Below are 40,726 nucleotides of genomic sequence, written 5' to 3' on the forward strand. Positions count from 1 at the left end.
ATCGCTTAAATTAGCTAATGCCGTTACAATACCGCCATTATTGATACTGTAAATTAGAGAATAATATGAATTTTGATTCAGTAGGCTTATCACAACCGATTTTAGATGCGGTTAAAGCATGTGGTTATAGTGACATGACCCCAGTTCAACAAATTGTGATTCCATTAGCTATTGAAGGGAAGGACATATTAGCCAGTGCGCAAACCGGTACCGGTAAAACGGCTGCATTTGCCTTATCTTTACTGAATAGACTAGAACTTGATGTTGCAGAGCAACAAAACAAAACCGCTTGGCAGCGTTTACGAGTGCTGATCATGACCCCAACTCGTGAACTTGCTATCCAGATCGAGAAAAATTTAGTTAATTATTCCCAATTTCTGCCTTTTGAAAGCGTTGCTGTGTATGGCGGTGCAAACATCAATCCGCAGCGCAAAGCATTAACCAAAGGGGTCGATATTCTTGTTGCGACGCCAGGGCGTCTATTCGACATTATTGGCCAACATGATTTAGATTTATCGTTTGTAACGCAATTGGTTATCGATGAAGCAGATCGCATGTTGGACTTAGGTTTTGTTAAAGATATCGAAAAAGTGAAGCGGATGATCAATCGTCAACATCAAACCATGATGTTTTCAGCGACCTATTCTAATGATGTCAAAAGCTTAGCGGCAAAAATGCTCAAAAATGCCGAGTATGTGCATATATCGAATCAAAAACCTGCTGAAACGGTAACCCAATCGGTATATCAAGTAGATAAACGCCGTAAAGCAGAGTTACTGTCAGAGCTGATTGGCCGTAATAACTGGCAACAGGTGATGGTATTTACCAGCCTAAAAGAAACGGCTGAGCACTTACTTAAAGAGTTTAAGTTAGATGGTATTAAAGCTGCCGTATTTCATGGTGACAAAACTCAAGGCGCTCGCAACCGTGCTTTAGAAGAGTTTAAGACGGGTAAGCTGCGCGTCATGATAGCGACCGATCTCGCCGCAAGGGGTCTAGATATTGAAGCTTTACCATTAGTGATTAATTTTGAATTACCCCCAGAGCCTGAAGATTATGTTCACCGTATTGGCCGTACGGGCCGCGCAGGCTTAACCGGTCAGGCCATTTCATTGGTCGCACAAAATGAAATGGAGCTGTTAGAAGACATTGAAGCACTCATTAGCACCTCAATACCTGTGGTAGTGTTACCCGGTTATGAACTTGGCGCGCCATTACCGGCTCGATATAGAGAAGTCGATGCTGAAAAACCTAAAAAGCTGTTTAAACATAAACGCCAAGGTGGCAACCGAAATCGCGGCGGCGCAGCTAAAAGTGGCCCTGCTGGTAAAGGTAGTCGTGCTGATGGGAACGCTAAGCCGACTAGACAAGGCAAGTACGCTAAAAAATAATAATCACAATGCTTATTATTTACATGGGTTTAATTTAGTTATTTAGTGGAATTTATCAGGTGATCCGTAAACGCATTAATACTAACCTTATTACCGGCTTTTTAGGGGCAGGTAAAACCAGCTTAATTGTGTCGTTACTGGCAATCAAACCCAAGGGTGAAATTTGGGCTGTGCTAGTTAATGAGTTTGGCGAAGTGGGTATTGATGCGAGCCTGATAACTGGCTGCAACTCATCCGAACAAGTGGTCATAAAAGAAGTTGCTGGTGGCTGCTTATGTTGCGCTGCAGGCGTACCGATGCAAGTGGCGATTAATCAAATTATTCAAAAAGCTAAGCCAGATAGATTGTTAATTGAACCAACTGGACTTGGCCATCCTGCTGAAATACTCAAGGTACTGACCAATGAGTTTAATCAGCAAGTATTGCAGTTAAATCAAACCTTATGTGTGGTTGATGCGCGCAAGCTCAAAGACACTCGCTACACTGAAAATAGTAACTTTAATCAGCAAATAGACATTGCAGAAGTGATTTACGCCAGCAGGGCCGATTTATATCAGCAAGATGATTTTGCCTCTTTGTCAGCTTACTTAGCTAATGATAAAAAACTGTGTATTGCCTCTAACACAGCTGATGTGCTTAATCATGTTTATTGGGAGTTGATAAAGCCGCGAGCCATTAGTCTCAGCAGTTCAAGCACTCAAGCATCTTATTTAGCCAAGTCAGTGACCAAGCCTAGCCAATCACTGTTTGACTCAAATGCTGCTGTGGTTGATGAAGAGTTCAATGGCCAAGGTTTTATAACCAAGTTAAATCAAGCGCAAGGAGCGCATAGTATTGGCTGGATTTTTAGCGCCGAGCATTGTTTTGACTTTGATAAGTTAGTTGCCTGGTGTGACGGCTTACTTAATGAGGTGCTACGCATAAAAGCGGTAATGATCACAGAAGAAGGCATTGGCGCTTTTAATGCTGTCGATGGCAGGCTGTCGATTAACGAGCTTGATGAAGCCATGGACTCAAGATTAGAGATAATTAGCTTAAACCCGTTATCAGAGGCATTATTAACAGAGAAAATCCTCAATTGCTTGAGTGACATGGCTTAGACGGGCTAGATCACAGTGGTTGTTGTTAAATTTTTTCCTAAAACAACTGCTACTAAAGTAACAACAGTTACTAAAGCATCAGTTATTTTCAACCACTGCAGCTAACATTAGCCCTTAAAACAGTTTGCTGCCCCAGCCCAATTTAGCGCGCAAAACATCAAAGTAATTGTGGCCTTTAGGGTGGATCATTCTTAAATGATTATTGCTACGGCGAATAAAAATTTCATCCCCAGGCAACACAGCTAAATCAACGTGACCATCACAGCTGACTTCTAAGTTCTCGCCGTTATCCGGTGATACCACTAATTTTATGGTGCTACATGCATCCACCACAATAGGGCGAGACGATAGTGTATGAGGGAACATAGGCACTAAAATTAATGCTTGCAGGTTAGGGGTTAAAATTGAGCCGCCAGCAGACAAGGCATAAGCTGTTGAGCCCGTTGGGGTTGATACAATCATGCCATCGGCGCGTTGGCTATACATGAATTGCTCATCAATATAGACCTCAAACTGGATCATGTGCGCCACTTTACCCGGATGCAATACCGCTTCGTTAACCGCAGAGTTACTGGCTTTTAAAATCCCATGACGATGCACTTCAGCCTCTAGCAAAAAGCGGTTCTCTGTATCGTATTCGCCTTCAAGTACCTTAGAAAGTGATTCTTCAAAGTTATCGGGTGGTAAATCCGTTAAAAAACCAAGGTTGCCACGGTTAACCCCAATAACCCCAATGTCAAAGCGAGACAATACCCGCGCGGCGCCGAGCATATTACCGTCACCACCGACGACAATAGCGAGATCGCAGCGCTCACCTAATTCAGTTAAATCAACAGATTCCACTTCAACTTTTAACTCAGAAGCCACTCGCTCTTCGGCTAATATGTCGAAGCCTTGCATGGAAAGCCAATGATGCAAACGCTTTAAAGTGCGATTGGTACCTTGATGATGTGGCTTGCCAATGAGGCCGATTGTTTGAAACTTTTTAGTCATATTAGTATTTGATTTGCACAAAGGCTTGAAACGAAGAAAATGATCCCCATAATATGCCCATAGTAATCAGAAACAAAGCATTTTTAGCTGGAGTGAAAATGAGCAACGAGTCAAACAAAGTAGATCAAGAGATCATTGATGCAGAAGTCGTCAATGAAACGGAAACTGAAGTCGCAGCAGAAGAGGCCACCGAAGTTGATGCGTTAACTCAAGCTAACCTTAAAATTGAAGCATTAGAGCAACAACTTGCTGAAACTCAAGCAGCCTTAGCTGAGCGTAAAGATGTTGAAATTCGCGCCGCTGCTGAAACGGCAAACATCCGCGCTCGTGCAGCAAAAGATGTTGAAAAAGCCCGTGCCTTCGCATTAGAAAAGTTCGTGAATGAGCTTTTGCCTGTATTAGATAATATGGAACGTGCACTTGCTGGTGTTGATGCTGAAGATGAAGCAACTAAAGCGATTGCTGAAGGTGTTGAATTGACCATGAAAGGGTTAATGGCAGCAGTTGAGAAAAATGGCGTAGTGCTTGTTAATCCATTAGGTGAAGCATTTAATCCAAATCATCATCAAGCTATCGGTATGCAGCCAAGTGCAGAATACCCTAAAGATACCGTGATGCTAGTTATGCAAAAAGGTTACATCTTAAAAGACCGTGTACTTCGCCCTGCGATGGTTATGGTGTCTCAAGGTGGCGCAAGTGTTGATACACAAGCGTAATGCATAACAATTGAAAACTGACTTCTTGGTTTGCCAATCAATAAGCAAAGGGTTGGCAAAGCAATAGTTAGTAATCAAGCGTTAGTAATAAAGAGTTAATAAAAAGGACTGCCAATGCAGTCCTTTTTTGTGATTTTTAGTAGCGCCAATCAAATTGGCTTAACTCCCTGAGGCGGTTAACTTAAATAGTCTTGGATTTGGGCTAAAACACCCGCACCATCTAATTTAAGCTCTTGGATGATTTCATCCGGTCCACCATGCTTGATAAATTCATCAGGTAAGCCAATTTGCAGCACAGGCTTTAAGATTTTCATTTGATGCAGCGCTTCAATGACGCCGCTACCCGCACCGCCCATAATGGCATTTTCTTCAACGGTGACAATCACGTCATGACTATGAGCAAGCTCAGCGAGCAGGGTTAAATCTAATGGCTTAACAAAGCGCATATCGGCAACGGTGGCATCGAGCGTCTCAGCGGCTTCAAGCGCTGCAGCAAGAGTAGTACCAAAGTTAACAATGGCTACACGTTGCGTCTGCTGTTGGCTTTGACGTTTAACCAAGCCTTTACCAATCGCAATAGGAGTCATTTCTTCAGTTGGTTCAATACCTGTCGCACAACCACGAGGGTAGCGAACCGCCGTTGGGCCATCTTTATAGCGATAACCGGTATAGAGCATTTGGCGACATTCATCTTCATCAGATGGTGCCATAACGACCATATTGGGAACACAACGCAGGAAGCTTAAATCAAAAGCACCTTGGTGAGTTGGGCCATCAGCGCCAACAATACCACCGCGATCGATAGCAAATAACACAGGTAAGCGCTGTAGAGCTACATCGTGAATTAACTGATCGTAACCACGCTGCAAGAAAGTTGAATAGATAGCGACAACAGCTGAGTAGCCTTCACACGCAAAACCAGCACCTAAGGTGACCGCGTGTTGCTCAGCAATCGCGGCATCAAAATACTGGTTTGGAAAACGCTGTGAAAACTCAACCATGCCCGAGCCTTCACGCATGGCTGGTGTAATGGCGAGTAACTTGTCATCTTTTTCAGCAACATCACATAACCACTTACCGAAAATTTGCGAAAATGTCGGTGAACTTGGTTTTGTTTTCGGCTTTCTAAATTGAGTGTGGTCGAATTTAGGCACTGCATGCCAACCGATAGGATCTTTTTCAGCAGGCTCATATCCACGACCTTTTTTAGTCATGATATGCAGGATTTGCGGGCCCTTTAAATCGCGCATATTACGCAGGGTTTCAACTAATGAATCAACATCATGACCATCAATCGGGCCAATATAGTTAAAACCTAGTTCTTCAAATAAGGTTCCAGGTACGACCATACCTTTAAGGTGTTCTTCAGTACGCTTTGCCATTTCTTTAATGACAGGCATACCTTTGAGCACTTTTTTGCTGCTTTCACGAATGGTGGTGTAGAAGCGGCCTGACATTAGTTGGGCTAAATGGTTATTCAGTGCGCCGACATTTTCTGAGATAGACATTTCATTGTCATTTAACACCACTAACATGTCATTGTGCAGATCGCCTGCATGGTTCATGGCCTCAAACACCATACCGCCGGTCATCGCACCATCACCGATAACGGCCACGACTTTACGATTTTTCTGCTCTTTTTGGGCAGCCACAGCCATGGCTAATGCTGCACTAACAGAGGTACCAGAATGCCCGACACTAAAGGTGTCGTACTCACTTTCTTCACGCCATGGGAAAGGGTGTAAACCGTTCTTTTGACGAATGGTATGCATTCTGTCACGACGACCAGTGAGAATTTTATGGGGGTAAGCTTGGTGGCCTACATCCCATACTACGCGGTCAAAAGGCGTATTATAGACATAATGAAGTGCTACTGTTAATTCAACAGTACCAAGGCCTGAAGCAAAATGGCCACTTGAGTTACTGACTGATTTAAGCAAAAACTGTCTTAATTCATCGGATAACTGTGGCAGCATGCCTTGCGGCAGCTTTTTCAAATCGTCAGGGGTATTAGCTTGAGCTAATACCGGAAATTGAGAATTATCGAAACTCATATGGCGGTAAACTGTCTCTTTATATTCTTCGCGCAATGATATAGCGGGCGAAGTCTGCAATTAACTGGCTATTGTAGGTCAATTTTGCCAGCGCTGATAGTGCATCGTTAATTAGTTGCTCGGCGCATTCATTTGCACCCTTAAGCCCTAATAATTTAGGAAATGTGCTTTTATTGGACTCTTGATCACTGCCTTGGGGTTTACCTAATTCTTCAGTGCTGGCAATGATGTCTAAAATGTCATCTTGTACTTGAAAGGCTAAGCCAATATTGGCGGCAAAGTCTCTGATAATTTGTTGGTCTAGGCTTGATGCTGATGCCGCGATTAAGGCAAGTTCTGCAGCGCAGCTAATTAAGGCACCGGTTTTTTTATTATGTAACACGGTTAGCTGCTCAAGGTCTATACGCTTATTGGTGGCGCCTAGATCAATAGCTTGTCCGCCGCACATACCACTATAACCCGATGCTTTAGCTAAAGCGGTTACCATAGCAAGTTGCTGAGAGGCGCTAATGCTCTCATTAGGCTCGCAAATAAGTTCAAAGGCTAAGGTTTGCAGGGCATCGCCTGCAAGGATAGCGCTGGCTTCATCAAAAGCAATATGCACCGTTGGCTGGCCGCGGCGCAGGGCATCATCGTCCATGGCAGGTAAATCATCATGGATTAATGAGTAGGCATGAATACATTCGATAGCGGCTGCGGCGTGATCAAGCTGCTTTAAATCAGCACCTAACATTTCACCAATGCTATAAACCATAAAAGGTCGAATGCGTTTGCCGCCCAATAAGGCGCCGTGGGTCATTGCGGCTTTTAATATAGGGGCAGCGTCATCAAGCTGGGCAAGTTTAGTTGCTAAAACTTGGTTCACGCGTTGTTGGTATTGTTCAATTGACTGGGCTAACACACTTATTCGCCTTCAACGGTAAATGGGCTGAGGTTGGTATCGTCTTCATTTAATAAGATGGAAACTTTTTGTTGAGCCTGTTCTAGCTTAGATTGGCTCTGGCGCACTAGCTTAATGCCGCGCTCAAATTGTTTAAGGGCATTATCTAAAGTGACTTCACCTTGCTCAAGATCTGCAACAATGTTTTCAAGCTCCGATAAGGATTCTTCAAAACTTAGATTCTCAGGTTTTTTTGCCACAATTCTTATTCCTTCTATTATGCGGGGACAAGGTATATCAGGCCGCGCTAAGGGTCAAATTCAGTCGTTGTTTATTTGCTCAATAGCACGCTTTGTGACTGAATATTTATATAATTCATAAAATATTCCTAAACTTGGGCTAAGTTTGACCGATATAGATAATGAATACCAGTGTCAAGCGGTCGCTTTAAGCGAAGTTTGAAATCCATGGTAGTAATAATGGTAGTCGTAATAGCATTTTTTGATGCTTTTTTGATAAACCAGCCAATTAATCGATGAAAGTGTCACTGTATGAGTTTTTTTTGTTCGTTTGAACATTTGTCCCAATAGCTCAGAGTGTTACATTGGTATTCATAGAAGTAAGGCAGCATTATTAAGACTGCGCTCAAGGAGAAATTGTGGATTTAGCAACCCTAATAGGTTTAATAGGCGCCTTCGCTTTTATTATTGGTTCTATGGTGAACAGTGGTGGGATTTCGATTTTTATTGATGCGCCATCGGTGATGATTGTGCTTATTGGTTCTCTTTTCGTTGTGATGATGAAATATAATCTTAAGCAATTTTTAGGTGCGGTAAAAATTGGCGCTAAAGCCTTTATGTTTAAAATTGATAAACCTGAAGAGCTGATTGACCAATCGGTGAATATGGCTGATGCGGCCCGTAAAGGCGGTTTTTTAGCATTAGAAGAAGCACAGATCAGTAACAGTTTTATGCAAAAAGCGGTTGATATGTTAGTTGATGGCCATGATGGTGATGTGGTGCGTGAAGCCCTTGAAAAAGATATTGCCTTGACTGAACAAAGACATAAAACCGGTATTGGCATTTTCAAGTCCTTAGGCGATGTTGCGCCAGCGATGGGGATGATTGGTACCTTGATTGGTTTAGTCGCAATGCTATCGAATATGGATGACCCTAAATCAATTGGCCCGGCAATGGCGGTGGCATTATTAACCACGCTTTATGGCGCGATTATCGCCAATATGGTGGCGCTCCCGATTGCTGATAAATTGCAATTACGTATGAGTGAAGAGTTACTTAACCGCAATTTGATTATGGATGCGGTCTTGGCGATTCAAGATGGTCAGAACCCACGTGTTATCGAAGGTTTCCTGAAAAATTATCTAGGTGAAAAACAACGTCAAATCGATACCACGGACGGAGAGTAGCTCATGGCTAAAAAAGCCAAGTGTGATTGTCCACCACCCGGCGCGCCGTTATGGCTAGCCACCTTTGCTGATCTTATGTCGTTATTGATGTGCTTTTTTGTTTTGCTGCTGGCGTTCTCTGAAATGGACGTGATGAAGTTTAAGCAAATTGCCGGTTCGATGAAGTATGCCTTCGGGGTGCAAAATAAAGTTGAAGTTAAAGATATTCCTAAAGGCACCTCGGTGATTGCGTTAGAGTTTCGGCCGGGAAAACCGGACCCTACCCCTATTGAAATTATCAATCAGCAAACCAATGAGATGACAGAGCAAACCATTGAGTATCAAGCAGGCGACGATGCCAGTGCGGGCGGCGTGCAAAAACAGCAAGGGGATAATCGCGGCGGTAATGCTCAAGCGACGGCCCAGCAACAAGCACAGGCTCAGCAAGCCCAAGCGAAGTCTGAGCAAGAAAATATTAACGACCAAGTGAAAAAAATGGCCGAAAAACTCAATGAGGAAATTGTTGATGGCGCCATCGAAATTGAATCATTAGGGCAACAGATTATTATCCGGATCCGCGAAAAAGGCTCTTTTGCATCGGGTTCAGGCTTTTTACAGCCAAGATTTAAACCTGTTATTCGCTCAATTGGTGACTTATTAAAAGATGTTCCCGGCATTATTACAGTATCAGGTCATACCGATGGCATGCACATTAGCAATGAGCTTTACAGTTCTAATTGGGACTTATCCAGTAAACGCGCAGTCTCAGTAGCCCATGAACTGGCCAAAGTGACAGGCTTTGATGACAGCAGAATGCGGGTGGTGGGTATGGCATCTAATGCGCCATTAGTGGCTAACGACTCTGCTAAAAACCGTAGCCGTAATCGCCGAGTTGAAATTGCTATTGAACAAGGCAAGGCGAAAGAGTCTGCTGAGATAGAAGTACTCGCGCCACAATCACAGCAGCCATAGAAACGCGCACTTTATATAAGATGAGATTAGCCGCTTAGTCCTTAAGCGGCTTTTTATCGGCTTTAAATAGCGCTGTATAGCCAGTAATCGCAACGCCGTTTCACTGACGCTGTGTTGCAGTATTGCTTAGACTGCTAATTTTATTTAGATTTAATGACAGCCTTAGCACCTAAGCTCAAAGATTGTGTGTAATAAAATTTATTGTGTTTGGTATATAGACAGTTTTTGCTATAATCCCGCCTTTGTTGGCTGGTTAATTTCCAGCCATTATTATTTTTGACTTTTATGAGTTGATTTTGCGCTGAATATCAACGCAATCCGTAGTCGTAAAAGTGAACATCCAAATCAGTTGCCGCGGAAATCCAATGAAGTTTATTGTAAAGCTATACCCAGAAATCATGATGAAAAGTAAAACTGTTCGTATGCGTTTTACTAAAATTCTTGAGACCAACATTCGAAATGTACTTAAAAAAGTTGATGACGAAGTAAAAGTACAACGTCAATGGGATCGCATTATGATCCACGTCAACAGCGATGAACAAACGCGCATTAACGCCATTGCTGAGCGTTTAGAATGTATTCCTGGTATTGCTCATGTTGTTCAAGTTGATGAATACAGTTTTGAGTCAATGGATGATATCTACCAGCAAGTACTGCCAGTTTATAAAGAGCAATTGGCAGGTAAAACCTTCTGTGTTCGCGTTAAGCGTACTGGTAAGCATGACTTTAATTCAATTGAAGTTGAGCGTTACGTTGGTGGCGGTTTAAACCAGCACACAGATGCTGTGGGTGTGAAATTAAAAAATCCAGATATGACGGTTAATTTAGAAATTGACCATGAAAAACTGTATATGGTTGTGCGCCGTATTCCCGGTTTAGGTGGTTTCCCAATGGCGACCCAAGAAGATGTATTATCGCTTATCTCAGGTGGATTTGATTCAGGTGTATCAAGCTATCAATTCATCAAAAAAGGTGCCCGCACTCACTATTGTTTCTTTAACTTAGGTGGCGCGCAGCATGAGATTGGTGTTAAGCAAGTGGCTTATCATTTGTGGCAGAAATATGGTGAGTCACACAAAGTGCGCTTTATGACTGTACCATTTGAGCCAGTGGTTGCTGAGATTCTAGAAAAAATTGATAACGGTCAAATGGGCGTTATTCTTAAGCGTATGATGATGCGCGCCGCCACTAAAATGGCTGAAAAGTACAACATCCAAGCTTTGGTTACAGGTGAGAGTTTAGGTCAAGTTTCAAGCCAAACTCTGACCAACTTAAACGTAATTGACCGCTGTACGGATTTATTGATTTTACGTCCATTAATCACCATGGATAAGCAAGACATTATCAATGAAAGTCGCCAAATTGGTACTGAAGATTTCGCTAAAGCGATTCCTGAATATTGTGGTGTGATTTCGCAAAAGCCAACCGTTAAGGCTGTACTGGCAAAAATTGAAGCTGAAGAGCTTAAATTCAGTGAAGACTTAATTGACCGTATTGTAGAAGATGCCGTGGTTATCGATATTAAGCAAATTGCTGAAAAAGTTGAAACCACAGTAAGTGAAACTGAAACCGTTGATGCAATTGAAGCTGGCAGTGTTGTGATTGATATCAGAGCACAAGATGAAGAAGAGCAAAACCCACTAAGCATTGATGGCACTGAAATCTTAAAAATTCCTTTCTTTAAATTAGCAACGCAATTTGCTGATTTAGATAAAAGTAAAACCTATTTACTCTACTGTGATCGCGGCGTAATGAGTAAATTACAAGCGTTATACCTGACTGAGCAAGGTCACAGCAACGTTAAAGTATACCGTCCTTAATGGTGTAAAAGGAGTATCGCTAGTCGATGCTCCTACTTAAGCTTTGCAGGCTGTGATGTGTATTTCATATTGAAACTGCGACAGTCATTTTAGCCCATAAAAAAACCGCATTACCATTTAAATGGTCAATGCGGTTTTTTTGTTACTGTTTTTACAGTAAATTAATCAGCAGTGCGCGTTTCAGCGGTAGTGATTGGCTGTTGAACTTCTTTGTCTGCAACTAAAGTGCTGTTAACATCAACCTGAACATTACTTTGCATTTCTGTCATGCTTTGTTGAAGCTCTGCGTTTATTGAAGCTTGAAGGTCGCTGATATCAATGCCTTCTTCATTTGCGCTAGCTGTAAAAGCAAAACAAGAAAGTAAAGCTACTGTAGCTAATGATTTTAAATTGAACATAAAGGTCGCCTCCGGGCTGACTTAACACTGGCGGACACACCCTTACACTGCGTAGAAGTTGTCCAACTCACCATAAATCTGATGGTCATAATTTAACCGAACACAGTGTTCTTTACAAACGACAAAATGTAACGCTATTCATTAGAAAAACTAATTAAAAAACGAGAGATGGATCACTATGTCGCGAAGATTGCCACCTTTGAACGCGGTAAAAGCATTTGAAGCAGCAGCAAGGCACTTGAGCTTTACCCGTGCCGCTGAAGAGTTGTTTGTTACTCAGGCTGCTGTTAGTCATCAAATTAAAGCATTAGAAGATTTTCTAGGCCTAAAGCTGTTTCGCCGCAAAAATCGTTCGCTTTTATTGACCGAAGAAGGTCAAAGTTATTTCCTCGATATTAAAGATATTTTTATCCAATTAGGTGAATCAACCGACCGATTATTAGCCCGAAGCGCCATTGGTTCGTTAACGGTAAGTATGTCACCAAGTTTTGCAATTCAATGGCTTGTGCCGCGTTTGGCTAAGTTTAGTGAGCAAAATCCCGATATTGATGTACGCATTAAAGCTGTTGACAGCGAAACGGGCTCATTGACTGATGATGTAGATGTGGCCATCTATTATGGCCAAGGTAATTGGCCTGGCTTAAGAGCGGATAAATTGCGTAATGAAGTGCTCATTCCGGTGTGTTCACCGCTGTTACTTAATGGACCTAAACCATTAGAGAAACCCAGCGACTTAAAAAATCATACCTTACTGCACGATTCTAGCCGTCATGATTGGCAGGCATGGTTTAGGCAATGTGGAATTAGTGAAATTAATGTTAATTCTGGCCCCATCTTTAGTCATTCATCGTTAGTACTGCAAGCTGCCGCTCATGGCCAAGGTATTGCGCTGGGTTACAGCGTACTCGCAAGGCCGGATATAAAAGCAGGCCGCTTGGTGTGTCCGTTCTCAGAGGTGCTAGTCAGCAAAGATGCTTATTACTTAGTGTGTCAGCAAAATCATTCTGAATTAGGTAAAGTCGCTGCCTTTAGAGAGTGGATGGTAGATATGTTTGCTGAAGAGTCTCGCAGTGAATTACTGTCAGGCTAGGGCTAACTTACCCAAGCTTAACCACATAGCGTAGTAATTAATGCTGTTGTCACTAACAATCGAAGAAACTAATGATATGACCCCCCTAGGCCCAGCTGTAACAAACGATAGTTTAGAAATTGAATCAATCTTACAGGGCGACCCCAGTAAAACATTAGTGGTATTGGCCCATGGCGCTGGGGCTAATATGCACCATGAGTTTATGGTCGATATCGCCAATGGCTTGGTTGCTAAAGGTTATCAAGTATTGCGCTTTAACTTCTTATATATGCAAGCCAATATGCAAGATGGCAAAAGAAGGCCGCCAGATAGAGCGCCTAAACTGTTAATGCATTTTACTAGGCTACTTAATTCCATTGAACAAACCATTGAAGACAATGATCTTGTGGTCGAAAACATTGTGTTAATGGGGAAATCAATGGGTGGCAGAATGGCGGCGACATTGTTAACCGATGACGAACTTATCATTAATGATGAGCAGGTTGAGATCTCTGCTTCAGTTAACGCCTTAATTAAAGGCTGCATTTGCTTAGGTTATCCCTTTGTTCCATTAAAAGGCGGAGAGCCGAGACTTGAGCCGTTAAATAATGGCATAAAACCATTAATGGTGGTGCAAGGTGAGCGGGATAAATTTGGCGGTATAAGCGAAATACCCCAGTGGGATATAAATAAACAAGTCAAAGTCAGCTGGATAACCGATGGCGATCATAGTTTTAAGCCACGTAAGTCGTCAGGAACCACATTAGAGGCTAATCTGAAGCACTGCTTAACCATATGTGATCAGTTTATTACTGATATTGTGGATTAATTTTCTATAAAGCGAGATATCAATGAGACAAGGTTTATTACTGTTAGCGGCAATCAGTGGTTTTTTAGCGGTTGCTTTAGGGGCTTTTGGTGCCCATGGGTTAAAAAGTATTGCCCCGCCTGAGTTGGTTGCGATTTTTAAACTCGGTGTCGATTATCACTTTTATCACACCTTTGCCATTATTGCCGTAGCGTTAAGTGGTCACTGGATAAGTTCAAAACTGCTGGATTGGGCAGGTTATTTATTCTTCGTGGGTATTTTATTATTTTCAGGTTCATTGTATTTATATGCCTTTACTGGCGCCAAATGGATTGGGCCAATTACCCCTATGGGCGGCGGTTGTATGCTGATTGGCTGGACATTGTTTGCCATTGGGATAGCAAAACATACTAAGCAGAAATAACTTAGCGTCACCTTTGGCAAATATTTCAAAGCAGCAGCTTGTTTATCAAATCTGCTGCTTTGTTGCTTTTATCGGTTTGCCTTTTCTATTTAACACAGCGGCATAATTTTTGAGTATAATGCCCCCATTATTTTGTCCTTCGACCATACTGTGAAGCAGTTATGGTTATAGAAGCTTAAGGCTTATCATGAAAAACCTCTTTATATTTTGCCGCGCAGGCTATGAGAAAGATTGTGCTGCAGAAATTCAACAGCGTGCAGCTGAATTAAATATTGGTGGCTTTGTTAAAACCAATACCAATGATGCTTATGTGATTTACCAATGTTTTGAAGAAAACGGCGGTGAGCAACTGGCAAAGCAAATTGAGTTAAATTCATTAGTGTTTGCAAGACAAATGTTTGCTGCTGGTGAGTTGATAAAAGATTTGCCTGAAAAAGACAGAGTATCACCGATTGTGGCTGCTTTAAGTGAAGTGTCAAAAGCGGGAGAATTACGAGTTGAAACTCCAGATACCAATGAAGCTAAAGAACTGTCAGGTTTTTGCCGCAAATTTACAGTGCCTTTACGCCAAGGCCTGAAAAAGTCTGGCGCATTATTAGCTCAAGAAAATGACCGCAGACCTATCATTCATGTGTGCTTTGTAGCGCCGGGTACGGCTTATGTCGGCTATTCATTATCAAACAATAGCTCACCTTATTTTATGGGCATTCCCCGCCTTAAAATGGCTGCCGATGCTCCGAGTCGTTCAAGCTTGAAATTAGATGAGGCTTTTGGGCAATTCTTGACAAAGGAAGAGCAAGAAGACCGCTGCCGCTCAGGGCTTCATTCTGTGGATTTAGGCGCTTGTCCTGGTGGCTGGACTTATCAGCTAGTACGTCGTGGCATGTTTGTCGCCGCAGTTGATAATGGTCCTATGGATCAGAAGTTAATGGACACTGGACAGGTTAAACATTATCGCGCCGATGGTTTTCGTTTCGAACCACCAAGAAAAAACATTTATTGGTTAGTGTGTGACATGGTAGAAAAACCGTCACGTGTTGCTGAGCTCGTTGAAGCTTGGGCGATTAATGGCTGGTTTAAAGAAGCCATTTTTAACCTTAAATTACCAATGAAAAGTCGTTATAAAGAAGTCAGACAGATTTTAGATACTATGGCTGAAATTTTAAAAGAAAACGACATCACAGATTTTAAATTACAGTGTAAGCACCTTTATCATGATCGTGATGAAGTGACAGTTCACTTATGGGTTAAACCTAATACTGCTTGGGCGTTTAACTAAGCTATTTAGCTGGAAATTTAAACAAGCATTAAAAAGCCCTTAGTGAATATCACTAAGGGCTTTTTTATTATCCTTTAATTAAAACTAGAGTTATTAGCGCTGCAATAACTCAGCTAAAAGGGTAATAAAGCTTATCCTAAACGATCAACAACAGCTTGAGTGAAGTCAGTTGTACCATGAGTACCACCAAGATCGCGGGTTGTGCGGTCGCCTTCTTCAATCACAGCAGATACTGCAGAGCGGATCATTTCCGCTTTGTCAGCCATGCCTAAATACTCCAGCATTTGTATAGAGGCTAGAATCACGGATGTAGGATTTGCAAGATTTTTGCCTGCAATATCAGGTGCGCTACCATGAACCGCTTCGAAAATTGCCGCATCTTTACCGATGTTTGCGCCAGGCGCCATACCTAAGCCGCCAACAAGACCTGCACATAAGTCAGATAGAATGTCACCGAATAAGTTAGTTGTTACCAATACATCAAAGTTTTCTGGATTCATGACCAACTTCATACACGTTGCATCCACAATCATTTCTTCTGTTTCGATATCTGGGTAACGCTGGCTCACTTCACGCGCCACTTTCAAGAATAAACCTGAAGTTGACTTCATGATGTTGGCTTTATGAACGATAGTCACTTTTTTACGGTTTTCTTTACGTGCTAGCTCATAAGCAAAAGTGGTAATTTGCTCTGCACCTTGACGAGTAATGATACTGGTCGCTTCAGCAGTAGCGCCATCGTCAGATACTTTTTGGCCTAAGCCTGAATACATACCTTCAGTGTTTTCACGTACTGTGATGATATCAATGTTGTCATAACGTGCTTGAGTACCTTTAAAAGAAAGTACAGGGCGCACGTTAGCATATAAGCTGAATTTTTTACGTAGGCTTACATTGATAGAGGTAAAACCTTCACCGACAGGTGTGGTTAATGGCCCTTTAAGGGTAATACGGTTTTTTTCGATAAGGTCTAAGGTACGCTGAGGTACTAATTCACCTTGCTTTTCTAATGCGGCTAAACCGGCGTCTGCAAACTCATATTCAAAGTCGCAACCAGCCTTGTCGAGAATTTTTAAAGCCGAATCGATAATGCTTGGTCCAATCCCATCACCTGGGATTACGGTTATAGTACGTTTTGGCATGGATAGTCCTTCCACTTAGTGGTTACTGCATTTTCTTGTTATTGTTTACAACACCTTAACAAGACTACTTACTCACGGTTTTGTTGCGGCGCATTTTAACGAATTTAGATTTTTTTTTACAGTTTTTAGTGAGTTTAATCACATATTTTTTTAAATAATTAAGCTAATCCTCAGGTGATTGCTTTAAGATATTCACAACCATGTAATTGAAAGGCTTATTTCGCGTCATAAATCAGCTTTAGTTGTTAATAAAAGGTTGGTTGTAAAGTTATTTCGCGTGCATAGCATAAGCAGGTGACAGATTTTAAATAGACGACTTTGGTCTACTAACTACAGTCTACTAGCTTTGGGCCTACTAACAATCTAAGGGGCTGCAAAATAACTTGGCACAGTTTAGTCTGAAAGGTCATTAATTAAATTGCGGTGATATTTTCAACAATGCTTTATTAAATTTCAATTATGTTTTCAGTTAATGAATTTAGCTGAACTGTATTTCATTCCATAACAACAATAACGAGGAAGATTTGAAGTTACGTAACCTTATCCCATTGACTCTGTTAGCAGTGTCAATGTCAGCCATATCAGCTGACAACATTAAGCCGTTATTGCTCGATGATATTATGCGCTTTGAGACCTTACAGACTCCCGTTATCTCTGAAAATGGCACAGTGTTAGCGGTTGAGGCTATGCCAGATCGCGGTAATAGCCGCGCTTTAGTCAATCAAGTGGCTACACAAAAGCAGTATCAAATTGATGGTGGCTCTGATGTTAAAGTCAGCGCAAATGGTGATTATGTGATTGCCACTATTGCGCCGAGCTTATTAGAAAAAGAAACCCTCAAAAAGTCTGAGCTTAGTGCAGGGCTTAGCTTACTGAATACCAAAACAGGTAACCAGCAACAGTTTAAGCGGGTTAAACAAGCTGAGTTTAGTACCAAAGGTGATTATTTAGCGGTTTGGTTTGATATTGATGACACTAAAGAAGATGGCAAAGAGGACGCTGAAGAAACGAGCATTAATGGCGCAGATAAAGGCAGTGGTTTTAAGCTCATTCAACTCGCCACCAATACTTTTCAGGAGTTTGACCATGTTACTCAATTTAACTTTGACCGCTCAGGTAACCAATTTGTGGTTGCCATTAATGATATTGCTGCCAAGCAGCATGTGATTAAAAAGGTCGATTTAATCACTAATACTCTAACGCAAGTTTATAAGTCAGACGGTTATCAAGTGGCAGAGCTGAGTTTATCTGATGATGGCAACTGGCTTGGCTTTACCCAAGGGGATGCAAGTGTAGAGCGTGATGAGCGAGAGTATCAACTGAAGCTTTTGGCTCTAGAGTCTCTTAAGCTCAAACAGGTGCCAACAGATGATGACTGGACTTTGAATCAGCATTCAAAAATTTTCTTTTCTGAAGATAGCTTAAGGCTATTTATTGGCCGCGTACCGCAAGTAGATAAAGCCCTGACACTGGCATCAATAGAGTCTGAAGCCGATTTATTTGACCAACAAATTGTTACCGGACTTCGTGATTTAAAAGTGTGGCATGGTGACGACCCAAAAATAAAACCTCATGAAGTAAAACAATATGCCAAAGAGTTAAAGCGCACTTATCTTGCTGTGATGCACGTTAATGCTAACCGTATAGTGCAACTGGCGGATAAAGCCGTACCGGATGTGCACTATGGTGAACAAAAGCGTTATTTATTAGCTACCTCAGATGTGCCTTATCAAAAAATGATCACCTGGGCAGGTTTTTATCAAGATGTCTATCTAGTGGATTTAAATACTGGCCGTAAGCTGCAAATTTTAACTCAACATGCCTCAAGTGAAATGCCAAGCTTGTCTCCTAATGGGCGTTTTGTGGCGTATTATCAACAAGGCGGACTGTTTTTGTATGATATTGCTAATGCCAGAAAACACAGTTTAACCAAAGATATCGCTATTAGCTTTGCAAATGAAGACCATGATTATCCCAGTAATGCGCCAAGTTATGGCTTAGGGCCTTGGCTAGCCGATGATTCAGGCATTATTGGCTATGACAAATATGATGTGTGGCAATTTAGCAGCTCATCGTTTGACGGCTTTATGTTGTCTGCGGGTGAAGGACGTAAAAATCGTCAGCAGTTTAGATTGGCAGGGTTATATGCAACGTCAGATATGCCTGCTGTCATTGAGCAGCAGCAAGCGCTGCTATTGCACGGTTATAATGAACACACCAAAGCTGACAGTTTTTATCGCGCCACTGTTGGCGTCCCAGGAGTGACGTTGCAACTTGAAACCGAGGCAAAATTGACGGTACTTGCCCGCAGTAAAAATAGCGACACTATGGTGTTTTCTAAGCAGCGTTATGATCTTTACCCTGATTTATACACCTCAAGTGTGAATACGCCTAATGAAGCCAGCCAACAAACTGACTTAGATAGTCAGCGAGATGATTTTAATTGGGGCGCTGCAGAATTGGTGCGTTGGCGTGATGGTGATGGCCGCCCAGCTGATGGCGTACTGATTAAGCCCACGAATTATCAAGCCGGTAAACAGTATCCGGTTATGGTGTATTTCTATCGCTTTATGAGCGATCGTTTGCATTCATTCCCGCATATGGCAATTAATCATCGACCAAACTTTGCTTGGTATGCAGATAATGGCTATGCCATTTTCTTACCTGACATTCGTTTTGAAGTAGGTTACCCGGGGATCTCGTCAGTAAAGGCATTAACTGCTGGCGTTCAAAAAATCATTGATATGGGCGTTGCCGACCCAGATGCCATTGGTATTCAAGGCCATTCATGGGGCGGTTATCAAACCGCTTTCGCTGTGACCCAAACCAATATCTTTAAAGCAGCGGTTACCGGTGCGCCCGTGTCGAACATGACTAGTGCTTATAGCGGCATTCGTCATGGCTCTGGCCTTGCTCGTCAATTTCAGTATGAAACAGGTCAAAGCCGAATTGCTGAAAGTTTGTTTAAGTCGCCGCAAAAGTACATTGAAAACTCACCGGTGTTTTATGCTGAACGCATTCAAACTCCAATGATGATTATGTTTGGTGATAAAGATGATGCGGTGCCGTGGGAGCAAGGCGTGGAGCTATATCTTGCCATGCGCAGAACCGGTAAAGATGTGGTGTTTTTACAATATGAAGATGAACCACATCATTTGAAAAAGTACCCTAATAAACTAGATTACACCATTCGAATGAAGCAGTATTTTGACCATTATTTAAAAGGCGTTGCAGCGCCTAAGTGGTTAAAAGAAGGTGAGGCGTATCGAGAATATAACCAAGATTAACGATTACAATTCAATCTAATATTGAACTAAAAATGCCACTGATAGCGATATACAGTGGCATTTTTTATGGGTTCAGCTGAGCGGTTACTGTTCTGAAGTTATTGCTGTTTCTATGCCTTGCTCTGCGGGAATTGGACTGGTTTGTATCGCGTTAAGATCGGTTTCAGTTTGAGGTGCGATAGCGATAATCGGTATTTGCAGAAATTGCTCATAGGTTTCTTGCCCCCAAGCAATCAGCTCACCATCTTTAAATAACAGCGGCGTGCATTCATCTTTAGTGGTTTGACCGTCGGAGGTGACATGGTGAGTGCGGTAAAACATAATTTGAAAGCTGCCATCAGATGATGCTTTGGCCTCTGAAAAATCGGCTCGGCCCATTAGTTGCCTAATGCTATCAATAGTTTGGCCAATTATAATTTCGCTAAGCATTTTATGGTTAAACTCTTGGCGTTCTTGCCAGCTCCGATCTTCTGGCCGAGTCTCGTAGACAAATATAACGAAAATAACAAAAGTGACATATGCAATAAAGATGGTTGCGATTAAATATGACACTTTAGATTTCATCAGGCGATTCCTTGCTTCATTAATGGTTAGCTAACTACTCTAAACTGCTTGAGGTTAATGTTTAGCGGCATATGGCATTGCAGTTGCGCCAATTTATAACTGATTCTTGCCATCTCTTTGCCCTCTGATAATTTTAGCGCTTGTTTCGCACCAAGATTATCCAGTGACTGGTATAAGTTTGCCAAGCTTCTAAACTTGTTTAATAAATCCGCTGCTGATTTTGGCCCAATACCGGTAATACCAGGAACTTTATTCCCCGCGTCTCCCGCAAGCGCGATAAAGTCTAAAATTTGATTTTGCTGCACGGCGAGCTTTTTCTCTAAGGCTTTTATATCAAAATATTGCTGCTTGAAATGATCCCAAATAACAATATTGCTATGCATCAGTTGCCCAAACCCTTTGTCGGTTGACACTATGATGGCCTGACCGTTATTTTCAGCAATTTTAGTGGCCAAGGTGGCAATCACATCATCGGCCTCTGAAATGGCATCATGGGATTGAACATGTTCAATGGCCAGAGCGGTTTTGATATCTTCAAGGCCAGCCTTTAAAGCGATAGGCATAGGCTTACGGCCTTTTTTATAATCAGGGTAGAGCTGTTTACGCCACGATTCTTCATCACCGTCCCACACCATAATGGCATGAGTTGGTTGGTGATGTTTAAGTAATTTTTTACATGCTGACAGTGTGCGCTCTTTAACACTGACGATATCCGTTTCATCTGGCAATACCGCATGAATACGCCTAACAAGATTAAGGCCATCGATAATGAGTAATTTATTCATGGTTTTCTTTTCGTTTGCAGTAAGGTCGCTCACATTGAGCCACTGTTTGATTTAATTATAAATTAACCGTCCTTGAGCTTAAACCTTACGGCTTGTTTTTAACAGTGGAATCAATGGCTATTTAAGCGCTACTTGATTAAAAAGCAAGATGTAGACGGCAAAGTAAAGCAATATAACATGTGCTATTTTTTATTATTGATGCGATAGCAAGGAGTATATTCGCTGCCTGGCAGTTTCATTCTTTGTTGCGTTACGAACGCAGCAAGCAGTTTATCCATCATGGTCATCAGCCGCTCATCACCACTTATCTCAAATGGACCTAAGTCTTCAATAAGTTTAATGGTCTCACTTTTGACATTACCGGCAACAATGCCTGAAAACGCCCGCCGTAAACTGGCCGCTAACTCAGCTTTGTTCGGATGAAAAAACAGGTGCAGGTTTTTCATGACCTCGTGATTTGGCTCAAAAGGCAGTTGAAATTCAGGTTCTATTTTCAGCGCCCACTGGTATTGGTAAGCATCACCAAGTTGTTTACGCATGGCTTTTACATCGCTCATGCCTTGTTTCATCAGCTGCGCTACCTTTACAGGATCATCAATAATGATTTGGTATTTATCTCGGGCCTGCTGACCAAGGGTAGCGCCGATAAAGTCATCTATTTCAGTGAAGTAGTCCGCACTTTGTTTAGGGCCGGTTAAAATCAGTGGAAAGGGCATCTGGGCATTGGCGGGATTAAGCAAAATACCCAAAATATAAAGCAGCTCTTCAGCGGTGCCAGCGCCGCCGGGAAAGATAACAATACCATGGCCTAAACGGACAAAGGCCTCTAAGCGTTTTTCGATATCTGGCATTATCACCAGCTCATTGACTATTTGATTCGGGGGCTCTGCAGCAATAATACTGGGCTCGGTTAAGCCAATATAGCGGGCATCTTTAATGCGCTGTTTGGCATGACCAATGGCGGCGCCTTTCATTGGGCCTTCCATTGCGCCTGGACCACAACCGGTGCAAATATCTAACGCTCTTAGCCCCAACTCATAGCCTACTTCACGGGTGTATTGATACTCTATGGGGTTAATGCTGTGTCCGCCCCAACACACTATGACATTAGGATCGATCATCGGTGAAATGACTCTGGCATTACGCAAGATATCAAATACCACATTGGTAATGTGGCTGGCATTGGTGAGATTGATGTGCTTTAGATTGTCATATTTATTGTCGATATAGACGATATCGCGAAGCACAGCAAAAAGATGTTCTTGGATCCCTGCAATGATTTCACCATCAACGAAGGCTTGTGTTGGCGGGTTGATGAGCTCTAGTAATAAGCCGCGTTCACGTTGCAGCACATTGATATGAAAATTGGCGTAGCGCTTGAATAAAGCGTCAGAATTATCACTTTTTAAACCGGAGGCAAGCACTGCCAGTGAGCAGTTTCGCAGTAGTTGGTATAACTCATTTTTAGCACTTTGCTTGAGGCGATCAACCTCCATTTGCGAAAGTTGATCTAAGCTGCCTCTAGGGCTGATCTTTATTATCATATGCAACTCCTTGGTAGAGTTGCAGTAGATACTAGATATCGATTACAACTCTATCTCGACCATTATTTTTGGCTTTATAAAGTGCAGCATCAGCACGTTCAAAGGTTTCTTCGATACGTTCGTTTTCCATGACCTGAGCTGCACCTATGGATAATGTCACAGTAATTCTCTGATTTTTAAACTTAAATGGAATATTCTTAATTTTATCTTTGACCCGATTTAACAATAGACCAATATGCTCTTCATTGACATCTGGTAGCAATAAAACAAATTCTTCGCCGCCATAACGGGCAACAAACTCACTTTCTCTAAGGGAGTTTTTTAGCGCCATGGAAATGACTTGCAGGGTTTTATCACCGGTACTATGACCAAAACTGTCATTGACTGTCTTAAAGTAATCAATATCAGTTACCGCCACCCATAATGGACTATTAAAGCGTTTATGGTTTCTATACTCTTGCTCCATTCTATCTTCTAATGCAGCACGATTTGGCAGTTGGGTTAATGGGTCTAATAGGTTGAGTTTTTGATGCTCAAACAGTTTTTCTTTGTAGCTGTTGGCTTCTTTAGTAATAGAGCTTAGCTCTTTTTTCATCGACTCAACGGATTTACGTAGCAGTGATTGCTCACGAGTTTCAAGGGCTTCTTTACGGTTTAATGCATCTCGTAATGAAGCAAGTTGGACGGTCAGCTCAGTTTTTAGCGCGATGATATCATCGACGTCATCGACAATACCGTCAGCATTATCAACCCGCAGGTTAATTTCTTTATTAAGCTGAGTTTTAATTTGTTGTGAACGCTCGTTATTGTTTGCAGTATTATTGACCACATCACGAACTATGCTAATCGCATCATTTAAGGTATACAGAAAATCCTGAGAGGCGGTTTTTTCTCGGGCAATGTTATTCAGTAAAAAGCTCAGTATTGTTTGATATGACTCAAGTAAAGTATTGAGCTTAATATCACCCATAAGCACTTCTTTCATGACCAGAATTTGATCACGTTGCTCTTTTCTGAATTCTATCTCAGATATTTTTTGGGCTAACTCTTTTGCTAAAATTAAGTGTTGAGGCAAAATGACATGGTCATCAGCATTGGCAAACTTTTGCTGAAGAATTTGCTCGTAAAAGCCGATAACTTGTTCCACCTTAGGAATATATTCCCAAATGGTATGGATCGGCTTATTAAGATCTTTTTTAAAGTAATTAATTTCTTTTTTGATTTCATCAGGGGCAGAATCAACCCGCTGAATCTGGCTGATCACCCGGGACAGGCTGTTGCGACTCTCTTCAAGGCTAGTCATTGTTTGGCTATATTGTGCCTTTAATAACCGCTCAATACCCACCAATTCAGGCAAGGCTTCATCTATTTGCTCAAAACCCTGTAAATGATGTCTCAGTTTGGCAAGGCGATTATCTAATTCAAGATTTTGGCCCTTGCACGCTAAGCTTAAGTGTCCTAAAAATTGAATTAAGGTGCGTAATTTTTCACTACGATCATCATGAATTTCTTCGATAGCTAATTTAGCGGCGTTGAGCTTTTGTTTTAATAATGAAACTTGTGACACCGCTGCTGAAGAGTCTTGCATGCTGTAAGCCTTCTTTGAGAAAAATAAATTTGTTATTAGTCCAATTAACTATATTGGATAACAATACCACTAATTACTTGTTTACACACAATTTTTGTTTGCTTTTTTGATATATATTATTGACTTGTGTGTTATTTGAGCGTAAATCACGTGAGTTGTTAACTCAACCGGTTGGCCACTTAATATCGGCAGCTTGACGATTTGTTTCAGCCCTAATTATGCCTCTTTGCAGTGCATGGGTTAAATTTAAATACAAGGGTTTAAAAAATATCGCCGCAGGGGCAAAATTTAAGCTGCGAATACTGACATAGGTTTGATCCTCATTGAGGCTTTTTGCCGCCGCGAGGGCATATTGCACCGTTTCATATTGTAATTGTGCCGTTAATCTTACATCCGGATTGGCCAGTAATGGCAAGTTAACGTGGCCCATAATGGCGTGTAATGGCTGCTCACTAATATCTGAAAAATTAGGTATATTGCTTTTATTGGCAATGGTGATTGCAGCTAGCTGTGCTTGTAAGTTGGTTAATGTTTGCTGGGCTGATAACTCGTCTGAGAAACATAAGCCAAATTCACCCGGCTTGATGATGAACACTTCACAATGTAAATCCAGTTCTAATTGTTTACTAAGGGATACTGTAATCGCCTTATATTCAGATAAACCCAGATCAATATCAATATCAGCCAGGGCGCGTATATTCACTAAAGCCAGCGTTTTGGGTGAACGGGCACTTGAAAGTAAATTAATTAAGGCCTGGTAACCATTCAGTTGTGTCAGTGGTTCTTGTACGGATAACTGTCGTAAGGTTTGGCAGGTTTGTTTGGCACGATTTAATTTTTTTAGGCTGACAAACCATAAAAAGGCAAAGATAAATATCACCGCAAACAGGATTATAATAGCCTTTTGCTGGTCCTTGTTATCACCCATGTAGTGAGTGAGTTTTTGCTGTAAATTTCTAATTTCTAATTTGAATTTTTCTTCGTTTAAGCTTGAATGAACCATGTCATTGACTGGTGACTCTTGTTCACTTTGGCTAATGGCAACCATTTTATCCATTACCTCAAGGGTAGAGGAAATGTCATCCACTTTACGATAAGCAACGGAAAGGTATTCTAAGGCTTCTTTTTGGGCATCAATCAGTTGTTTTGATTCTGCTATCTCTAGCGCTGCCTCAGCATGTGTAATGGTTTGCTGCCATTGCTGCTGTTTTGAGCTTACCTGAGCAAACAATAACTCGTTATACACTAAGTAGTGTAATACCTTTCTGGCTTTAAAAATTTCATTGGCCATGGTCAAGTAATTGAGGGATGACTGATAATCATCTAAATAAAAGTAGGCTTCGCCGATATTATGAAAGTTAAGGGCTTGACCAATGAGATGACCATTTTGTTGATCAATTTGTTGGGCATTAAGGTAGTAATCAATAGCTTTATTCCATTGTTTTTGCATGCCATAAACCATGGCTATGACTGTCAGGGCCTTTGATTGGAAGGCTTGTTGTCCTAGCTGCTGAAAACTAATGGCGGCATTGTTGGCATTTTTTAGGGCTTCATCCCATTGGCCTAGATCTCGATATAATCGTGATAACTGAAATTGAGTGTGTGCATGTAGCACTGGGGTGTCTAATCGACTGGTAATACGAAATGCTTCGTTATAGTGCTGTAATGCCTTCGCCAGTTGCTGCTTATTAACATAGAACTTACCTAAAGCGGTTTCAGCTTGGGAAATGAAATAATCCACCCGCATTTGGTAGGCAAGGTCACGATACTGTTTGTAGTGATACATGGCTTGGGTATCTTGTTTTAGCAAGCTATTCATGATGCTTAAATAACCTTGTAACACAAATTTAAAGGTCATGGCTTCGCTGTCGTTGAGTGAGGCTATTTTGTTTAATGCCTCTTTGAACAGAATGATACTTTGCTGATATTGCTGATCCTCTCTTCCTCTTATTCTTCCTTCTAAGAGTAAAATTTTTGCTTCATCTAGCGGGCTAATAGCGATTGATTCAAGTTGCCTGGTTAATAAGCGGGCATGACTGACTTCATTAGGGGCTGTGATGGTTGATTGTAAATATAATCTTGCTAGGGTCGCTAAATCTCTTTGTAATTGCTTAGGTTGGTATTTTAACTCTTCAGCCAGTTTTTCAAATTGCTGGCGGTTGTTAAATGATAATGGGAAGTTGGTTTTTTTCTGCAGTTGCTCAAACAACTGAACTGGGCGTTCATTAAACTCAATTTCAGCTTCGATAAAGGTATCCGCAACAACAGGAAAGGCCGACAGTAATATTAAGCTGAGTAAACCACTGATGAGTTTTCGCATGAAGAATGAGCAACCTTATTATAATTTTTGTAAGCTTTTATTGTTACTAGGTGAGTGAACTCACTGTACTTGTTATACTGCGCGCCTTAAGGGAAGAAATTTAATTACAAGTCCTTAAAAACATAACAAGAATAATAACAGAAGGAATCGAGAGTGAAAGCCAAAAAATTGACTATTTTATCTGCCAGCTTACTTTTTAGCGCCAGCAGCCTTGCCCAAGTTAGTTACCAAATCGATTTGACTCAGCCACAGCACCATTTAGCCCAAGTGAATGTTAGTTTCCCTACATCTTCAGCTGAGAATTTAACGGTCAATTTACCCGTTTGGCGTACGGGAAAATATGCAGTGCTGCCGTTAGCTGATGGGGTTCGCTCATTTACAGCAACAGATGAACAGGGCCAAGTGTTACCATGGCAGCGTACTGAGACGGGGGAATGGCAAGTGAATTTGTCAAAACCGACTGCAGTTAATGTCAGCTATCAGTTGTATGCCAATGATTTAGGTACTCGAGTGCGTCATATTGATAGCTCACATGCTTATATCGATGCCAGTGGGGTGTTTATGTATAGCCCAGAGTTTCGTGATGACAATGTGTTGGTTTCAATGAATGTGCCCCAAGGCTGGAACAGTTATTCAGGTATGGCACAGGGCAGCAAAGCCCATTCATTTATTGCTGATAACTATGATGTGTTAATTGACTCGCCAATTGAAACCGGTGAAAACGCCCATTATCGCTTTACAGCTGACGGTCGTGAATATGAACTGGTTTTTTGGGGTGAAGGTAATTACGATGCTCAGCAAATCGTTACAGATTTAACCAAAATCAGCAGCCAAGCTGAGGTGATTTGGGATGACTACCCGTTTGAGCGTTATGTGTATATGGTGCATGCCACTAGTGGCGCACGAGGCGCCACTGAGCATTTAAATTCAACCATTATTCAATTGCCACGCTTTAACTTTAGAGAACGTAAAGATTACCTGCGCTTTATCAGCACAGCATCTCACGAGTTTATCCATACTTGGAATGTCAAAGCTTATCGCCCACAGGGCCTAGTGCCTTATGATTACCAAAATGCCAGCATGACAGAGTTATTATGGATGGCTGAAGGCTCAACCAGTTATTTTCAAAATCAGTTATTATTGCGAGCCGATGTCATTACCCCGAAAGAGTTTTTTGCCGATTTAGCCAAACGGATAAATAACAACCTGCATAAACCGGGTCGTGAAATACAATCGGTTGCGCAAGCCAGTTTAAATGAGTGGACCAATACTGGCGGTGATTATGCCATTAACCATGGGGTCAATATCTATTCTGAAGGCTACTTGGCGTCGTTGTCACTGGATTTTAATTTATTGAAAGACACCCTGTTAGCGCATTCGTATCGTGATGTTCATCGTCAATTATACCGTGACCATAAACTGCCTAAAGGCTATAGCGTTGATGATGTAAAAGGTATTTTAAAGACGCTGGCAGGTAAAGATTATCAGCCTTGGTGGCAGCAGCATATTACCCAGCCATTCAGCTTAGATTTTGATACCTTACTGGCACAAGCGGGTTTAGCGATATCCTATGGCAAAGAGCCAAAGTCGACTGTTTACAGCGGTATGACGTTATCGGGTCAGCATGATGATTTAACACTATCCCATGTCAGCCGTAACAGCCCTGCATGGTTGGCGGGTATTGTTGCTGGCGATGAAGTGGTAGCCATTAACGGTTTAAAAGTCACTGCCGCGGGCTTTAAAAAGCGCTTAGAAGATTTCAGCCCGCAAGACACCATTAACGTAAGCCTGTTTAATAACGACACCTTAAAGCAGCTTGAGTTAACCTTAGATGAGCAACCTAAAGGTGAGCTAGCCATAATCGGTGTTGATTCACCAACGGCTGCACAAAAGGCCTTTCTTAAAGCTTGGTTAGGCATTGACTGGCCATTTGATGAGCAAGGTGAGTTTGCTAAATAAGCTAGTAAATTAATAGTTTTAATCAATTTTTTGATTAAAAGCATAGAAAGTTGCTACAAAAAAGCCCAATAGAAATAAATTCTGTTGGGCTTTTAAATTTGATTAAACCACTAAAGTGAAGTTACAAATTTAGATATTTTCTTCAATAGGCCCTAATGCCTGTTTCATCGCATTAATAAATGCGACTAGCTCGCCGCCCATTAATGCAAAATCGGCATCCAGTTTCGCCAAGGGATCTTCTGTGCCCACATCATCGGTAGCAGCTCTAAATTCTTCAGAGAACTTAAGGCGCTTAACGCTGGCATCAGACTGTAATAAAAACGCAATCGACTTAGCAAAATGCAATGACAGTTTATGTACTTGTTTGCCGGTCGCTAAATGGGCTAATACTTCATCTTCTTGCAGTACTTGCTGCTTAAAGCGCACAATGCCGCCTTCATCTGAATCAGACTTAAGCTCAGCTTCATCTTGCATTTCAAAAGGTTGTGGTGATGCGCCGTTTCTTAACCATTCGGTTAACGTGGTTTCAACTGGCGTAGTAAAGTGCAGCGGCACAACCGGTAGGCTGCCTAAGGCTTTGCGTAATAAAGCTAATAATTCTTCAGCTTTAGTGGCGCTTGAGCTGTCCACTAAAATCATTTCTAACTCAGGCATGATTAACGCATGGGTTTGACTACGACGAGAAAAAGCACGAGGCAATAGCGTCATGGTTATTTCTTCTTTCATCGCATCTTTTTCTTTCTTGGTCACTTTGCGGCTTTCTTGATCTTCTATTAACGCTACTTTTTCATCAAGCGCTTCTTTGATCACTTGGCCAGGCAGGATCTTTTCTTCTTTAGTGACACAAATTAAATGACGGTTTTCAGCGCTGTGAACTAACGCTTGGCCTTTTTTGCCCAATGCATTTGAAAAGCCAAACTTACTGATGTCTTGGCTTGAGCATGGCGAAAAGGTGAAGTCAGCTAATGCTGTTTCAAGTGCCTCTGTATCGGTACTGAAAGGCTTATTAAAACGATATAGGGTGAGATTTTTAAACCACATGAAAGACACTCTTCGAAAATTAAAAATGCAGTTTACGGTATCGTGGCGCTGGGGTAAACCATCATTCCCAATCTGCATGATTGTCGCTATGGCAGAATTCATCAAATTGTCATAAATCACTTTTAATTGATATTTTCTTTACTTTTCAGCGTGTTGATTATCTTGTTTTGTAATTGAATTAGTTTGTTCTAAATAAAAGTCCTGTTTTGAAATATTTCTGCAACAAAAGGTGTGCAATATTCGCCTCGTTCCCAAGCTATTAGGTAGCAGGTTTCTGCTCGTTCCAACTGATTAGCTGCACAGAAAAAGGTGTAAAACACCAACTATTAAGTCTAAAGGATGAAATGATGAACACTTTTTATAAAACGCTAGTTGCTTCTGCTATTGCTGCTGCCACGCTTTCAACCGCTCAAGCGGCAGAGCCACTTGAAATTTACGGTAAGCTCAATGTTTCAATTCAATCAAATGATGACGGTTCAGGTTCAGAAACACGAGTGCAAAGCAATGCATCACGATTTGGTGTGAAAGGCGCTTTCGAATTAAATAGTTCTTTAGAAGCGTTTTATACTATCGAATATGAAGTGGCAACTGACTCAGACAGCTCAAACAACTTCAAAGCCCGTAATCAGTTTGTTGGCCTAAAAGGCGACTTTGGTTCATTCGCGGTGGGCCGTAACGACACTATGCTGAAAAAGTCGCAGGGCAAAGTCGACCAGTTTGGTGATTACTCAGGCGATTTGAAAAACTTATTTGCTGGTGAAAACCGTATAGCAGAAACCGCAACTTACTTAACGCCTAAGTTTGGTGACTTCCAAGCGGGCGTGACTTACGCTGCATCAGGTGACAGTAAGCAAGCAGATGAGGATGGTTTCAGTATCGCTGCAATGTACGGTGACTCAGGGCTGAAGAAAACCCCAATTTATGCATCGGTTGCCTATGATGCTGAAGTTGCAGGTTATGATATTGTTCGTGGTACAGTACAAGGTAAAGTCGCAGGTTTTGTACTTGGCGGTATGTACCAACAAGAAGAAAAAGTCGATAGCGGTGATAGCAAAGATGGCTACTTACTCAGCGCTGCTTATAAAATTGACAGCGTGACCCTAAAAGCCCAATACCAAGACATGGAAGATAAAGGCGATTCATGGTCAATTGGCGCAGATTACTCACTAGGTAAGCCAACGAAGTTATTTGCTTTCTACACTGACCGTACTTCAATGGGTACAGTGGAAGATGCAGATGGTAATGATATGGATATCTCAATCGACGAAAGTTACTTTGCTGTAGGTATCGAACACAAGTTCTAAGTATCGCTTTATTAAAAGCGGTTTAACCGAAAATGTGTGATACATAACAAAGGAGGCATATCGCCTCCTTTGTGTTTTTCAATACATTAATTATGGCGTAGCGTGATAGATTTATGACAAAAATATGATTTTAATTCCATTTAGGGCCTTGAGATCATATTTCTGTAATAAAACTGACCAATAATACTAACGCGGCAAACTACTCACAGATAATATTATGACAGCTAAGATTTTAATTGTAGAAGATGAGTCAGCCATTCGAGAAATGCTGACATTTGTTATGGAACAACACGGCTTTACTACAACGGCTGCTGAAGATTTTGATTCAGCAATAGACCTACTGCAAGAACCTTATCCAGATCTGATTTTATTAGACTGGATGTTCCCAGGTGGAAGTGGAATACAATTAGCTAAGCGTTTAAAGCAAGATGAGTTTACTCGTCAAATTCCTATCATCATGTTAACCGCTCGCGGTGAAGAAGAAGATAAGGTTAAGGGATTAGAAGTCGGTGCAGATGATTACATTACTAAACCGTTTTCACCAAAAGAGTTAGTGGCACGTATTAAGGCTGTGTTACGCCGTAGTGCGCCAACACGACTTGAAGAGCTTATCGATGTGCAAGGGTTACAATTAGATCCGGTAAGCCATCGTGTCTCTGTTGGTGAGTCAGTGCTAGAAATGGGCCCAACCGAGTTTAGGTTACTGCACTTTTTCATGACTCACCCTGAACGTGTCTATAGCCGTGAACAGCTATTAGACAATGTGTGGGGCACCAACGTCTATGTTGAAGATCGCACTGTCGATGTCCATATACGCCGCTTACGCAAAGCCGTTGAAGACTCAGGCCATGATAAACTGATTCAAACCGTTCGCGGTGCGGGATATCGTTTTTCAACCAGAATGTAATTACTCACTATCAGCCAAAGCCTAATATACTGTTGTATTTCACTTTTGTTGTTTAGGTAAATGTAAATATTGTTATTTATTTACAGTAATTTAAGTGTAATTCAACGGCTTGGCTATAGTCAGTAACATGGTTTTAAGTTATCTTGTGAACCATTATTTTACGACCGACAATACGGTAAAAAATCTGCTTAAGATTTTTTACCATCATAATTAGGCCGCTTATGTTTCGAGCTTACTCAGGGTCCAGACTTCTCCTTCGCCTTGTGGGGATCTTGTTGATTTTTGCCATCATAGGCATGATCATCAATCAAGTTTATATGAGTATTATTGTCGGTTGTATTGCCCTTTTAGGCTGGCATTACCGCCAAATTACCCGCTTAAATTACTGGCTTTGGAAAGACCGCAAACTCACTCCACCTCAAGGCACTGGCAGTTGGGAAGGTATTTTCAATGGCATATACCGCCTGCAAGGTAAAAATCGTCGCCGAGTTGGCCAGTTAGCGTCAATTTTAGGCCGCTTTAGGCAAGGTGCTGAAGCCTTACCAGATGCTGCGGTCGTACTTGATTCTGAACTCAATATTTTATGGTGTAACAAACTGGCGCAACTGCTGCTGGGTTTTGTTTGGCCCCAAGATAGCGGTCAACGCATTGATAACCTCATCCGTCATCCTGATTTTTCGGCCTACCTTAAGTCTGGTAAATTTAACGAGCCATTAGAGCTACCCTCACCACTATCGGATCAACGCTTATTAGAAATACGCTTAATGAGCTATGGCGACAGACAGATGCTACTGATTGCCCGTGATATTACCCGCATTAATCAGTTAGAGGGTATGCGCAAAGAGTTTGTTGCTAATGTATCCCATGAGCTAAAAACCCCGCTTACCGTACTGCAAGGTTATCTTGAGATCATGCAAAGCATGGAAGAGCCTGACAGCATGAACCATAAGCCACTTAAATTGATGCAGCAGCAAACTAGGCGAATGCAATCAATGGTGGAGCAGTTATTAGTGTTATCGCGTATTGAAGATGGGGCTGATATTGATTTAGAAAAAACCATCAATATGCAGGTCATGTTGGATATTTTAAAAGATGAAGCCTCGGCATTGGCAATGGATCAATACCAGCTTGAGTTCATTTGTGAGGATAATTTAAATTGTCACGGTAACGAAGTGCAATTGCGAAGCGCCTGTACTAACTTGATTTCAAATGCGATTCGTTACACAGAGCCAGGCGGCAAAATTACCATTCGCTGGGAGTTAGTCCCAAGCGGCGCTAAATTTAGCGTAACCGATACCGGCCTTGGGATAGCGCCACATCATATAAGCCGCTTAACCGAACGTTTTTATCGGGTTGATAATGCCCGCTCCAGTAAAACTGGTGGTAGTGGTTTAGGGCTAGCGATTGTAAAGCATGCGCTTAATCATCATTACAGTGAGTTGCACATTACCAGTGAGTTAGAAAAGGGCAGTTGTTTTAGCTTTATTATTCCAGCACATTTGGTGATTAAGGGGTAATGACTTTCCCCTAAATTTTTAGCATTAAAAAAGCAGACATCAATGTCTGCTTTTTTGTTTGTGTGACTTGTTGTGATAGCTGGTAAATTGCTGGTTCTGACAAGCTTTTGGACAGAAATCATTTAGAGCTGAAACTCTGAAAGCAACGACTTCCATTAGGTAAAGTATGGCGACCTGATATGTGGTATCGCCTTGCTAAGCGGAAATTAATGGTTGGCTATAATCGCGAAGCGATGGTCAACTGTTAATTTCCGTTTAAGCAACTTGTTACATGCTTTATACACTTTGATTTGGCCGACTCTCAATTAAGTGCAATCGATATTTAAGTGCATGATGTGTCCTAAAATCTTTTTCGATATTCATTTTCAAGTTAGGCGTACTACTTATGTACTCCCAGCGGCCTTGCTTTTTCTGACCAATTATTGAGTTGTCAAAAAGAAATGCCAAATGTTCTCGTTTTTCACCATCAGAAGCGTTCGGAAATTCACTGTCATATTTAGCTGAGAAATCTGAATAGTTGAATGTTTCTACTTGAATAGTTTGTAAAACTGTCAATAAAGCACTGATCTTAGGGAATTGATTTGACCATTCGTCTATCAACTCGTTATAAGCACTAGTAGAGGCTTCACGGTCTGCATCGTAAAGCTCTTGTGAAGTATATAGTCCACTACTATTTTCTACATGGCAATCTCTGATTTTATTAAAGTAGACTATGATATCCCTAGGTCTAAAAAATGATCTTCGTGTTATATATTTGAAAACAGGCGTGCCTTGACGCACGAAACTGATACCAAATAGATTAGCAGATTTATCACTTTCAACTAGTGTCATACCTTCTGGAGCATATTTTTTTATACGTTCAAAATACATATCATCGAGACTTTCTGAATCCCAAGAAATTGTCACTGCACTATCTTGAAGTAATTTATTTTTATCATTGAATTTTAATGAGTGATAAATATCTGTTCTAAGAAAAGGAACCACTTTCAAATTTTTCGATAAGTTAGAATCTAACGCTATGTTTCGGCAGACATTTACGAGATTGATTAATACTTTACTATATTCAGCTATCTCACCTTCCAACCAATTTTCATCTAATTGATCTAAAGCAATTAAAATCTTATGCTCATTACAGTTATCTTTAAAAATCTTTTCAAAGTAACCCAGCAAAGTAAATGCATTTGACCTCAATTTTGATTGAAGTTGCTTATCTGCTGCAATATCTTCAAAAGAAACTTCTCCAATATCAGCGGAAAAATCATCAACTTCTACACTTGGGCCACCAATTGAAGAAAGGCGGCCTATTTTAGAAAAAATAACCTCAGTTAAACTTGGATCTGGGTTGCCATAAATTTTATCAATATACTTTTTAGCCCATTTTAATTCTTTGTTTAATGACTCGTTTTTTAACTCTTTTATTTCTATTAATTTGGAAAGTGCTTTTACAAAAAATAGGTAACGCCAACTTTTTTGATATGCAGATAATTCACCTGCCAAAGATTCTTTATAAAGCTGATGAGCAGGCCAAGGGTAATGACTAAAGTTAATACAAATTGTATTGTAATTATTTAAATCTTTAGACTCTGCCTTTTTAAGATGTTCGTAAATAGCCGTTTTCCCCATGCCTTTTCGGCCTAAAACTAACCAAGATCGGCTATTTGTTATTTCCTTTATTTCAGGAAGTTTGAAGAAGTATTGTTGTAAATCTTCATCTGTTTCAGCTGAAACCTGAAATTCAGGAAACCAATTTTTTATATCCATAAAAACTCCAATCTATGATGCAAAACTCGTAGCATGTAACGTTTTAGTATTTATGCGTTGCGCTGTTTGCAGGGCACAAATCGCTTGTTGGACTTGGCCGATGCCAAGTTCAGGTTAATTTGGTATGCTTTATGCTACAGGGATTTGCTTTTTTTGATGCTGGCTCTGGGCTGTAGAGCTGTTTTGAATTGATTATATGGCTTGATATGTACTTTTTTCATTGAAATTCCCTTGTCATTGTTGTGTTCCATCCCATCTTTTTAAGTCTAGCTGATTCAATGAGGATAATATACTCGATTAAGTCCTCATTTGGCTCCGCGCAGCGGCTTAGTTCAACAGCTTTTATGTGTCAGTTCCTGCATAGTGATCTTCGACTATTGTCATAGCAGACTCTGTGGCGGCACTATGGTCATCAAACGATTGTTTATAAAAATAGAAAAATGCGATCCCGAACTCAGCTAACTCTATGAATATAAAGTTATTCGTAGAGTGGAAGAAATGAAAGTCTTTATTTTTAGTATGCATAATACAAAGGGAATTAAACCTATCAGCCTTTGATTTCACACTCAATACTTGCAATGCCGAGCGAAAATTTGAAAACACCTTTGCAGGACTCGTGTCCATAGAGCCTTGAAACATTGCAATAGGCATTTTGCCAATAAAAGGAATGTACTCAGCACCTTTTACCTTATTTAAGTTTCTGCGAAGGTCGAGTACTTGAAATTTGTACTCTAGAGTTTCTAACCATAGGATGATTAACTCTAAGGTCTCATGTGTGAACTCTTGGTGACTAACATCGACTCTTTCAAATTCATGCTTCAAATGTCTCTCCAAATAGCCAAGGAGATTCGAGTTGCAATCTTTGCATGCAGGTAGTGTAGTTTTATTGTATGTTTGATAAATACCGTTAGTTGTTGTTTCGAAAGTTCGCTTCGTACAACGATTATAGACCCATTGAGGTATCACGTGCTCTCTAGTCAGTTGGTCTTGAGACCCACAAATTATGCACATCTCTGCTGAGTGTTCGGCTATAATTGCGTCAGTAATTTTCTTCTTATTTGCTCTGATTTTCTTTCGAAGTTGAACCAATTTTAACTGAATACTCATCTAAGGCATGACTCCTAACTCGCTCTAGCACATAACGCTTCCTGTACGACTCTACACCGTAGTTCACGTACATATAATGCAGCCTTTCATCGAGTACTTCAATATATAATCAATAGGTTAGTGAACACATTGAAAGGTTAGACCACGCTGTGTAGCATAATATATAAATGAACTGCATTCGGATAATTTTTTTGATGGCAAACGCATTCCAACAAAATATGAATGAGCATTTACACTAGCTTGCTTTGGGGCATAAACGAGTTACCAGGACCAGCTTTAAACTTCATTTATATTAGATCAGTAACAGCAGGCCATCACTTCAATCTAACCAATTGCCTGCCGCAGGCTTATGTGCAAGCACGACTGTGACACGCTGCACTCTTTATATAAATCAAAAGGTCCCTGAAAGCTCGGCCATGACGTCCTTGTCATGGACGGTCACAGCCGCGCTTACACCGGAATTTTCATCTCTTCGATTTAGCTTTTTATATTGCAACAAGTAAAAGCCAAATATCAAAAGCTAGACAATCTATAAATCTAAGAAAGTAAAAGACTAAAACTCAATTTGAATTGAGGACGTTGAAGAAAATAGCGTGATGCTCACATGGATGTGAGCATAGCTTTCGAGGTGCAGGATCACTCCTTAGCATCCATGCCACCGTGACATTTGTAAATCCATTTACTTCAGACTCACCATCGGAAGCGTTAGCATTTTCACTCTTTATAATAAACAGGGGCCGAAGTTAGCAACAAACGAAGTTAAAAGCTGGATAAATCCCCATCGAAAATCATGCGCTTTTCAGCATTTTTCGTTAGGGGCGGCGGGGCCTAATTCATTAATAAAGAGTATGGAGGGTAATGCTGTTGATACCCTTTTGGTTGGGTGTGGGTGGAAAACCGACGACGTTAATCCAAACGGAGTTTGGAAATACAAAAAAGGCATCAACAGTCTAATTTGGGTGCGGACTAGGTATCACGACTTTGAATTGTTCATAATAACCGATTCTTTAAGCCACAATAATGCTTCTTTAAAATGGTCAGTATCAAATAACTTACATGAAGCGGGTTTTATAAGGTCTTGCGGATGCGTCCGTAAACTATTTGTTGGTCTTTGTTGCAACAAAGCCTAACTTGTTAGGTAAAGACTGCAGGCTTAATAAATAACTCATAGTCAAAATTAGCTGTATTAAGCAATTTAAATAAACTGATTTTCAGCTAATACCATGATTTTTAACTGCTTAAGGTTGCCATTAATTAGCTTTGGAACGTGTTTGGTGTGATTGTTAAAAGTGTTAATTGTCATACTGCTGTCACATTAGCGTCATAGACTTGTCATCATCGTCATTGATACTGAGCCTGTCTTAAATAACAACGCTTATAATACCGGAGCACAAAAATGAAACTTAAACAGCTAGTTGGCGCTATCGCCTTTTCTGCAGCTGGTGTATTTTCAGCTACATCTATGGCAGCCATTGATAAAACATTACCTGTGTACGAAAAAACCAGTGGTGTTTCAGGTAACTTGTCATCAGTGGGTTCAGATACTTTAGCTAATATGATGACCTTATGGGCTGAAGATTTTAAACATATTTACCCTAACGTAAATATCCAAATTCAAGCTGCTGGTTCTTCTACTGCGCCGCCAGCATTAACTGAAGGTACTTCTCAGTTCGGTCCTATGAGCCGTCAAATGAAGCCTAATGAAATTGAAGCTTTTGAAAAACATTATGGTTACGCACCAACAGCTATTCGTGTTGCAATTGATGCATTAGCAGTATTTGTTCATAAAGATAATCCAATCGAAGGGTTAAGCATCGAGCAAATCGATTCAATCTTCTCATCAACTAAAAAGTGTGGTGGTGATGATGTAACGCGTTGGGGCGATGTTGGGCTAGAAGGTAACTGGGCTAAGAAAGACGTGCAATTATATGGCCGTAACTCAGTATCAGGTACTTACGGTTACTTCAAAAAGAAAGCACTTTGTAAAGGTGACTTTAGACCAAACGTTAATGAGCAACCAGGTTCTGCTTCAGTAGTGCAATCAGTTTCTCAAGGTCTTAATGCTATCGGTTATTCTGGTATCGGTTACAAAACTGCAGGTGTTAAAGCGGTAGCGCTTTCAAAGAAAGGCACTAAATACATCGCAGCAACTGCAGGTAATGCAGCGAATGGGACTTACCCATTATCACGTTACTTATACGTTTACATCAACAAGCACCCAAACAATGACTTATCACCAATGGATCGAGAGTTCATCCGTTACGTGTTATCGCTGCAGGGTCAGCAAATTGTTGAGAAAGATGGCTATGTTCCACTACCACGTAGTGTCGTTGCAAAAGATTTACAAAAAGCAGGTATCAAGCTTTAAGCTTACCGCCTAACAAATGATTAGAGCCTCAATTATGAATATAGTTGAGGCTTTTTTTATACCTTCGATAAATATGAATTTAATCTAACTTGTCGATGAAAAGCGCGCATTGGTATATTCTGTTGCACATCATACTGTTGGTGAATAGGTATCAAATTGACAACGCTTTGGGATAATAATCGTGACTATCATTCAGTAGCCAATACTGATGAAATTAAAGTACATAATATGCAGCTGACACTGGCAGTTGATTTCGAGTTACAACAATTGACTGGCCAAGTGATATTACAGTTCAAGCGCCTGCAAACTTGTGATCAACTCGTGCTTGATGGTCGAGATCTTAATATTGATACCATCAGTGATATCCAAGGCAATGCCGTTGACTATGCCGTTGAGCATATTGATACTCTGCAAGGGGATAAAATCGTTATCAACATCGGTAAGGTAATTGATGAAGTTGTGATTCAATACCGCACCTCACCGAATTCGCAAGGCTTGCAATGGCTCACGCCAGAACAAACCTTAGGTAAACAATCTCCTTATTTATTCAGTCAATCGCAACCCGTTAATGCCCGCAGTTGGATCCCTTTGCAAGACACGCCTAAAGCCCGTATTACGTTCACAGCAACAGTGACAGTCAATAATGGTTTAAGAGCCGTTATGAGCGCTGCTAATAGCGATGTGATGCCAACAGATGGTGTATTTCAGTTTGAGATGGAAAAGCCCATTCCGACCCATTTATTAGCGCTGGCAGTAGGGGATTTAGCTTACGGGGCGATAAGTGATCGCTGCGGTATTTATACCGAACCTGCCATGTTGGCCAGCGCATTAGCAGAGTTTGAAGATACCGAAGAGATGATATTGGCTGCAGAGTCTTTATTAGGCCCATATCCTTGGGGTCGTTATGACATGATTGTATTGCCGCCCAGTTTTCCGTTTGGTGGCATGGAAAATCCAAGACTTGCCTTTATCACGCCGACATTAATCGCGGGGGATAAAAGCCTAGTATCAACAGTCGCTCATGAATTAGTACACTCCTGGACCGGTAACCTAGTCAGTAATGCAACATGGCGTGACTTATGGCTTAATGAAGGCTTTACCACCTATTTTACCAACCGTTTAGTTGAGAAAATATATGGTGAAGAGCAAGCTGAATTGGAGTGGGTGATTGAGTTTGGCCGCCTTAAAGAAGAAATGACCTCAATGCCATTAGCCGCGCAAACACTACCGGCGAACGTGCAGCACCAAGATGCGAATGACGCTTTTAATCGCTTTACCTATGACAAAGCATCAATGTTTGTCCATGAACTTGAAGTACGATTAGGCCGTAAAGCCTTTGATCACTTCTTATTTGATTATGTGCAGCATTTTAAATTTCAAGCCATTACCACAGAAACCTTTATTGAATATGCCAAGCAAACCTTGCTTGTGCAGTATCCCGAGGCCATCAGTGAATCAGAGTTGATGACTTGGGTATACGGTGAAGGATTACCCCAATGGTTTGTTGGGCCGACATCCACAAGCTTAGATAAAGTGGATTTGGCATTGCAGCAATTAAAGCTGGGCGACAGTGCGGCTAAATTGAATGTGGCTGGTTGGCGAGTGCATCATTGGCAGTATTTTATCAAACAGCTACCGCTGCAACTCACGCAGCTACAACTTACCGATCTTGATAGCGTGTTTGGCTTCTCGGGTTCACAAAATGCTGAGCTTGCCTGCGACTGGTACAGTGTAGCCATCCGCAATAACTATGAGATAGTGCTGCCAAAGGTTGCAGCCTTTTTAGGTCATATTGGCCGAGCAAAGTTTGTTAAGCCGCTTTATAACGAGTTATTAATTGCCGGGTATGAGCAACAGGCTTTAGCGATATTTCAGCAGGCAAGGGCAGGTTATCATCCTTCACTGCAAGTACAACTTGATGCACTGATGCAGCAGCTTTGAAGCTCGGCGCTATTGATTAACAATGGCTAAAAAAATGGCAACCCAATGGGTTGCCAGAAGTATTACTTTGCGGGTTTTGCTAATAATGCGCTAGCGTATTAACAATGCCCTAAATGGAGGATGATGATGAACAATGAAACCGGGTAAAACATAATTCGGTTAGCGATAATGTCATTCGATATTCAGTCACTGTGATGAAGAGTTTGTGAACATCGCCTTAAAAGCACATTACCTCGTTGCTACAGTTACTCAGAGTGGCTCATTTCAAAAAAGTTCATTACC

General features: G+C 41.2%; 31 protein-coding genes. 17 read left to right on the top strand and 14 right to left on the bottom strand.

Features of this window, described 5'->3' with window-relative positions; genetic code table 11:
• The first annotated feature begins 65 nt into the window (after window positions 1-65).
• Complete coding sequence (locus Q4533_RS06330) at window positions 66-1,391, top strand: DEAD/DEAH box helicase (protein ID WP_303502389.1); 1,326 nt, start codon at window positions 66-68, stop codon at window positions 1,389-1,391.
• Window positions 1,392-1,450: 59 nt separating this feature from the next.
• Window positions 1,451-2,491: a GTP-binding protein gene (locus Q4533_RS06335; protein WP_303502392.1), complete on the top strand. Its 1,041-nt coding sequence runs from the start codon at window positions 1,451-1,453 to the stop codon at window positions 2,489-2,491.
• A 114-nt stretch (window positions 2,492-2,605) separates the two neighbouring features.
• Here Q4533_RS06335 and nadK read toward each other — a convergent pair whose 3' ends face one another.
• The gene (gene nadK / locus Q4533_RS06340) at window positions 2,606-3,484 is read right to left on the bottom strand and encodes an NAD(+) kinase (RefSeq protein ID WP_102439520.1); all 879 of its coding nucleotides are present in this window, start codon (window positions 3,482-3,484) and stop codon (window positions 2,606-2,608) included.
• 98 nt (window positions 3,485-3,582) lie between these two features.
• Between nadK and grpE the strand changes: the two genes are divergently transcribed.
• Window positions 3,583-4,200 (top strand): nucleotide exchange factor GrpE, encoded by a 618-nt coding sequence (gene grpE / locus Q4533_RS06345; protein ID WP_076540307.1) that lies wholly within the window; start codon window positions 3,583-3,585, stop codon window positions 4,198-4,200.
• Window positions 4,201-4,376: 176 nt separating this feature from the next.
• On the opposite strand, the gene dxs is transcribed toward grpE, so the two are convergent.
• Genes dxs through xseB form a run of 3 tightly spaced genes read right to left on the bottom strand, consistent with a single transcriptional unit; the run spans window position 4,377 to window position 7,394 of the window.
• Entirely contained in the window at window positions 4,377-6,254 is a 1,878-nt protein-coding gene (dxs, locus tag Q4533_RS06350; protein ID WP_303413548.1) for a 1-deoxy-D-xylulose-5-phosphate synthase, read from the bottom strand.
• Between the two features lie 19 nt (window positions 6,255-6,273).
• Window positions 6,274-7,155 carry a (2E,6E)-farnesyl diphosphate synthase gene (gene ispA / locus Q4533_RS06355; protein WP_303502395.1) on the bottom strand — a complete coding sequence of 294 codons (882 nt, stop codon included), beginning with the start codon at window positions 7,153-7,155 and terminating at the stop codon, window positions 6,274-6,276.
• A gap of 2 nt (window positions 7,156-7,157) precedes the next feature.
• Window positions 7,158-7,394: an exodeoxyribonuclease VII small subunit gene (gene xseB, locus Q4533_RS06360; RefSeq protein ID WP_076540313.1), complete on the bottom strand. Its 237-nt coding sequence runs from the start codon at window positions 7,392-7,394 to the stop codon at window positions 7,158-7,160.
• 398 nt (window positions 7,395-7,792) lie between these two features.
• Between xseB and pomA the strand changes: the two genes are divergently transcribed.
• The 3 genes from pomA (at window position 7,793) to thiI (ending at window position 11,331) form a co-directional block, all read left to right on the top strand.
• A complete protein-coding gene (gene pomA / locus Q4533_RS06365; RefSeq protein ID WP_303502398.1) occupies window positions 7,793-8,560 on the top strand; it encodes a flagellar motor protein PomA in 768 nt (255 codons plus the stop codon).
• 3 nt (window positions 8,561-8,563) lie between these two features.
• Window positions 8,564-9,511, top strand: a complete 948-nt coding sequence (locus tag Q4533_RS06370) for a flagellar motor protein MotB (protein ID WP_303413552.1) — start codon at window positions 8,564-8,566, stop codon at window positions 9,509-9,511.
• A gap of 365 nt (window positions 9,512-9,876) precedes the next feature.
• Window positions 9,877-11,331, top strand: a complete 1,455-nt coding sequence (thiI, locus tag Q4533_RS06375; RefSeq protein WP_102439525.1) for a tRNA uracil 4-sulfurtransferase ThiI — start codon at window positions 9,877-9,879, stop codon at window positions 11,329-11,331.
• A 161-nt stretch (window positions 11,332-11,492) separates the two neighbouring features.
• On the opposite strand, the gene Q4533_RS06380 is transcribed toward thiI, so the two are convergent.
• Window positions 11,493-11,729 (bottom strand): hypothetical protein, encoded by a 237-nt coding sequence (locus tag Q4533_RS06380; protein ID WP_102519846.1) that lies wholly within the window; start codon window positions 11,727-11,729, stop codon window positions 11,493-11,495.
• Between the two features lie 178 nt (window positions 11,730-11,907).
• Here Q4533_RS06380 and Q4533_RS06385 point away from each other — a divergent pair, with 178 nt between their 5' ends.
• The 4 genes from Q4533_RS06385 (at window position 11,908) to rlmM (ending at window position 15,309) form a co-directional block, all read left to right on the top strand.
• On the top strand, window positions 11,908-12,819 hold the full coding sequence (locus tag Q4533_RS06385) for a transcriptional regulator GcvA (RefSeq protein ID WP_076540323.1): 912 nt from the start codon (window positions 11,908-11,910) through the stop codon (window positions 12,817-12,819).
• Window positions 12,820-12,895: 76 nt separating this feature from the next.
• Window positions 12,896-13,627: an alpha/beta family hydrolase gene (locus Q4533_RS06390; protein ID WP_102439549.1), complete on the top strand. Its 732-nt coding sequence runs from the start codon at window positions 12,896-12,898 to the stop codon at window positions 13,625-13,627.
• 22 nt (window positions 13,628-13,649) lie between these two features.
• Entirely contained in the window at window positions 13,650-14,030 is a 381-nt protein-coding gene (locus Q4533_RS06395; RefSeq protein ID WP_102439527.1) for a DUF423 domain-containing protein, read from the top strand.
• Window positions 14,031-14,217: 187 nt separating this feature from the next.
• Window positions 14,218-15,309 (top strand): 23S rRNA (cytidine(2498)-2'-O)-methyltransferase RlmM, encoded by a 1,092-nt coding sequence (gene rlmM / locus Q4533_RS06400; protein WP_102439528.1) that lies wholly within the window; start codon window positions 14,218-14,220, stop codon window positions 15,307-15,309.
• A 131-nt stretch (window positions 15,310-15,440) separates the two neighbouring features.
• On the opposite strand, the gene Q4533_RS06405 is transcribed toward rlmM, so the two are convergent.
• On the bottom strand, window positions 15,441-16,451 hold the full coding sequence (locus Q4533_RS06405) for an isocitrate dehydrogenase (RefSeq protein ID WP_102439529.1): 1,011 nt from the start codon (window positions 16,449-16,451) through the stop codon (window positions 15,441-15,443).
• A 524-nt stretch (window positions 16,452-16,975) separates the two neighbouring features.
• Here Q4533_RS06405 and Q4533_RS06410 point away from each other — a divergent pair.
• Window positions 16,976-19,738, top strand: coding sequence for a prolyl oligopeptidase family serine peptidase (locus Q4533_RS06410; protein ID WP_102475387.1), 2,763 nt, complete (start codon window positions 16,976-16,978; stop codon window positions 19,736-19,738).
• Between the two features lie 84 nt (window positions 19,739-19,822).
• On the opposite strand, the gene Q4533_RS06415 is transcribed toward Q4533_RS06410, so the two are convergent.
• The 5 genes from Q4533_RS06415 to Q4533_RS06435 all read right to left on the bottom strand — a co-directional run bounded on the left by Q4533_RS06415 (window position 19,823) and on the right by Q4533_RS06435 (window position 26,539).
• Window positions 19,823-20,302: a DUF3192 domain-containing protein gene (locus tag Q4533_RS06415; protein WP_102439531.1), complete on the bottom strand. Its 480-nt coding sequence runs from the start codon at window positions 20,300-20,302 to the stop codon at window positions 19,823-19,825.
• A gap of 26 nt (window positions 20,303-20,328) precedes the next feature.
• Window positions 20,329-21,087 (bottom strand): flap endonuclease Xni, encoded by a 759-nt coding sequence (gene xni, locus Q4533_RS06420; RefSeq protein ID WP_303446089.1) that lies wholly within the window; start codon window positions 21,085-21,087, stop codon window positions 20,329-20,331.
• A gap of 182 nt (window positions 21,088-21,269) precedes the next feature.
• Window positions 21,270-22,631: a nucleotide 5'-monophosphate nucleosidase PpnN gene (gene ppnN / locus Q4533_RS06425; protein ID WP_303502402.1), complete on the bottom strand. Its 1,362-nt coding sequence runs from the start codon at window positions 22,629-22,631 to the stop codon at window positions 21,270-21,272.
• Window positions 22,632-22,662: 31 nt separating this feature from the next.
• The gene (locus Q4533_RS06430; protein ID WP_102439534.1) at window positions 22,663-24,219 is read right to left on the bottom strand and encodes a GGDEF domain-containing protein; all 1,557 of its coding nucleotides are present in this window, start codon (window positions 24,217-24,219) and stop codon (window positions 22,663-22,665) included.
• A gap of 163 nt (window positions 24,220-24,382) precedes the next feature.
• Window positions 24,383-26,539, bottom strand: coding sequence for a tetratricopeptide repeat protein (locus tag Q4533_RS06435; protein ID WP_303502405.1), 2,157 nt, complete (start codon window positions 26,537-26,539; stop codon window positions 24,383-24,385).
• Window positions 26,540-26,692: 153 nt separating this feature from the next.
• On the opposite strand from Q4533_RS06435, the gene Q4533_RS06440 reads away from it, so the two are divergent.
• On the top strand, window positions 26,693-28,498 hold the full coding sequence (locus tag Q4533_RS06440; RefSeq protein ID WP_303502408.1) for a M61 family metallopeptidase: 1,806 nt from the start codon (window positions 26,693-26,695) through the stop codon (window positions 28,496-28,498).
• 129 nt (window positions 28,499-28,627) lie between these two features.
• Here the strand turns inward: Q4533_RS06440 and rdgC are convergent, their stop codons facing one another.
• Entirely contained in the window at window positions 28,628-29,539 is a 912-nt protein-coding gene (gene rdgC, locus Q4533_RS06445; RefSeq protein ID WP_102439550.1) for a recombination-associated protein RdgC, read from the bottom strand.
• A gap of 344 nt (window positions 29,540-29,883) precedes the next feature.
• On the opposite strand from rdgC, the gene Q4533_RS06450 reads away from it, so the two are divergent.
• The 3 genes from Q4533_RS06450 to phoR all read left to right on the top strand — a co-directional run bounded on the left by Q4533_RS06450 (window position 29,884) and on the right by phoR (window position 33,267).
• Window positions 29,884-30,843, top strand: a complete 960-nt coding sequence (locus Q4533_RS06450; protein WP_102439537.1) for a porin — start codon at window positions 29,884-29,886, stop codon at window positions 30,841-30,843.
• A gap of 217 nt (window positions 30,844-31,060) precedes the next feature.
• Window positions 31,061-31,750 (top strand): phosphate regulon transcriptional regulator PhoB, encoded by a 690-nt coding sequence (gene phoB / locus Q4533_RS06455; protein ID WP_102439538.1) that lies wholly within the window; start codon window positions 31,061-31,063, stop codon window positions 31,748-31,750.
• A gap of 221 nt (window positions 31,751-31,971) precedes the next feature.
• Window positions 31,972-33,267, top strand: coding sequence for a phosphate regulon sensor histidine kinase PhoR (phoR, locus tag Q4533_RS06460; protein WP_102439539.1), 1,296 nt, complete (start codon window positions 31,972-31,974; stop codon window positions 33,265-33,267).
• 276 nt (window positions 33,268-33,543) lie between these two features.
• On the opposite strand, the gene Q4533_RS06465 is transcribed toward phoR, so the two are convergent.
• Entirely contained in the window at window positions 33,544-35,028 is a 1,485-nt protein-coding gene (locus Q4533_RS06465) for a hypothetical protein (RefSeq protein WP_303502410.1), read from the bottom strand.
• A 342-nt stretch (window positions 35,029-35,370) separates the two neighbouring features.
• Entirely contained in the window at window positions 35,371-35,850 is a 480-nt protein-coding gene (locus Q4533_RS06470) for a hypothetical protein (RefSeq protein WP_303446580.1), read from the bottom strand.
• Window positions 35,851-37,531: 1,681 nt separating this feature from the next.
• Between Q4533_RS06470 and Q4533_RS06475 the strand changes: the two genes are divergently transcribed.
• Together Q4533_RS06475 and Q4533_RS06480 are read left to right on the top strand one after the other, a co-directional pair.
• On the top strand, window positions 37,532-38,503 hold the full coding sequence (locus Q4533_RS06475) for a PstS family phosphate ABC transporter substrate-binding protein (protein WP_102440693.1): 972 nt from the start codon (window positions 37,532-37,534) through the stop codon (window positions 38,501-38,503).
• 156 nt (window positions 38,504-38,659) lie between these two features.
• A complete protein-coding gene (locus Q4533_RS06480; RefSeq protein WP_303502413.1) occupies window positions 38,660-40,444 on the top strand; it encodes a M1 family metallopeptidase in 1,785 nt (594 codons plus the stop codon).
• Window positions 40,445-40,726 lie beyond the last annotated feature (282 nt).

It is taken from the genome of Shewanella sp. 6_MG-2023, assembly GCF_030547195.1.
Classification (GTDB): Bacteria; Pseudomonadota; Gammaproteobacteria; order Enterobacterales; family Shewanellaceae; genus Shewanella.

Coding starts and splice junctions, on each gene's coding strand:
- dxs (WP_303413548.1), bottom strand. CDS start 6,254: ATGAGTTTCGATAATTCTCAATTTCCGGTATTAGCTCAAGCTAATACC.
- Q4533_RS06390 (WP_102439549.1), top strand. CDS start 12,896: ATGACCCCCCTAGGCCCAGCTGTAACAAACGATAGTTTAGAAATTGAA.
- Q4533_RS06330 (WP_303502389.1), top strand. CDS start 66: ATGAATTTTGATTCAGTAGGCTTATCACAACCGATTTTAGATGCGGTT.
- Q4533_RS06380 (WP_102519846.1), bottom strand. CDS start 11,729: ATGTTCAATTTAAAATCATTAGCTACAGTAGCTTTACTTTCTTGTTTT.
- Q4533_RS06385 (WP_076540323.1), top strand. CDS start 11,908: ATGTCGCGAAGATTGCCACCTTTGAACGCGGTAAAAGCATTTGAAGCA.
- Q4533_RS06405 (WP_102439529.1), bottom strand. CDS start 16,451: ATGCCAAAACGTACTATAACCGTAATCCCAGGTGATGGGATTGGACCA.
- Q4533_RS06415 (WP_102439531.1), bottom strand. CDS start 20,302: ATGAAATCTAAAGTGTCATATTTAATCGCAACCATCTTTATTGCATAT.
- ppnN (WP_303502402.1), bottom strand. CDS start 22,631: ATGATAATAAAGATCAGCCCTAGAGGCAGCTTAGATCAACTTTCGCAA.
- phoB (WP_102439538.1), top strand. CDS start 31,061: ATGACAGCTAAGATTTTAATTGTAGAAGATGAGTCAGCCATTCGAGAA.
- rlmM (WP_102439528.1), top strand. CDS start 14,218: ATGAAAAACCTCTTTATATTTTGCCGCGCAGGCTATGAGAAAGATTGT.
- rdgC (WP_102439550.1), bottom strand. CDS start 29,539: ATGTGGTTTAAAAATCTCACCCTATATCGTTTTAATAAGCCTTTCAGT.
- thiI (WP_102439525.1), top strand. CDS start 9,877: ATGAAGTTTATTGTAAAGCTATACCCAGAAATCATGATGAAAAGTAAA.
- grpE (WP_076540307.1), top strand. CDS start 3,583: ATGAGCAACGAGTCAAACAAAGTAGATCAAGAGATCATTGATGCAGAA.
- Q4533_RS06395 (WP_102439527.1), top strand. CDS start 13,650: ATGAGACAAGGTTTATTACTGTTAGCGGCAATCAGTGGTTTTTTAGCG.
- Q4533_RS06450 (WP_102439537.1), top strand. CDS start 29,884: ATGATGAACACTTTTTATAAAACGCTAGTTGCTTCTGCTATTGCTGCT.
- Q4533_RS06370 (WP_303413552.1), top strand. CDS start 8,564: ATGGCTAAAAAAGCCAAGTGTGATTGTCCACCACCCGGCGCGCCGTTA.
- Q4533_RS06435 (WP_303502405.1), bottom strand. CDS start 26,539: ATGCGAAAACTCATCAGTGGTTTACTCAGCTTAATATTACTGTCGGCC.
- xni (WP_303446089.1), bottom strand. CDS start 21,087: ATGAATAAATTACTCATTATCGATGGCCTTAATCTTGTTAGGCGTATT.
- Q4533_RS06430 (WP_102439534.1), bottom strand. CDS start 24,219: ATGCAAGACTCTTCAGCAGCGGTGTCACAAGTTTCATTATTAAAACAA.
- Q4533_RS06475 (WP_102440693.1), top strand. CDS start 37,532: ATGAAACTTAAACAGCTAGTTGGCGCTATCGCCTTTTCTGCAGCTGGT.
- Q4533_RS06465 (WP_303502410.1), bottom strand. CDS start 35,028: ATGGATATAAAAAATTGGTTTCCTGAATTTCAGGTTTCAGCTGAAACA.
- nadK (WP_102439520.1), bottom strand. CDS start 3,484: ATGACTAAAAAGTTTCAAACAATCGGCCTCATTGGCAAGCCACATCAT.
- phoR (WP_102439539.1), top strand. CDS start 31,972: ATGTTTCGAGCTTACTCAGGGTCCAGACTTCTCCTTCGCCTTGTGGGG.